50 protein-coding genes (1 of these 50 only partly in view) are annotated in these 57671 nt (G+C 52.0%); 25 read left to right on the top strand and 25 right to left on the bottom strand.

Annotated elements, in window-relative coordinates:
• Nucleotides 1-80: 80 nt before the first annotated feature.
• The 3 genes from Q4526_RS15905 to Q4526_RS15915 form a co-directional block, all read right to left on the bottom strand.
• On the bottom strand, nucleotides 81-506 hold the full coding sequence (locus tag Q4526_RS15905) for a DUF4168 domain-containing protein (protein WP_215978109.1): 426 nt from the start codon (nucleotides 504-506) through the stop codon (nucleotides 81-83).
• A 137-nt stretch (nucleotides 507-643) separates the two neighbouring features.
• Nucleotides 644-1387 carry a gamma-glutamyl-gamma-aminobutyrate hydrolase family protein gene (locus Q4526_RS15910; protein WP_215978110.1) on the bottom strand — a complete coding sequence of 248 codons (744 nt, stop codon included), beginning with the start codon at nucleotides 1385-1387 and terminating at the stop codon, nucleotides 644-646.
• A 38-nt stretch (nucleotides 1388-1425) separates the two neighbouring features.
• On the bottom strand, nucleotides 1426-2670 hold the full coding sequence (locus tag Q4526_RS15915; protein WP_215978111.1) for an EAL domain-containing protein: 1245 nt from the start codon (nucleotides 2668-2670) through the stop codon (nucleotides 1426-1428).
• Between the two features lie 552 nt (nucleotides 2671-3222).
• Here Q4526_RS15915 and fusA point away from each other — a divergent pair.
• Nucleotides 3223-5313, top strand: a complete 2091-nt coding sequence (fusA, locus tag Q4526_RS15920) for an elongation factor G (RefSeq protein WP_215978112.1) — start codon at nucleotides 3223-3225, stop codon at nucleotides 5311-5313.
• 61 nt (nucleotides 5314-5374) lie between these two features.
• Here fusA and Q4526_RS15925 read toward each other — a convergent pair whose 3' ends face one another.
• A complete protein-coding gene (locus tag Q4526_RS15925; RefSeq protein ID WP_215978113.1) occupies nucleotides 5375-5986 on the bottom strand; it encodes a DNA-3-methyladenine glycosylase I in 612 nt (203 codons plus the stop codon).
• A gap of 200 nt (nucleotides 5987-6186) precedes the next feature.
• Here Q4526_RS15925 and Q4526_RS15930 point away from each other — a divergent pair, with 200 nt between their 5' ends.
• Together Q4526_RS15930 and Q4526_RS15935 are read left to right on the top strand one after the other, a co-directional pair.
• Nucleotides 6187-9513 carry an MHYT domain-containing protein gene (locus Q4526_RS15930; RefSeq protein WP_215978114.1) on the top strand — a complete coding sequence of 1109 codons (3327 nt, stop codon included), beginning with the start codon at nucleotides 6187-6189 and terminating at the stop codon, nucleotides 9511-9513.
• The gene (locus tag Q4526_RS15935; RefSeq protein ID WP_215978115.1) at nucleotides 9503-10486 is read left to right on the top strand and encodes a two-component system response regulator; all 984 of its coding nucleotides are present in this window, start codon (nucleotides 9503-9505) and stop codon (nucleotides 10484-10486) included. The genes Q4526_RS15930 and Q4526_RS15935 overlap by 11 nt, the downstream gene beginning before the upstream one ends.
• On the opposite strand, the gene Q4526_RS15940 is transcribed toward Q4526_RS15935, so the two are convergent.
• The 8 genes from Q4526_RS15940 to thiI form a co-directional block, all read right to left on the bottom strand.
• A complete protein-coding gene (locus tag Q4526_RS15940; RefSeq protein WP_215978116.1) occupies nucleotides 10483-10728 on the bottom strand; it encodes a hypothetical protein in 246 nt (81 codons plus the stop codon). The genes Q4526_RS15935 and Q4526_RS15940 overlap by 4 nt on opposite strands.
• A gap of 68 nt (nucleotides 10729-10796) precedes the next feature.
• Nucleotides 10797-10979 carry a hypothetical protein gene (locus tag Q4526_RS15945; RefSeq protein ID WP_215978117.1) on the bottom strand — a complete coding sequence of 61 codons (183 nt, stop codon included), beginning with the start codon at nucleotides 10977-10979 and terminating at the stop codon, nucleotides 10797-10799.
• Between the two features lie 5 nt (nucleotides 10980-10984).
• Nucleotides 10985-12283 (bottom strand): sensor domain-containing diguanylate cyclase, encoded by a 1299-nt coding sequence (locus Q4526_RS15950; protein WP_215978118.1) that lies wholly within the window; start codon nucleotides 12281-12283, stop codon nucleotides 10985-10987.
• 151 nt (nucleotides 12284-12434) lie between these two features.
• Entirely contained in the window at nucleotides 12435-12779 is a 345-nt protein-coding gene (locus Q4526_RS15955; protein ID WP_215978119.1) for a hypothetical protein, read from the bottom strand.
• An 85-nt stretch (nucleotides 12780-12864) separates the two neighbouring features.
• Nucleotides 12865-14196, bottom strand: a complete 1332-nt coding sequence (locus Q4526_RS15960; RefSeq protein ID WP_215978120.1) for a glycoside hydrolase family 2 TIM barrel-domain containing protein — start codon at nucleotides 14194-14196, stop codon at nucleotides 12865-12867.
• 215 nt (nucleotides 14197-14411) lie between these two features.
• Nucleotides 14412-16235, bottom strand: coding sequence for a translational GTPase TypA (typA, locus tag Q4526_RS15965; RefSeq protein ID WP_215978121.1), 1824 nt, complete (start codon nucleotides 16233-16235; stop codon nucleotides 14412-14414).
• A gap of 163 nt (nucleotides 16236-16398) precedes the next feature.
• Nucleotides 16399-16869, bottom strand: coding sequence for a hypothetical protein (locus tag Q4526_RS15970; protein ID WP_215978122.1), 471 nt, complete (start codon nucleotides 16867-16869; stop codon nucleotides 16399-16401).
• A gap of 9 nt (nucleotides 16870-16878) precedes the next feature.
• Nucleotides 16879-18351, bottom strand: a complete 1473-nt coding sequence (gene thiI / locus Q4526_RS15975) for a tRNA uracil 4-sulfurtransferase ThiI (protein WP_215978123.1) — start codon at nucleotides 18349-18351, stop codon at nucleotides 16879-16881.
• A 341-nt stretch (nucleotides 18352-18692) separates the two neighbouring features.
• Here thiI and glnA point away from each other — a divergent pair, with 341 nt between their 5' ends.
• The 8 genes from glnA (at nucleotide 18693) to Q4526_RS16015 (ending at nucleotide 26279) form a co-directional block, all read left to right on the top strand.
• Nucleotides 18693-20102 (top strand): glutamate--ammonia ligase, encoded by a 1410-nt coding sequence (glnA, locus tag Q4526_RS15980; RefSeq protein ID WP_215978124.1) that lies wholly within the window; start codon nucleotides 18693-18695, stop codon nucleotides 20100-20102.
• A gap of 141 nt (nucleotides 20103-20243) precedes the next feature.
• On the top strand, nucleotides 20244-20765 hold the full coding sequence (locus Q4526_RS15985) for a DUF4124 domain-containing protein (RefSeq protein ID WP_215978125.1): 522 nt from the start codon (nucleotides 20244-20246) through the stop codon (nucleotides 20763-20765).
• Between the two features lie 191 nt (nucleotides 20766-20956).
• The gene (gene glnL / locus Q4526_RS15990) at nucleotides 20957-22060 is read left to right on the top strand and encodes a nitrogen regulation protein NR(II) (protein ID WP_215978126.1); all 1104 of its coding nucleotides are present in this window, start codon (nucleotides 20957-20959) and stop codon (nucleotides 22058-22060) included.
• The gene (gene glnG / locus Q4526_RS15995; RefSeq protein WP_215978127.1) at nucleotides 22047-23468 is read left to right on the top strand and encodes a nitrogen regulation protein NR(I); all 1422 of its coding nucleotides are present in this window, start codon (nucleotides 22047-22049) and stop codon (nucleotides 23466-23468) included. Before glnL ends, glnG begins: the two co-directional genes overlap by 14 nt.
• Before the next feature lie 84 nt (nucleotides 23469-23552).
• Nucleotides 23553-24932 carry a sodium:alanine symporter family protein gene (locus Q4526_RS16000; protein WP_215978128.1) on the top strand — a complete coding sequence of 460 codons (1380 nt, stop codon included), beginning with the start codon at nucleotides 23553-23555 and terminating at the stop codon, nucleotides 24930-24932.
• A gap of 20 nt (nucleotides 24933-24952) precedes the next feature.
• On the top strand, nucleotides 24953-25564 hold the full coding sequence (locus Q4526_RS16005) for a transglutaminase family protein (protein WP_215978129.1): 612 nt from the start codon (nucleotides 24953-24955) through the stop codon (nucleotides 25562-25564).
• Nucleotides 25561-25806, top strand: coding sequence for a DUF2164 domain-containing protein (locus tag Q4526_RS16010; protein ID WP_215978130.1), 246 nt, complete (start codon nucleotides 25561-25563; stop codon nucleotides 25804-25806). The genes Q4526_RS16005 and Q4526_RS16010 overlap by 4 nt, the downstream gene beginning before the upstream one ends.
• Nucleotides 25803-26279: an N-acetyltransferase gene (locus tag Q4526_RS16015; protein ID WP_215978131.1), complete on the top strand. Its 477-nt coding sequence runs from the start codon at nucleotides 25803-25805 to the stop codon at nucleotides 26277-26279. Before Q4526_RS16010 ends, Q4526_RS16015 begins: the two co-directional genes overlap by 4 nt.
• 82 nt (nucleotides 26280-26361) lie before the next feature.
• On the opposite strand, the gene Q4526_RS16020 is transcribed toward Q4526_RS16015, so the two are convergent.
• Entirely contained in the window at nucleotides 26362-27693 is a 1332-nt protein-coding gene (locus Q4526_RS16020; protein WP_215978132.1) for an OmpP1/FadL family transporter, read from the bottom strand.
• A 431-nt stretch (nucleotides 27694-28124) separates the two neighbouring features.
• On the opposite strand from Q4526_RS16020, the gene Q4526_RS16025 reads away from it, so the two are divergent.
• Nucleotides 28125-28658, top strand: a complete 534-nt coding sequence (locus Q4526_RS16025; RefSeq protein ID WP_215978133.1) for a peroxiredoxin-like family protein — start codon at nucleotides 28125-28127, stop codon at nucleotides 28656-28658.
• Nucleotides 28659-28706: 48 nt separating this feature from the next.
• Here Q4526_RS16025 and Q4526_RS16030 read toward each other — a convergent pair whose 3' ends face one another.
• Nucleotides 28707-30425 carry an SLC13 family permease gene (locus Q4526_RS16030; protein ID WP_303609704.1) on the bottom strand — a complete coding sequence of 573 codons (1719 nt, stop codon included), beginning with the start codon at nucleotides 30423-30425 and terminating at the stop codon, nucleotides 28707-28709.
• Between the two features lie 390 nt (nucleotides 30426-30815).
• Between Q4526_RS16030 and Q4526_RS16035 the strand changes: the two genes are divergently transcribed.
• Nucleotides 30816-31901 carry an acyltransferase gene (locus Q4526_RS16035; RefSeq protein ID WP_215978135.1) on the top strand — a complete coding sequence of 362 codons (1086 nt, stop codon included), beginning with the start codon at nucleotides 30816-30818 and terminating at the stop codon, nucleotides 31899-31901.
• A gap of 89 nt (nucleotides 31902-31990) precedes the next feature.
• Here Q4526_RS16035 and Q4526_RS16040 read toward each other — a convergent pair whose 3' ends face one another.
• From Q4526_RS16040 to Q4526_RS16050, 3 genes are all read right to left on the bottom strand, one after another.
• A complete protein-coding gene (locus tag Q4526_RS16040) occupies nucleotides 31991-32719 on the bottom strand; it encodes a hypothetical protein (RefSeq protein WP_215978136.1) in 729 nt (242 codons plus the stop codon).
• 399 nt (nucleotides 32720-33118) lie between these two features.
• The gene (locus Q4526_RS16045) at nucleotides 33119-35815 is read right to left on the bottom strand and encodes a TonB-dependent receptor (RefSeq protein WP_215978137.1); all 2697 of its coding nucleotides are present in this window, start codon (nucleotides 35813-35815) and stop codon (nucleotides 33119-33121) included.
• Nucleotides 35816-36008: 193 nt separating this feature from the next.
• Complete coding sequence (locus Q4526_RS16050; RefSeq protein ID WP_215978138.1) at nucleotides 36009-37712, bottom strand: hypothetical protein; 1704 nt, start codon at nucleotides 37710-37712, stop codon at nucleotides 36009-36011.
• A gap of 648 nt (nucleotides 37713-38360) precedes the next feature.
• Between Q4526_RS16050 and Q4526_RS16515 the strand changes: the two genes are divergently transcribed.
• Together Q4526_RS16515 and Q4526_RS16055 are read left to right on the top strand one after the other, a co-directional pair.
• A complete protein-coding gene (locus Q4526_RS16515; RefSeq protein ID WP_215978139.1) occupies nucleotides 38361-38645 on the top strand; it encodes a GreA/GreB family elongation factor in 285 nt (94 codons plus the stop codon).
• A 91-nt stretch (nucleotides 38646-38736) separates the two neighbouring features.
• A complete protein-coding gene (locus Q4526_RS16055) occupies nucleotides 38737-39525 on the top strand; it encodes an aspartate dehydrogenase domain-containing protein (protein ID WP_215978140.1) in 789 nt (262 codons plus the stop codon).
• Between the two features lie 196 nt (nucleotides 39526-39721).
• On the opposite strand, the gene Q4526_RS16060 is transcribed toward Q4526_RS16055, so the two are convergent.
• From Q4526_RS16060 to Q4526_RS16080, 5 genes are all read right to left on the bottom strand, one after another.
• The gene (locus Q4526_RS16060; RefSeq protein ID WP_215978141.1) at nucleotides 39722-40630 is read right to left on the bottom strand and encodes an NAD(P)-dependent oxidoreductase; all 909 of its coding nucleotides are present in this window, start codon (nucleotides 40628-40630) and stop codon (nucleotides 39722-39724) included.
• 186 nt (nucleotides 40631-40816) lie between these two features.
• Nucleotides 40817-41830 carry an ACR3 family arsenite efflux transporter gene (arsB, locus tag Q4526_RS16065; RefSeq protein ID WP_215978142.1) on the bottom strand — a complete coding sequence of 338 codons (1014 nt, stop codon included), beginning with the start codon at nucleotides 41828-41830 and terminating at the stop codon, nucleotides 40817-40819.
• Between the two features lie 8 nt (nucleotides 41831-41838).
• Nucleotides 41839-42543, bottom strand: a complete 705-nt coding sequence (gene arsH, locus Q4526_RS16070; RefSeq protein WP_303609700.1) for an arsenical resistance protein ArsH — start codon at nucleotides 42541-42543, stop codon at nucleotides 41839-41841.
• The gene (locus Q4526_RS16075) at nucleotides 42536-43027 is read right to left on the bottom strand and encodes an arsenate reductase ArsC (RefSeq protein ID WP_215978144.1); all 492 of its coding nucleotides are present in this window, start codon (nucleotides 43025-43027) and stop codon (nucleotides 42536-42538) included. Before Q4526_RS16075 ends, arsH begins: the two co-directional genes overlap by 8 nt.
• Nucleotides 43028-43128: 101 nt before the next feature.
• Nucleotides 43129-43497 carry a metalloregulator ArsR/SmtB family transcription factor gene (locus Q4526_RS16080; protein WP_303609701.1) on the bottom strand — a complete coding sequence of 123 codons (369 nt, stop codon included), beginning with the start codon at nucleotides 43495-43497 and terminating at the stop codon, nucleotides 43129-43131.
• Nucleotides 43498-43634: 137 nt separating this feature from the next.
• Between Q4526_RS16080 and Q4526_RS16085 the strand changes: the two genes are divergently transcribed.
• From Q4526_RS16085 to Q4526_RS16105, 5 genes are all read left to right on the top strand, one after another.
• Nucleotides 43635-44270: a DUF2157 domain-containing protein gene (locus tag Q4526_RS16085; protein WP_215978145.1), complete on the top strand. Its 636-nt coding sequence runs from the start codon at nucleotides 43635-43637 to the stop codon at nucleotides 44268-44270.
• 48 nt (nucleotides 44271-44318) lie between these two features.
• Nucleotides 44319-44600, top strand: a complete 282-nt coding sequence (locus Q4526_RS16090; protein ID WP_215978146.1) for a hypothetical protein — start codon at nucleotides 44319-44321, stop codon at nucleotides 44598-44600.
• Nucleotides 44597-45634 (top strand): DUF4401 domain-containing protein, encoded by a 1038-nt coding sequence (locus tag Q4526_RS16095; protein ID WP_215978147.1) that lies wholly within the window; start codon nucleotides 44597-44599, stop codon nucleotides 45632-45634. Before Q4526_RS16090 ends, Q4526_RS16095 begins: the two co-directional genes overlap by 4 nt.
• Complete coding sequence (locus Q4526_RS16100; protein ID WP_215978148.1) at nucleotides 45631-46128, top strand: GDYXXLXY domain-containing protein; 498 nt, start codon at nucleotides 45631-45633, stop codon at nucleotides 46126-46128. Before Q4526_RS16095 ends, Q4526_RS16100 begins: the two co-directional genes overlap by 4 nt.
• Nucleotides 46129-46311: 183 nt before the next feature.
• Entirely contained in the window at nucleotides 46312-48108 is a 1797-nt protein-coding gene (locus tag Q4526_RS16105; protein ID WP_215978149.1) for a glycoside hydrolase family 2 protein, read from the top strand.
• A gap of 62 nt (nucleotides 48109-48170) precedes the next feature.
• On the opposite strand, the gene Q4526_RS16110 is transcribed toward Q4526_RS16105, so the two are convergent.
• Complete coding sequence (locus Q4526_RS16110; RefSeq protein WP_303609702.1) at nucleotides 48171-49613, bottom strand: Nramp family divalent metal transporter; 1443 nt, start codon at nucleotides 49611-49613, stop codon at nucleotides 48171-48173.
• A 231-nt stretch (nucleotides 49614-49844) separates the two neighbouring features.
• On the opposite strand from Q4526_RS16110, the gene Q4526_RS16115 reads away from it, so the two are divergent.
• The gene (locus Q4526_RS16115) at nucleotides 49845-50660 is read left to right on the top strand and encodes a polysaccharide lyase family 7 protein (protein ID WP_215978150.1); all 816 of its coding nucleotides are present in this window, start codon (nucleotides 49845-49847) and stop codon (nucleotides 50658-50660) included.
• 64 nt (nucleotides 50661-50724) lie between these two features.
• On the opposite strand, the gene Q4526_RS16120 is transcribed toward Q4526_RS16115, so the two are convergent.
• The gene (locus tag Q4526_RS16120) at nucleotides 50725-51354 is read right to left on the bottom strand and encodes a DUF922 domain-containing protein (protein WP_215978151.1); all 630 of its coding nucleotides are present in this window, start codon (nucleotides 51352-51354) and stop codon (nucleotides 50725-50727) included.
• A 142-nt stretch (nucleotides 51355-51496) separates the two neighbouring features.
• On the opposite strand from Q4526_RS16120, the gene Q4526_RS16125 reads away from it, so the two are divergent.
• From Q4526_RS16125 to serA, 3 genes are all read left to right on the top strand, one after another.
• Nucleotides 51497-53827, top strand: a complete 2331-nt coding sequence (locus Q4526_RS16125; protein WP_215978152.1) for a methyl-accepting chemotaxis protein — start codon at nucleotides 51497-51499, stop codon at nucleotides 53825-53827.
• Nucleotides 53828-53854: 27 nt separating this feature from the next.
• Nucleotides 53855-54583 (top strand): tRNA (N6-threonylcarbamoyladenosine(37)-N6)-methyltransferase TrmO, encoded by a 729-nt coding sequence (gene tsaA / locus Q4526_RS16130; RefSeq protein ID WP_215978153.1) that lies wholly within the window; start codon nucleotides 53855-53857, stop codon nucleotides 54581-54583.
• Nucleotides 54584-54707: 124 nt separating this feature from the next.
• Complete coding sequence (gene serA, locus Q4526_RS16135) at nucleotides 54708-55937, top strand: phosphoglycerate dehydrogenase (protein WP_215978154.1); 1230 nt, start codon at nucleotides 54708-54710, stop codon at nucleotides 55935-55937.
• An 85-nt stretch (nucleotides 55938-56022) separates the two neighbouring features.
• Here the strand turns inward: serA and Q4526_RS16140 are convergent, their stop codons facing one another.
• On the bottom strand, nucleotides 56023-57252 hold the full coding sequence (locus Q4526_RS16140) for a TonB family protein (RefSeq protein WP_215978155.1): 1230 nt from the start codon (nucleotides 57250-57252) through the stop codon (nucleotides 56023-56025).
• A gap of 143 nt (nucleotides 57253-57395) precedes the next feature.
• On the opposite strand from Q4526_RS16140, the gene Q4526_RS16145 reads away from it, so the two are divergent.
• On the top strand, nucleotides 57396-57671 hold the beginning of the coding sequence (locus Q4526_RS16145) for a protein-disulfide reductase DsbD (RefSeq protein ID WP_215978156.1). Its footprint extends 1761 nt past the window's final position; only the first 276 of its 2037 coding nucleotides appear in the window; the start codon lies at nucleotides 57396-57398; its stop codon lies beyond the right edge, outside the window.

A 57671-nucleotide genomic window follows, 5' to 3' on the forward strand; every position in this document is an offset into this window, starting at 1 on the left:
GATAGCGGATAGCGGATAGCAATTATAAGGCGGGAAATCAAGGGAACACTGGCTGCGAGCTGATCCCGCAGCCATGTGGTTTAACTACCAGACTCTTCGTTGAGTTCGGGCTGAACAATATCATTAACCGCAACGGAAATGCGCTCACGCAGCTCTTCATTGGCATTCGCAGCACGGGCAATGTTTTTGTATTCATCCAAACTTAAGCCGGAATCTTTAATCGCGGACTGGATTTGACCTTGCGTTTGCTTTTGCAAAGATTGCTTCTCTTCCGGATCAGTCACCTGCTGGACTTGCGCACCATACTGCTTACTCAGCGACTGCACAGCAACATAAGCATCGGCAAATTCTGCCACCTGGCCATCACTGACATCCATCGTTTGTGCGGCTTGTGCGGCCGCCTCGGGCATGGCTGGTTTTTGCGGGGCCTCTTGGGCTTGTACGGCGGTAGAGGCAAGCGTTGCTGCAAACATTGCGCTGAGCAGAGCGGATTTAGCAATTTTCATATTATCTCCTTAGAACTTTCAAAATGGTCAACCCTCAACTGCAGGAACCATGCCCAGATGTAACCTATTGATTTGACTCTATTTAAGATGGCAGCTCGGTGGGTTTTGTAAAATTGACAAGACGATTGATGCACAATTTACAATTCAGCGGTCACGGCGCCGTCACCCACCTGCGCCCCAAAGTGTAGAAAACGAAGTATCCACGACAGCACTCGCTCGTCATCCAGCGGCTCGGTTAACGTCGCCAAGGCCCCCTGAACCTTCTTATCGCCAATTGCGCGCACCCGCCCCTCCATCAAAGCCCGCGCATAGGCCAACGTAAACTCGGGGTGCCCCTGAAAAGTCAAAACGCTCGGCGCGATGTAAGTCATGGCGATGGGACAATCCGGTGTGCTAGCCAAACATTCGGCGCCTGGCGCCATCGCCTGCACCTGGTCCTGATGGCTCGACAGCAAATGAAACCCATCGCCGGCAAAACCTAACGACTTGGCCCTATCGGTTAACCGATTGTAGTGAGTGCCCACACACCACCCAGCAGTTGCCTTCTCCACACGCCCACCGAGCGCTTGGTGAATCACTTGATGACCAAAACAAATACCCACAACCGGAACGCGCTGCGCAACTAAATCGACAATGTGCTGTTTTAGTCGATTAATCCAAGGGTCGTGATCATACGCGGCCGACTGACTGCCGGTGATAATGACACCACTAAAACCATCGAGCGACTGCGGGCACTGTTCGCGATTCACGTCAAAACGCTCAAACCTCTGCAAAGGAGCCTGCCTGGCAAGACTGCGCACAAACATATCTGGGTATTGGCCATGCTCGACAGCCAAATGTGGTGCAATGGTGTCGGTATTGTAAATGGCGATCGGCAACATAGCAGTGCCCCTATTAAGGGAGTATGTATGAGAGTGGGTTAGCGGGTAAAAAGTACTTGATCATGCACTTGCACATCGAGCATTAAAATACTGTCTTCAGCCAAGACCACGGCATAGGTTTTACACATATCGTCACTGCGTATATCGCGGTAAGCGCCGGAAACCACCATTTGCTCAAGGGGTAAGTCTCGGATGCCAATCAAGTGGGGGAAGTACGGTCGGTGGCTCCAGTTGCGCCCCTGCATTGCACCGTCTGATTGAACACTGTCGCCCGAGAGTTCAAAGTTGGGAGATACTTGGGTCCCGGTACTGTTACACAAATAAAAGCGCAGTATCCCCAACTCTTGAAAGGTGGCGAGTTGGACGTTGCGGTGCAGCAAAGAAATATCTTCACACGCCCGCCACCAACCGCACAGCTGGCGCGCGAGTTGCTCTACCGATAACCGGTGGCGGTAGCTGCGCTCAAAGGTGGCCGCCTTGCGCTCAAGGTACTGCCGTTTTAATGTTTGTGTCGGCTCGACATAAGCATTACTGCTAATAGGGTTGGCCCGTGCCGGAGCGTAAATCCACCCCTGTACAATATCGGCGCCACACTCAACGGCAAAATCGAATTCGTCTTGCGTCTCCACCCCCTCACAAACAATTTGGCAGCCAGCGCGCATGGCCATAGAGGTCATAGACAGGGCAATATCGGCGGCTCCTCCACCGCGAGACGCCTCCTTAAAGAGCCCCATGTCTAACTTAATGATGTCAGGCTCGAGCGCAATAATGCGATCCACCTGCGAGGCCCCCGAGCCAAAATCATCAATCGCAACCCGGATACCGTGACGCTGATATTCGCGAGTTAGAAATTTTAAATTCTCTAAATCACCACTGCGCTCAGTAACCTCAACCACTACACGCTTAGGATCCAGCCCAACCTCCTCGATCATCGCCAAGGTGGGGATCACGTTCATATTCGCCAAACGATCGATCCACACAGGTGAAATATTCAACGCGATAAAAGAATCCGCAGGCATATGGGCGTAACCGTGCAATGCCTGTCGCCTAATTGCGCGGTCGACATTCAACACCCAGTCCTCCGGGAGGCTCGAATCAAAAAACAAAGGCGCCGCCGAGATGACTTGGCCCTGTTCATTTGTTGTGCGGGCGAGCGCTTCGTGCCCAACCACTTGCCCGGTGCTCAATTCAATGAGGGGCTGATAATAAGGGAAATACTGATCAAGAGCGGCGTCAATGCCTACATCAGACGCGAAAGGTGGTATAGAGCTGTAACGGTTCACATCTTATCTCACTGTCAAAAATCGCTTTTTCGCGCGGGCCCCTGCAAAAATGGTTGATGGGCCATACAACGCTACTATTGAGCGGAATGCCCCTCTCATAGCAGAATGTATTCCACAATGCTGAATGCAAACAAATAAAGCGGTAAACACAACCGCGCGCCCTCCGACGCGCAATTTTAAAGCACTTTGGAAGCGCGACCGAAAACGACCACCGAGCCTTTAGGCGTAAATCGCACAACCAAAGCACCGAAGCGGTGCGCCACCTCGCACCACTTAGAGGCAATCGATAATGCTTAGAAAGCGCCGCGCACGACATTCTTTATGACCTTTTGAAGACAAACCAATCAATAGCACCGAGCTATCACAAGGCAGGAATCGATAGCCCAAAATTAATACAATACGCTTAATTTCCACCAAAATGCCTCGCACCCACCCCGATAGTCAAAAAACACCCCCATAAAGACGTTTTAAGACCAATTGCCATTGGCAATTGAACCCCGCAACGCTGTACAATGCCGTCCAATTTTTGGCCTTGATTATACGAGTATCGACATGACAGACCTTAGTTTATACAGAAACATCGGGATCTTTGCCCACGTTGACGCGGGTAAAACCACCACGACCGAGCGTATCCTGAAGCTTACCGGTAAAATCCATAAGCTGGGTGAAGTGCACGAGGGTGAGTCCACCACTGACTTTATGGATCAGGAAGCTGAGCGCGGTATTACCATTCAGTCCGCGGCTGTAACCTGTGAGTGGCAAGGCCACCGCTTTAACGTCATCGACACCCCTGGGCACGTTGACTTTACCGTTGAGGTTTACCGTTCGCTTAAAGTTCTGGACGGCGGCATCGGCGTATTCTGTGGTTCTGGTGGTGTTGAACCCCAATCAGAAACCAACTGGCGCTACGCCAACGAGTCTGAAGTGGCTCGTATCATCTTCGTTAACAAGCTGGACCGTATCGGTGCCGACTTCCTTAACGTGGTAGATCAAATCAAAAACGTTCTGGGCGCCAAGCCACTGGTGATGACTCTGCCAATCGGCCGCGAAGACACCTTCAGCGGTGTTGTTGACCTGCTGAGCCAAAAAGCTTACGTATGGGACGATTCTGGTCAGCCCGAAAACTACTCGATCGAAGATGTTCCAGAAGACATGAAAGACGATGTCGAAATGTACCGCGAGCAGCTGATCGAAACCGCCCTGGAGATGGACGACGACCTGCTGATGGCTTACATGGATGGTGAACAACCATCTGAAGAAGACGTTAAGCGCTGTATCCGTAAGGGTACTCGCGATCTGGAATTCTTCCCCACTTACTGTGGTTCTGCCTTTAAGAACAAAGGTATGCAGCTGGTTCTGAACGCGGTTAATGATTACCTGCCCGCGCCAACCGAAGTTGATCCGCAAGATTTGACTGACGAAGAAGGTAACCCCACTGGCGATAAAGCCATTGTAAGTGCCGACGAGCCGTTCCGGGCCTTGGCGTTTAAAATTATGGACGACCGTTTCGGCGCCCTGACCTTCGTTCGTATTTACTCCGGTAAGTTAAACAAAGGCGACACCATCCTCAACTCGTTCACCGGTAAAACCGAACGTGTAGGCCGCATGGTAGAAATGCAAGCTGACGAGCGCAACGAGCTGACTCACGCCCAAGCCGGTGACATTATTGCCATCGTGGGCATGAAGAACGTACAAACTGGTCACACTCTGTGTGATCCGAAAAACCCTTGTACGCTAGAAGCCATGGTGTTCCCAGATCCCGTTATCTCGATCGCTGTTGCACCCAAAGATAAAGGTTCTACCGAGAAGATGGGTATCGCCATTGGTAAGATGGTTGCCGAAGATCCATCCTTCCAGGTTGAAACCGACCAAGATTCTGGCGAAACCATTCTTAAAGGTATGGGCGAGCTGCACTTGGACATTAAAGTCGACATCCTGAAGCGCACCTACGGCGTTGAAATGGAAGTGGGTCAGCCTCAAGTGGCTTACCGCGAAACCATTACCCAGGAAATCGAAGATTCTTACACCCACAAGAAGCAGTCTGGTGGTTCTGGTCAGTTTGGTAAAATTGACTACCGCATCAAGCCAGGTGAGCCAAATTCTGACTTCACCTTCAGCTCTAGTGTTGTGGGCGGTAACGTACCGAAAGAATTCTTCCCAGCGATTGAGAAAGGCTTTAAAGGCATGATGGAAAAAGGCCCACTGGCTGGATTCCCTGTGCTTGACGTTGAGATTGAGCTGTTCGACGGTGCTTTCCACGCGGTTGACTCCTCGGCAGTTGCCTTTGAAATCGCCGCTAAAGGCGCTTTCCGTCAGTCTATGCCCAAAGCTGGCCCTCAGCTGCTGGAGCCAATGATGAAGGTAGACGTGTTTACTCCAGAAGATCACGTAGGTGATGTGATTGGTGACTTGAACCGTCGTCGCGGCATGATCAGCGGCCAAGAGCCAAACGCCACCGGCGTTCGCATCAAGGCAGAAGTTCCGCTGTCCGAGATGTTTGGTTACATCGGCAGCCTGCGCACCATGACTTCGGGTCGCGGCCAATTCTCTATGGAGTTCTCGCAGTACTCTCCATGCCCGGCCAACGTAACTGAAGAAGTGATTGCCAAGGTGAAAGAACGCGAAGCGGCTGAGAAGAAGTAAGCAACCGCCACGCTAAAAAAGCCCGCATCATGATTGATGCGGGCTTTTTTGTGTCCGTCGTTCAAGTGCGCGACTTAGGGCGTTTAAATTCAGCCCGCGCCTGAGCTACCTTATTACGCATGACACAGGCTTCAAGGTGATCATTCACCAACCCCATCGCCTGCATAAAGGCAAAGACCGTGGTAGGGCCCACAAACTTCCAACCCTGTTTTTTCAACGCCTTAGCCAGCGCTACAGACTCATCTGAGGTGGTCTGGGACTGGGCCGCACACTCTTTTAAAGGCTCAAATTGCCAGACGTAAGCGGCAATAGACCCTTCACGCGCCACCAACTCCTGCGCTCGTTTAGCATTATTAATCACCGCTTCAATTTTACCCCGGTGGCGAACAATCCCCTCATCTTGCAATAAGCGCTCGACATCTTGCTCTGTAAACTCGGCCACTTGGTTAAAATCAAAATACCGGAACGCTCGGCGAAAGTTCTCCCGCTTAGTCAAAATCGTGCGCCAACTCAGCCCCGACTGAAAGCTTTCCAGGCATAGTTTCTCGAATAGTGTGCGGTCATCAGCGACCGGATAGCCCCATTCGTTATCGTGATAGGGGAAAAACGCCTCAACATTGCTGCACCAGCCGCAACGCGGCTTACCATCTGGCCCCGCTACCGTTTTCATCATACGCCCCTCTTGTTCGCTCAACTGCCAGCAATTCATTCACCCACGGCACACGGCCATACATCCATACGAGCCTGCTCAACGTATAAGGTTTCGCCTTGGCGTTTGTTTCATTTCTCTCTCGACTTGCCTACACTAGTACTGTGCGCACCGAGCTTACGCGCCTTCAACCACCCTGCCCAGAGCAGCCCTCGGATTTGATCATGCTGGATAACTTTTTCTTAACCCATCACGACCCGAGTCTTGTTCTCAGTGGCGTATACAACGGCAAGCTTGTCGCTCTATCTCTCGGCATCGCTGTATTTGCCAGTTATTTTACCCTGTACTTACTAGAGCTGGCCCGGCGCACGCCCTTTCCACTCTACACTCATGTGGCTCGAATCACCTCATCACTGGTGATGGCGGGAGGCATTTGGAGCATGCACTTTATCGGCATGCTTGCCTTCTCACTATGCAACGAAATCCATTACGATCCAACCATCACCTTCCTCTCCGCAGGGCCTGCGGTGCTGGCCTGCCTGTGCACCAGCTATTTACTGACCGCCAAGGCCAGCTTCAGCAATATGCTTTTTAGTGCGCTGCTGCTGGGCTCAGGCATCGGCACCATGCACTACAGCGGTATGGCCGCCATGGAGCTAGCGCCACTGCTGCGCTACGACCCTTTGCTGTTTGGGCTGTCTATTGTGGTCGCGGTTGGCCTCTCGCTGACCGCCATATTGGTACGTTACTACTTGCCTAAAATTTGGCCCGCCATTCCCACCGGATATAACCGAGCCATATGTTCCCTTATCATGGGCTTGGCGGTGTCTGGCATGCACTATATGGGCATGCTAGCCACTCGGTTTATCGACACCGGTATACAACAACCCAACCAACCTACAGTGCAGGCGGACTTGTCGTTTATCGCCATCAGCGTGGCCTGCGCCAGTATCTTGCTCACTCTCAGTGTGGCGGTTATCAATGGCTTGGTCCGCTTTAAGTTGCTGCTGGCAGAAAAAACCGAGAGCGAATCGCGCCTAAGCGCCATCCTGTCCACTGCCGTGGACGGCATTGTGACCATGGACGAACACGGCTTAATTATCGGTGCCAACCCCGCGGTGGAAAAAATCACCGGCTACCCCAAAGAGGAGCTTATCGGTCTACCCGCAACTAGCCTGACAGAGGACACCCCTCTTAGCAGCGCTCGCCTTGATGCCGATCAATCAAAGGCCCTAGCGGATTTTGTCGGTCGCAACCAAACCGTGCAGGTCCGTCACAAAGAAGGACACAACCTCCCTATTCGCTTCGGTGTGGGCGAGGTCCCGCTCCCTCACAATCAAACCATGTATGTGGCTTTTCTTACCGATTTAACCGACCAGCAGATTCTGCAGGAAAATCTTGAGCAAAAGGAGCACCAGCACCGCTCTTTGCTTAACAATATTCCCGGGGTGGCATTTCGCTGTGAAATTAATGAAAACTGGTCGATGATATTTGCCAGCCCCAGTATTGAGGAGCTCACCGGCTACCCACTGGACGACTTCATGCAGCGTACTATCGAACTGGGCGATGTTCTCCATACCGACGATTTACCCATGATTGACAACGGCATCAATCAGGCACTGGAGTCTCACTCTAACTACTCCATGGAATATCGTATTCACCACCGCAGTGGCGAATTGCGCTGGGTGCTCGATCAGGGCAGCTTTTATTTCAACACCCAGGGCGAAGCGCTGTGGATCGACGGTGTGTTGATTGATATTACCGAGCGGCGTCAATACGAGGACGAGCTAAAAGCGGCCAAACAACAGGCCGAGCAAGCGGCGCAAGCCAAGCAGGCTTTTTTGGCCAACATGAGTCATGAGATTCGCACCCCAATGAACGCCATCATCGGGTTTAGTGAAGTGCTGCTGGAGTCCCGCCTCGGCAGTGAACAAAAAAAGCATTTGGGAACCATTAACACCTCGGCCCGATCTTTGATGCACCTGCTAAACGATATTCTCGACTCGGCCAAACTCGAGAAAGGAAAACTGGACATCCACCACGAACATTTTTCTCTGCGCGAGTTGCTCGACACTATTATTTCCACTTTTTGGCTGCTCGCCAAACGCAAGGGTATTGATTTAACTCTTGAGGTGGCCCCCGACCTTTCCGATGTGCGCATCGGTGATAGCAACCGACTGCAACAAGTGCTCAACAACCTGCTTGGCAATGCGGTCAAGTTTACCGATACCGGCAGTGTCGCCTTAAAGGTCAGCACGACAGAAAACTCGCGCGTGCTATTCGAAGTCATCGACTCTGGAATTGGCGTAGCCCCTGCACGCTTAAAAACTATTTTCCAACCATTTGAACAGGCGGACAACACAACCACCCGGCGTTTTGGTGGCACCGGCCTTGGCACTACCATCAGCAAACAACTGGTGGAGTTAATGGACGGTGAAATTAATGCCCGCAGCCAATTAGGAGAAGGCAGTTGTTTTTACTTTCACCTGCCGCTGCCTCCGGGCGACAAGCATAAGCTTGCCCCTAAAGCACCCTTGAGCGGACTGCACCTGCCGGCGCAGAAGGTGTTGGCGGTTGACGATATCGACACCAATATTGATCTCTTGCAGCTACTGCTGCAGCGTGAAGGGCACAGCGTGATTACCGCCTGTAATGGGCTAGAAGCTATTGAGCGCTATAAAAATGAACCCGTCGATATCATTCTGATGGATGTTCATATGCCCGAGTGCGACGGCATTTGCGCCACTGAAAGAATTCGCGCCTACGAGCAAGAACATCAACGCCCACAAATCCCCATCATCGCCCTGACTGCCAGCGTGCTACAGCAGGATCAAAAGGCTGCACTCGATGCCGGCATGAATGGATTTGCCAATAAGCCCATTGATCCGCCCCAATTGTTTGGCGAAATGGCCAATGCCCTCGGCATCCAGCACGAGACCACGACCAGCATAGCGCCGCCGCAAGATTCCGCCATTGATTTCGACCACGGTGAATTGCTCTGGGGCAGCAGGGAAAGACAGATACAAGAGATACGACTATTCTTACAAAAGTTGGAGAATGAAATTTTAGCGCTCGGCCACGAAGGCCAGGCAGCTGAGGTGTTGGCCCACAGTCTACACAAACTTAAAGGCACCGCCGGCAACCTCGGCTTAATCGAGCTGGCACGAGTATTAACCGAGATGGAGCTCTGCCAAAGCGAACCCAAGCTACGGGAAGTCGCCCAAGGCTTGCCGGCGATCATTGCGACCATTAAGCAAGAAGTTTCAGGCGAGACGGCCGGCAGCGAACAAGATACTCGACAAGCATCGAGCATTAACTTGGCTGAGCTACTGCCACTTTGCCAACAACTGCAGGCAAAAGCCGAGGCAGCCCAAACCGATGACGCCCTGTTAGAGCAACTGCAAGCCTATGCCACCGGAAGTCAAAAAACACTGGTAGAGTCACTTGCTCTTGCTTTTGAAGAGTTCGAATTCGGGCAAGCGCAACAAATACTTAGCCAATTGATCAACACGCTCAACGAAGAGATGACACACCGCAACCATGCCACATAACCCTTTGCGAATTCTGGTGGTGGACGATGAGCCCACCAACCTAAAAGTCATGCAAAACGTGCTGGCCGATACCTACCAGCTCTCTTTTGCTAAATCCGGCCAGGCCGCGCTTAAGCTTGCCGATGAACAAGTGCCCAACTTGATACTGCTCGATGTCATGATGCCGGAAATGAGCGGAATAGAGGTGTGTAAAGCACTGAAAAACAATCCCAATACCCAGCATATACCGGTCATTTTTGTCACCGCGCTGAGCGATAACAACGATGAATTTCAAGGCTTTGAAGTGGGCGCGGTGGACTACATTATCAAGCCCATTACACCAGCGCTGGTGCGGGCTCGGGTGCGCACCCACTTATCACTGGTGCAGGCCGAACAACTTAAAAAGGCTCATGTAGATTTAGTGCAAAGACTGGGAGCGGCTGCGGAATATAAAGACGAAGATACCGGCGAGCATATTTTGCGCATGAGTCGGTACAGTAAGGCCTTGGCACTGGCGCATGGCATTAACGAAGACGATGCGGAAATTATTCGCCAGGCCGCACCGATGCACGATGTGGGGAAGATCGGCATCCCGGATGCGATTTTATTAAAGCCGGGCAAGTTGACTCACAGTGAGTTCGATAAAATTAAAGAGCACACCACCATCGGCGGAAAAATCTTAGAAAACTCCGACTCGCCCCTGCTGCGTCTGGCGCACAAGCTGGCGATGGAACACCACGAAAAGTGGGACGGCAGCGGCTACCCCTACGGCTTGCAGGGCGAGCAAATCAGCATTGAGGCGCGCATTGTTACCCTAGCCGATGTGTTCGATGCCCTGACCTCTAAGCGCCCCTATAAAGAGGCTTGGCCAACCGATCAGGCGTTTGAATATATTGCCGAGCAGGCGGGTAAACATTTTGATCCGGTACTGACGGCCACCTTTCTCGGCATTAAAACGCAATTGCTGGACATCAAACAACGGTACAACCGTTAATCAATGGCAGAATCTGGCTCGCGCTCCACTTTAATAGCGTCGGAGCGAGTCCAGCCTTTTTCAGCCATACAAGCATCTCGCTGAGTCGCAGAGTCTGCAAAGGCTTCCTGACAAGCTTCAAGGTCGGGCTCGTAACCTTCACGCAAACCGTCTTTGGAGTAACCCGGATCGTAGTAAACCTGTGAGCAAGCGCTTGCAAGAATAGCCAATAGAAAAATTGAGACGATACGCTCCAGAGTCATTCGACCTCCATATAAATTTGTCAGGTAAAAGTAAGTCACCGCTCAACCGGTGGACAGAGGCTTGCTAATTAACTGGCTCTTCTATGCTTACCGGGCTTTGCCACACCAAAAACACCGCGCCACATCAGCCCCTCAAAAATAACACCGGCGACAATAAACAAAGCGCCGCCCACAGGTGCAGCAAAAACAAAGCAAGCTATTGCGGCAAAGAAACAACCGACCACAACGGCCAAACGCAATATGATATTCATCTTCATTACCTCTGTGATTCGGGCGTATAAAATGTGTAGTGACTTTTGCCGGACTGCTTAACCTGATACATCGCTTGGTCCGCCTTATCCAGCAATACTTGCATTTGCTCGCCATCCACGGGGTAGCAAGCAATACCAATGCTGCCTCCCAGGGTGAGTGGTTGCGACACACCGCCCAAACGAAAGGGCTGGGCAATCAACGCCACCAGTTTGTTTGCCAAGTGCTCGACATTGGCTCTATCTGTAACATTGGACTGTAACAGGACAAACTCGTCTCCGCCAATGCGCGCCAGCAAGTCCGACTGGCGGCAGTGTTCCTGCAAACGTTCGGCAACGGCCTTGAGCAACACGTCGCCGGTTTGATGACCGTACTGGTCATTGACGGCTTTAAAGCCGTCCAGGTCAATAAATAAAATGGCCACCTGAGAACCGGCACGCTGCGCCGAACTCAGTATTGCCGCACCCTGTCGCTCAAACAGTCGTAGATTTGGCAGCTGGGTCAGAGGGTCGTAGTGCGCCATTTTTTGCAACTGTGATTTGGCCTGATCGGCATCATCCAGTGCCTGCTGTAGATCCGTGACATCGTATTCCACCATCAGCAATAGGAAGTCGCCGGTGAGCGGATGGCGGGTATGGCGAATATCCAAAGTATGGCGGCGCACGCCCTGAGCGGTGCGCATTTCATAGGTCCAGCGCCCGCCGGGTGCCCGCTTTGCCTTTTGCAAACACTCGCGGCCATCCTCGGGGCGGACAAAGCGCGCAACAAATTCACTAACGCCCGCCTCCCGCTCTGTTTGCTGGGGGTAGGCTTCGGTGGCGGCCGGGTTTTCGGTGACCCGTGTGCCATTCATATCAAAGCTGGTAACCAGTACCCGGGTGTAGCGCATAGCTTCCACCAACAGCAGATTCTCCGGGGTTTCGCCCAAATTGACCTGCTCGTTGATATAGGCAATGATCGCGCGGTGCTTGTCTGGCCCCACCAGCACGGCGCGGTGGCGCATATAAAGCGTTTTTGGTTTGCCCTGGGGGTAGGTTGTCCAGGGGTCAATCGTTAACCCCTGCTGTTGAGCAAGCTCGAAGGTTTGCCAAGTGCGATCACGGGCACCCTGTGTGTCTCCCGATAAATCTTTATTGATCAATTCATCCAGATTGGCGAGCCCCCAAAAATCAATAGCAGCCTGATTACCCCACCACCACTTGTGATCATCGACATCAAAAATCCACACCACATCGGGAATCAGTTCGTAAAGCCGCAACTCTTTATGGTCACGAATATGGAGCAAATGGGATAAGCGTGAGGTCATTGCGCGTGGGCCGCCACAGGGTTTGGTCATTGGGTGATACGGGTTATTGGGTCATGTTGTATTGGCACGCAATACAACCAGCGCCTTTACAACGATTATCCATGAACCCCAGGCAAATAAAAAGTGGCCCCGACTCACTTAAAGTATTGAGTCATGCATCAGAGGGTTGATCGGCCAACTCTGATGCATGCGCACGCCTGGCAGAGCGACAGTCGATATTTTTTTCGAACCAATAGACGGTATTGGACACCAGCACAATACTCCCCGAGATAATCGCACTGCCGGTACTGACCAACCCTGCCGAGACTAACGCCCCCGCACAGCGCTCCCCTTCACAGCGGAGCAGATGATTCACGGTGCTCACCTCCAACTCGGTCTGACGAACCATAATCTGGCATTCAGAATCGTATTTATGCACCACCTTGGGCACATAAATACAGCCAGTTAATAACGCCACTAAGGCTAAAGAACCGATTATCCATTTAACAACGTACATTTTAAGTCCTTTTAACCAAAAGAAGGGCAAGATCACTTAGCAAGTTCGCCCACAGAATTTTAACCTGCGAACGATTATCTTGCCGTCAGTTTAACTTCACGTAAAAAGGAAAATTCGCATTACCCACTTTGCCTTTGCCATCATAGGTATAAGAATAGAGTCGATAGTCGCCCTCTGCAATTGGCGCCGTAAAGACAAGGCGGCCTGAGCCTTGCTCAATAACCTGAAGCGGAACGGTCGCGGGCTTTTGCTCAAAGGCGCCGCCCTGGCTTCTAGTCTTTACCTCTTTTAGCAGCTCCCACTGATAGTCAATCGGGTCGCCGTCCGGGTCCTGCACGGCCACGTCAGCTTCGACCCGCTGCCCCGGCTTAAGGTAGACGCTGTCGGTGGCAAGTTTACCGTTTAACCGAATATCGGCGGCCAGCGGCGCACGGTTATCTGGGTATTGCCCGGTCCAGAAATGCGATAACTCATCGATACGGGCATTGGGTTTGCCGTCGGCGTTAAACATACCGTACCAGGTGGGGGTACGCTCTTGCTTTTGCCCCCACAAAAACGCGTAGGAGCCAATCACCTTACCGGTGGGGTTGCCCGCGAAGGCATCGCGCATACGCAGCGCCATGGTTCGGGCCTTCTCGCCACTCGGCTCTTCAATTTCGCGCCCCCATTCGGTTGCCGGACGCTCCCAGTGACCGATGGCGCCATACTCGGTAACCATGTAGGGCTTGTCGATATTATGGCCCTCGATGATTTCCGGTAAGCTGCCGACATCGCCATACAACTGCACCGAAATAAAATCGACATCGGGCGTATACTGCAGCGCGGTTTTAATATGCTGTTCAGAAGCGCCGGCAAAAGTGTAAGTGACCGGATGGTTGGGGTCGTGCTGGTGTATATACTCGATCATGTCGTTGATCGCCGCATACACTTTAGGGTTCACATCCTGGGGGGAGCCATCTTCGCCCATCAGCAAATTGGGCTCGTTAGCGACGACCCAAGCCAGTAAGTTGGGGTGATCTTTGTAAGTCTGAACGGCTGTTTTAAAGGCCTCGAACTGCTCGGCAACAGCGGCCTCGTCGTTGTAATCAAAACCGTGCAGCTCTTTGTCGGTATCAAATCCCAAAGCCACCATAACGCCATGTTTTTTTGCTTCGGCCAGCAACTGGTCGGCCTTGCTCGTATTCCAGGTACGAACACTGTTACCGCCTATCGCCACCAGTAGATCCATACTGCCTATAGGCGAACCACCCACGCCTCGCACCTCAAACGGCTGACCCTCGACCCTTAGCTGGTAGACGTTATCGACTTTGACAATATCAACCTCGCGAGGGCCGTTATTGTCTTCGGCGCAGGCCGTAGAAGTCAGAAGGGAAACAAACAAAACGGGCGCTAACCACGCTAGGAATTTTACCAGCATACAATAACCTCGATATTATTTTGGATTATTGAAGCACGCGGTTTGAACGGACTCGCCCCACCTATCAGAAATAAGCAAAGTGGGACGCAGAGAAAAGTGGCACACTGTCTAGAGCAAAATAAAGCCCCAGAAACAACAAACCCCGCCTATAGCGGGGTTTGCCAAGCAATGATTGGATTAGATGCCCGAGCTCAGACATCCGACCAAAGTATTACTTATTTTTTAGCGCGCTTGCGCTCATTCTCGGTCAACAGCTTTTTACGCACACGAATTGACTCGGGCGTCACTTCAACCAGCTCGTCGTCTTCAATAAATTCCAACGCCTGCTCAAGCGTGTGGCGAACTGGTGGCGACAACGTCAGCGCTTCATCAGTACCGGCGGCACGAATGTTATTCAGCTGTTTCGCTTTGGTCGGGTTAACGCTCAAGTCGTTATCGCGCGAGTGAATACCAATAACCTGACCTTCGTAGACCTCGGCGCCGTGGCCTAAGAATAGACGACCGCGATCTTGCAAAGTAAAGAGCGCGTAAGCCAAAGTTTTACCCTTAACCATAGAGATCAGTACGCCGTTGTGACGGCTGATAATGTCACCGCCTTTGACCGGGCCGTAGTGGTCGAAGATGCTGGTCATGATGCCCGAGCCAGAGGTCATGGTGAGGAACTGACCGCGAAAGCCAATCAAACCGCGCGATGGAATCAAGAACTCCAGCTTAACGCGACCTTTACCGTCTGGCTCCATGTTGGTCATTTCGCCACGGCGCAAGCCGATCTCTTCCATCACCGAGCCCTGGTGCTGATCTTCAACATCAATCACCACATTCTCGTAGGGCTCGTGAATCTCGCCATCCACTTCGCGCTGAATAACCTCGGGGCGTGACACACCCAACTCAAAGCCTTCACGGCGCATGTTCTCAATCAGTACCGACAAGTGCAGCTCACCACGGCCGGATACGACGAATTTATCGGGGCTGTCGCCCTGCACAACGCGCAGTGCCACGTTATGAATCAGCTCTTGATCCAGTCGCTCGCGAATGTTGCGGCTGGTGACAAACTTACCTTCTTTACCGGCAAACGGTGAGTCGTTAACCTGGAAAGTCATGCTCACGGTAGGCTCATCAACCGTCAGGGCGGGCAGCGCCTCTACCGCATCGGGGGCACATAATGTGTCGGAAATATCCAACCCATCGATACCGGTAATACAGACAATGTCACCGGCGGTGGCGCGATCGGTGTCGACACGCTCCAGACCGTGATAACCCATTACCTGCAGAACCTTGGCTTTTTTAGGTGCACCTTCACGCTTGGCTACCACTACCTGTTGGTTGGGTGAGAGCGAGCCGCGGCTAATGCGACCAATACCAATAACCCCAACGTAGCTGTTGTAGTCGAGTGCGGAAATCTGCATTTGGAAATCACCGTCGATATCAACTGCAGGTGCCTTCACATGCTCGGTGATCATTTCAAACAGCGGGGTCATGTCTTCGGCCAGCTCATCTGGCTCGGGGCCGGCAACACCGTTAAGAGCTGAGGCGTAAATAATCGGGAAATCGAGCTGCTCGTCGGTAGCACCCAAGCGGTCGAACAGATCAAATACCTGATCCACAACCCAGTCAGGGCGAGCACCGGGGCGGTCAACTTTATTGATCACCACAATCGGGTTCAGACCTTTTTCAAACGCTTTGCTGGTTACAAAACGCGTTTGCGGCATAGGGCCGTCAACGGCGTCCACCAGCAGCAATACTGAGTCCACCATCGACAGAACGCGCTCTACTTCACCACCAAAGTCAGCGTGCCCAGGGGTGTCTACAATGTTAATTCGGTAGTCATTCCAGCGAATGGCGGTATTTTTAGCCAAGATGGTAATGCCGCGCTCACGCTCCTGATCATTGGAGTCCATGATGCGCTCGGCGCCTTCGTCGCGGCGATCCAGCGTGCCAGACTGAGACAACAGCTTGTCCACCAGAGTGGTTTTGCCATGGTCAACGTGGGCGATAATGGCGATATTACGCAAATTAGCGATGTCGGATTGGGTGGTCACAGTGTGCCTCAGTACTTTGGGGAAATGACAGCGGCAGACAACTCGAAGCCTCTACCGCTAAAAAGGCGCGCATTATAACGGTCTCAAGGGATAACAGGAATGAAAAAGATCAGTTTTTAGGCACTATTGAGGAAATAATCCCTAGTGAGTGGCTTTTGCCGCCTCAAAGACCAAAATAATTGGTCGGCTCTTCACCATCGGAGCCAATTTGCCCCTCGCTGTCGCCGGCAAACTGGAACAGCTCTATCAGCCCGGACTCGGCATTGGTAAAACAAGAGATAAACATTTCACGCACGGGAGGCTCTCGGCTGGAGTCCTTAAAAATCTCAGCTTCGATATAAATCTTAAACTGATTGGTCGACCTGTCATGACGACTGCTGAATTTATCTACGTGCATGACCCGAATGCGATCAACGAAAGACTCCTGCATTCGCTCTTCGCAGTGTATACGGGCATCGGTCATGGTTGAATGGCGATAGCGCTCTTGTTCAGCCTGATCTCGATTAAAGTCAAATTCACCGAGTGGAACCCCTGAAAAATACAAGGTAGCACCAACCGACAACATCACCAACCCAAATGCCGCCAATCCCAATACGGCTCCCTGCAACACTGATGCCCTGTGTTTTTTGCGCATAATCACTGATCACTCAGGGCGATAGACGCCGATATTTGACTGGCCATCCTCCACCAAATGAGAGGCGTGCAATTGACTCATAATGCCTTTATCGCAATACAAATAATACCGCTTTTCGCCTTCGAGCTGCCCCAGCGCGTTATTGAGAGTATAAAAGGGAATTTTAAGCACCTCGGCATCACCAACCGCCAATGGCTTGAGCGCCTCTTCGTCGGGGTGGCGAATATCAATAATCACTCCACCCACGGGCAGGCTCGACACGATATCCAGCGGTTGCTCGGGCATAACTGACTCAGCCAAATCGCGCACATCCGAGACGATCTTATTTTGCACAGCCTGCTCCAATACAGCAAAATCGAACTTCTCTTCCACCGCAACCACTTTGTCGAGCTTGGCACGAGTGGTGGGTCGCACCGAAATAACCCCGCAATATTCAGGCATGCTGGCAGCAAAGGTTTCGGTGCCAATATGGCGTGAAATATCAATAATTTCGCCTTTATCCATGGTCACCAATGGACGCAACACTAAGGTATCAGTGACTCGGTCGATCACATTGAGGTTAGGCAAGGTTTGGCTCGACACCTGGGCCACACTCTCCCCTGTTACCAGCGCGGGCAACTTCAACTCTGCCGCCACCTGACTGGCAGCGCGCATCATCATGCGCTTTAGCACCACCCCCATGTAGGAGTTGTCGACATTTTGCAGAATTTCACTGACCACCCCCTCAAAGGGGACGGTGATAAATTTAACAGGGTGCGAAACGCCGTATTTATTCCAGAGAAAGTAAGATACCTCTTTAACGCCCATCTCGTGCTGGCGACCGCCGAGGTTAAAAAAACAAAAATGGGTGCGAATGCCGCGCTTCATGGTCAAATAAGTGGACACAGTAGAGTCAAAGCCACCGGAAATGAGTGACAACACAGACTCTTGCGACCCCAGTGGGTACCCCCCCAAGCCTCTGCGAAGACTTGAAACCACTAACAAACGATCATCTTTAATTTCTAAACGCACGGTCACATCGGGCTTTTTCAACACCACGCCGGCGTTTTCCGTATGCTGGGCTAAGCCACCGCCGATATAGCGCTCAACGTCGGTGGAGGTAAAATCATGACGACCACTGCGCTTTACCCGCACACAAAAAGTTTTGCCAACCAAACGCCCCTGCCAGCAAGCGAGCACCTGCTCAAAGTTTTGGTGCATATCCCCCAAGGGAAACTCCAACACCTTTAGAAAGCTACCGATACCTGGCGTGTGGGCCAAAATTTCCGTCACCCGGGCCTCACGCTGAGCCACCTCCTGGTCGCTCAGCCCTGCATCACTGGCGATCAGCTCGACTTTTTCCCAGTCGCGACTGACCCGAATGTCACTGGACACCTCTACCACCTGCGACCGTATATTATCTCGCAACTGACGAATAAAGCGCTTTCGCACCGGTGGACTCTTAATAATTATTTCTGGGAAAACCTTGACGATGAAATGCATGTAAGCCTACTGTAAGCGCGCAGTAAAAACGCGTTATTATAATGCAATCAGGTACCTGAGCGAAATGCGCAAACCTTATGCGCACCATAATGAGTCAAAACGTGGTGCACGAGCACAACTATGGTGCACACCATTGCGCCACTGTAGATACCCCATGGCCGGAAGCCCTGTATTTTCTCCACCTTTTGATATGAATATTATGGTACAGTTCTTGCCTTAAATCGAGCACAACCACAAATTGCCCACCTTAGCGGTGGTGCACTGAATCAGTAGCGTTGAGTACTGACGAATTTTTTAACTAAACGTACGTAGCCCTAGGCTTTTCAAATTGGAGGCATTCGATGTCTAACAAGCAGACACTGGAACTGATTAAAGAACACGAAGCGCGCTGGGTAGACATGCGCTTTACCGACACCCGCGGTAAAGAACAGCACGTCACCATCCCCGCCGCCACGATTGACGAGGACTTCTTCGAAGAAGGCAAAATGTTCGATGGCTCCTCCATCAACGGCTGGAAAGGCATTAACGAATCAGACATGATTTTGATGCCAGACGACGAAACCTCTATCGTCGATCCGTTCTCTGAAGACAGCACCATTATTATTCGCTGTAACATCGTTGAGCCTACCACTATGCAAGGCTACGATCGCGACCCACGCTCTATCGGCCTGCGCGCTGAAGAGTACTTGAAATCTACCGGCCTGGGTGATACCGCACTGTTCGGTCCCGAGCCTGAGTTCTTTGTATTCGATAGCGTACACTGGGCCTCTGAAATGGGCGGCTCTTTCTACAAAATCAAATCTGAAGAAGGCGCCTGGTCTTCTGGCGACGACTTTGAAGACGGCAATGCCGGCCACCGTCCAACCGTTAAAGGCGGTTACTTCCCAGTACCTCCCGTTGACTCACTGAACGACTTGCGTGGCGCTATGTGTAACGCCATGGAAGCCATGGGCCTGGAAATTGAAGTACACCACCACGAAGTTGCCACTGCTGGTCAGTGCGAAATCGGCGTTGGTGCCAACACTTTGGTTAAAAAAGCTGACGAAGTACAGATTTTGAAGTACTGCGTACATAACGTTGCTCACGCCTACGGCAAAACCGCGACCTTTATGCCTAAGCCCCTGATTGGCGACAACGGCTCTGGCATGCACGTACACCAGTCTTTCTCTAAAGACGGTGTTAACCAGTTTGCTGGTGACGACTACGCTGGCCTGTCTGAAACTGCCCTGTTCTACATTGGCGGTATCATCAAGCACGCACGCTCACTGAACGCTTTCTGTAACGCCTCTACCAACTCTTACAAGCGTTTGGTTCCAGGCTTTGAAGCTCCTGTTATGCTGGCCTACTCTGCTCGCAACCGCTCTGCGTCTATCCGCATTCCGTTTGTGACCAGCCCTAAAGCCAAGCGCGTTGAGACTCGCTTCCCTGATCCAACTGCCAACCCATACCTGTGCTTCGCTGCACTGATGATGGCCGGTATCGACGGTGTTCAGAACAAGATCCACCCAGGCGAAGCAGCCTCTAAAGACTTGTACGACCTGCCCCCAGAAGAAGAAGCGCAAATCCCAACTGTGTGCTCTAGCCTGGAACAAGCTCTGCAAGCTCTGGAAGACGACAACGAATACCTGCAAGCAGGCGGCGTATTCACCAAAGACTTTATCGATTCTTATATCGAGCTGAAGCAAGCCGACATTCAGCGTCTGCAAATGACTCCACACCCTGTAGAATTCGAACTGTACTACAGCGTGTAAGTCTCGCTTAGCCCCCCCCTTAAGGGATAAGGGACTAAGTCGCAAAAAGGCCCGCCTGGCAACAGGCGGGCCTTTTTCTTTTGTCGTTAAAGCGTTATCGTACTATGTAGTACGCACCTGATTCCTACAGGAATGACCACCATGGTTAGACTGACATTTATTGCCCTGACACTTTTCGCCTTTCATGCCTCGGCCGAAGTTTATAAATCGGTCGATAAATACGGTAACGTCACCTACACTGATGACCCCGCCCCAGCCTACAAACGCGGTGAAAAAACTGAAAAAGTGAATGTCCCACCCACCAATATTGTGCCAGCCGGCAAAGCCATGGCGCCCGACATTGACCTGGATATAGAAACTGAAGAAAAGCACCCCGACTATCAGGTGCGTATTATTAGCCCCTCCGAGGGTCACACCCTCACACCTGGCCAGCGAGACCTGGTGATTGCGGTAACCACCCAGGCACCATTGCGCCACGAGGCCAAATTTGCGTTTTACATGGATGGCAAACAGCTCGGCACGACCGAGCTCAACAACTATTCCATTCGCGAGATTATTCGTGGCGAACACACCATTCGGGTAGATGTACTAGATAGCAATGAGCACACGCTCTCTAGCAGCGCGCCCGTGACCGTTTATGTTCACCGTGCCTCGGTGAACTAATCCCGACCGCAGAAACCGCCCCAATATGGCGCAAACGCCCTCATTCTGTGCAAGAATACAACCCCCAATAACACTTCAAGCAAGGAAACGCCCGTTTTTCGCGCCTTTTGTGTTGGTTTGGTTATTGCATAGTGCACCTTGATTAATCACCGCAAGCCTTAACGCTGCGGCGCCAGGAGTATAGAAATAACGTGACACCCACTGATTTACACAAACAATTGCTCGACAGCCTGAGCACAGCCATCATTCTTTTGGATGGCCACCTGCAGCTGTGCCATATCAATCCGGCCGCTGAAGCGTTGTTGTCCATCAGTCTGGAGCGCTGCCTAGGCGAACCCTTTACGCATTTTTTTCACGAGTCCAGTGATACGCCTGGTGAGCTGAGTCACGCGGCACAGCAAGCCAATCATTACACCAAGCGACACGCCGAATGGCAATTGCTCAACGGCGAGCAAATTACGGTAGATTATACGGTTACACCATTCAGTCACAATCAAGGCTTAGTGATTGAGATTTTACCCATAGACCGCTTACTGCGCATCTCCCGTGAAGAAATGTTGTCATCATCGCAAGAGACCACACGAATTCTGATTCGCGGTATGGCTCACGAAATCAAAAACCCGCTGGGCGGTATTCGTGGAGCAGCGCAATTATTGGCCCGAGAATTACCGGAACCTGAACTGAAAGAATACACCGGCATTATTATCGACGAGGCCGACCGCCTGCGAAATCTAGTAGACCGGATGCTCGGCCCCAATCAATTACCGCAGTTGTCGCAACTTAATATTCACGAGGTTTTAGAGCGTGTGGCCACAATGATACACGCAGAAAGTGGCGATGCGATTCACATCGTTCGCGACTATGACCCTAGCCTACCCGATATCAACGGCGACAAAGAACAGCTTATTCAGGCATTACTCAACATTGCACGCAACGCCATGCAAGCGATGAAAGAAAACCATACACCCAACCCAACGCTGACCTTGCGCTCACGAGTACGCCGCCAATACACCATTGCCGGCCATCACCATCCGCTGGTGATTCATATTGAGGTGGTCGATAACGGTCCGGGTATTCCCGAGCATATGGTAAAACAAATTTTTTACCCCATGATATCTGGCCGCGCCGAAGGCACTGGCCTGGGTTTAACTATTTCCCAGCACTTGATCCATCAACACAATGGCTTAATCGAGTGCCACAGTGAACCGGGCGAGACACGCTTCTCCTTGTTCCTGCCCATGGAAACCACATCCTCTTCAACTACAGCTACGAGAAACCGCCATGCAGAAGTCTAATTGCGTATGGATTATTGACGACGACCGTTCAATTCGTTGGGTTTTAGAAAAAGCCCTACAAAGTGCCAACATTGTAACGCGTACTTTCGATACCGGTGACTCGGCACTCAGTCAGCTTAACCGAGAAATTCCCGACGCTATTGTCAGTGACATTCGCATGCCCGGGGTTGATGGTCTAGGGTTGTTATCAACTCTACACACCAACCACCCTGAAGTGCCGGTGATTATTATGACAGCGCACTCAGATTTAGACAGTGCCGTAGCAGCCTACCAAGGTGGGGCCTTTGAATACCTACCCAAACCCTTTGACGTAGACGAAGCGGTAGCCGTGGTTCAACGCGCGCTGGCTCACGCCGAAGAGCAAAAAAGCGAACGCACTCACCCCGATGCTGTAGAAGTCGATACCGAGATTATCGGTGAAGCACCAGCCATGCAAGAAGTGTTTCGCGCGATTGGCCGTCTATCGCAATCCAATATCACGGTATTGATTAACGGTGAATCGGGCACGGGTAAAGAGCTAGTAGCACGCGCACTGCATCGCCACAGCCCGCGACGCAACGAACCTTTTATAGCACTGAACATGGCCGCCATTCCCAAAGACTTAATGGAATCGGAACTGTTCGGCCACGAGAAAGGCGCCTTTACCGGGGCCGCCACACAGCGCCAAGGTCGCTTTGAACAAGCCAATGGTGGCAGCCTGTTTTTAGATGAAATAGGCGATATGCCAGCCGAGACCCAAACGCGCCTGCTGCGCGTTTTAGCCGATGGCGAATTCTATCGCGTTGGCGGCCACACACCAGTGAAAGTGGACGTACGCATTATTGCCGCCACCCACCAGGACCTGGAAAATTTGGTAACCGATAACCGTTTCCGTGAAGACTTGTTTCACCGCCTAAACGTTATTCGTATTCATATTCCCAAGTTGGCTGATCGGCGCGAAGACATCCCCAAGCTATCTCAGTTCTTTTTGCAAAAAGCTGCCGGTGAATTAAACGTCGACCCGAAAGTATTGCTGCAAGAAACCGAAGACTTTATGTGTGGCTTGTCATGGCCGGGCAATGTCCGCCAGCTAGAAAACACCTGTCGCTGGATTACGGTGATGGCCTCGGGGCGCGAAGTGCACACCGAAGACTTACCGCCGGAGCTGATGGACAATAAAGAGGGCAATGCGCCTGCCGATGACTGGGAAAAAGCCCTGCGCCACTGGGCCGATCAAGCCCTGGCTCGCGGCCACCACCAATTACTAAGCGAAGCCGTCCCCACCTTTGAGCGCGCCCTGATTGAAACCGCGCTTAAGTACACCGCCGGGCGCAAACGCGATGCTGCCAACTTGCTGGGTTGGGGACGCAACACGCTGACCCGCAAACTCAAAGAGCTGAACATGGCGGGGGGAGACGAGACGAGCTAGAGAGCCGGGTTACGGGTCCGATTTTTCCTTAACCTGCCCCCGTTCTCCGTTCTCCGCTGAAAATGTTACCCTAACCCTCATCTAATGATTGGGGGCTCTGTGGAAACGCTATTACAACAATTTGCCACGTTTATGTGGGGCACACCACTGATCGTTTTACTGGTCGGTGGCGGGCTTTTTTTCGTCATTTACAGCCGCGGCTTGCCCTATCGGCACCTCGGCCACGGCCTGGCCATACTCACCGGCCGCTACGACCAAAGCTCCGCCCAAGGCACTCTCAATCACTTTCAGGCTCTCAGCACGGCGCTTTCTGGTACCTTGGGCTTGGGTAATATTTCCGGCGTCGCCCTGGCCATTACCGCCGGCGGGCCCGGCGCTGTGTTTTGGATGTGGGTAACCGCCGTGGTGGGTATCGCCACTAAGTTTTTTACCGCCACCGCAGCGGTCATGTATCGCGGCCGTGACTCCGCCGGCGAACTTCAAGGCGGGCCCATGTATGTAATACGCGAGGGGCTGGGCGCCCGCTGGCTCTGGCTGGCCTTTGTCTTCGCGTTTGCCGGTTTGTGCGGCACACAACCTATCTTTCAGATCAACGAGCTTGTTAACTTGCTACGAACCTCGGTTGCCTACCCCCTCAACCTCGCCAGTGATGGTTCGCACTTTCTGTTCGATTTGGTTGTAGGCATATTGGCTGCCCTTGTTATTTTTGCCATTATTAGCGGTCAATTGCAGCGCGTAGGCAAGGTAACTGCACGCATCGTACCCACCATGGTACTGGTTTATTTAGTGATGACCGGGGGGGTGTTAATCAGTCACGCTAGTGCTATTCCCGAGGCATTTTCGCTGATTTTTCACGACGCCTTTTCCGCCACCGCTGTGGCCGGGGGCGCGCTGGGCACAGTCATTAAAGTTGGGGTCAGTCGCGGCGCCTTTTCCAACGAGGCGGGCATAGGCACAGAATCCATGGCGCACGGGGCGGCGCGAACCAATGAACCGGTGCGCGAGGGGTTGGTGGCAATGGTCGGGCCTATCATCGATACATTGCTGGTGTGCACCTGCACTGCTCTAGCAATTTTAGTAACCGGCGTCTGGCAATTAGGCCAGGACGATGGGGTACTGTTAACCGCCGGTGCCTTTTCGGCGACCTATGGTTCTTGGGGGCCCATACTCCTTACGATGATGGTCATATTTTTAAGTTTGAGCACTATTCTTACTTTTTGGTATTACGGCAGTAAATGCTTAGGTTTTTTAATTGGGGCTCAACACCAACACCACTATGTATGGATCTACTGTGTGTTTATTGTGATCGGCGCGGTGGCATCACTCACCGCCCTGTTTAATTTTCTGATTGGCATGTACGCGGTTATGGCCATCCCCACCATGGTGTCGGCTTTACTGTTATCTCCACGTATTATGCGAAGGGCTCGAGAATATTTCGCACAACAAAAACTGAATAAATCGTAACGCTAGGCCTCAAGTACGCCATGACGCCCGACACCTTGACCTCCTACTTAGCCGCCAGCGTGTATATTGATTGGCAAAATAAAGCGATAACACAACAAAGTGCCGCTTTAACTCACAAGCTCGATACCCCTCGCGAAAAAACCGAGGCATGTTTTGTATTTGTACGCGACCAGATCGAACACAGCTGGGACTACCAGCGCAACCCAACCACCTGCCGCGCCTCAGAAGTATTAAAAGCCGGTACGGGATATTGCTACGCCAAAAGCCATTTGCTGGCGGCACTGCTACGCGCCGCCAATATTCCAGCCGGATTGTGCTATCAACGCTTAACTGTTAGTAATAACCGGGCGCCGTTTTGCCTGCACGGTTTAAACGCCGTGTATTTACCGCCATACGGCTGGTATCGGCTGGATGCTCGCGGCAATAAACCGGGCATTAATGCTGAGTTTTGTCCACCGATTGAAAAGTTGGCCTTTCCAATCTTGACACCCGGCGAGGCCGATTTATCTGAAATATGGCCTGAGCCACTGCCATTGATTACCCAGTGCCTAGAGCGACAGCATACATGGCAGGCAGTGGCCGATCACTTGCCCGACATCCCTCTTATTCAAACTTTAAGGATATCCTCATGAAATTTTCCGACCGGGAAAAAGAGGTCATTACATCTAAAATTCAACTGTATTTTCGCGAGGAGTTGGATCAAACCCTTGGCAGTTTTGATGCACTTTTTTTATTGGATTTCTTTGCCGAAGAAATTGGTCCCTATTTTTATAATCGCGGCCTGCATGACGCCAGTGCTTTACTGCACGAACGTATGGACAGCATAACCGATGCGGTTTATGACTTAGAAAAAGCCACGGAGTTGAGCCGTTGATAACCATTAAACGCGCCGATTACGATCGAGCTGAAGATGCCGAGGCCATTATTGTACTGATGGACGCCTACGCTCAAGATCCGATGGGGGGTGGACAACCACTGTCGGATTACAGCCGGAAAAATCTGGCCACTAAACTTAAGCAACACAATGCCGTAACACTTTTAGCCTGGGACGGACAACGCCCGGTGGCTATCCTCAACGCATTTTTTGGGTTTTCGACGTTTGCCTGCCGGCCACTGCTCAACGTTCATGATCTCGCGGTACTAAAAAACTACCGCGGCCGGGGCCTAAGCCGCCTGCTGCTGACAGAGCTAGAATCAGTGGGGCGCAATCATGACTGCTGCAAATTAACGCTAGAAGTACTCAGCGGCAACGAACGGGCGCAAGCCGCTTACCAGTCCTTCGGGTTTTCCCGCTATCAATTAGACCCCACCCAAGGGCAGGCATTTTTTTGGGAGAAAAAGCTGTAACGGGGTACGGGGTACGGGGTACGGAATGATAATCCGTCTCCCGTACCCCGTCTTGCGTTCTGCGTTCTGCGTTCTGCGTATTTTAAAACTGCCAGTTCAGCTGCGCAGCGAAGATATCAACGCTACTGTCAAATGAGCCGGAAAGTTTGTGAGTAATACCCAGATCATTCGTCTCTTCTTCAATGAGCGATGCATCGTCAATCAATAGATGGGTATAGCCAAAATCCAGTGACAAGTTAGCAGAGACTTCCCAGTTAGCCCCGAGGCTTAACCAAGTGCGGTCGGCATCGGGAATACGCGGGCTGACGTGCTCTGGGTTGGTTTGCGGCGCTTCATCAAGCGCTACCCCAGCGCGCCAAGTCCAGGCCCCGGTATCCATACTGGTGCCCAGTGCATAGCGCATGGTGTCATCGTACTGCAGATCCAGTACGTCTACCTCAGCACCATTACCGACATTGATTACCTGGATATTTTGAATACTGCTCCAACTGGTTTTGGCAATGTCCGCGTGGAATGCCCAGCCGTCGGTAATATATTGCGTCGCACTAACGGTCAGTGTGTCTGGCAGAGTGACATCTGATTCGATATCCCCACCGAGTGCGGATAATCCTGCAAAGCAGGCGGTGCCTGTCGACCCACCTGCCTGAGGAGGTAAAGGCGCACCAACGCCGGGGCTACAGGCAGCATTAAAATCAAAGGTGGCTTCGCCTTCGAGAGTATATTCGCCGCCCTCCCGCCACGAAACACCAATGCTCGTTTTATCGGACGGGGTAATCAGTACGCTTAAATCGATAACAAAGCCGTCGTCGTCGCCTTTGATTTGAGCGCTACTGTCGGTAGCAGGGCTGGGAGCCAAACCAAGGGTCGAGTCGACCTGACTTTGCAGGTCGGCCTCGATGGTTTGATAGTTAATACCTACCCCAACAGCAATAAAATCGGCTATCTGCCAAGCGGTGGTGGCATTAATATTAACCAGTTGCAGCTCACTATAGGTGGCCGAGTAGCGCCCCACCCATTCATCGCTAAAGCTGCTGGACAAGCCGTAGGGCGCATTAATACCAAACCCTACCGAGAACCGGTCACTCAAGGGTACAACGGCGTAGAGGTTGGGTATGACACCTAACTCGTCGGTGTTATCGCCGCCGCCAGAAAAGGATGATCCCTCATCATTAAAGGTTGCATCGGTTGCTACAAAGTTAATGGCCGCGGTAAAGGACGTGCGATCGATCTGGGTCATACCAGCAGGGTTGAAATAAACGGTACTCGCATCCGTAATATCCGAACCTGTACCGGCAAATGCTTTCCCCATATGCGCAGGGCTTTGCTCTAACAGCTGAAAAGAGGCACTGTGTGCAAGCACAGGTAAACAGGCGAGGGTAGTAGCCAGTATTGTTTTATTAAATTTATGATACATAAATAGCTCCTAGGCGTCAGTCGAACGACAAGATATGATTCCAACTCGAACCCGAATACATCTAAGGTCCGAGCCTAGAGATAGGCTCACAGCCAGCAGAGCAAATCATCACTGGCAGCGAGGCACCGCAATCATAAATAAGCTTGCCTCCCATAAGACTAGCAGATAGAAATCTAAATTCAGCTTTTCTCACAAAAATTTACCGACACCTCACCCCTTCCCCAAAGCCCTATTTCAACGATGCAAGCCAATTCCGAGACTGCACACACGCCGTCGACCTTGTTTATTATTTGTACAATTTTCGAGTTCTGTGAGACGCAGCACATCTTGTTTGCCTGCACTCTCTACTGGCTTAATTTTTGCCCCTTGTAGAGTGCGATGATTCAAGCGCTTATAGCGCATTTTTTAAGTTGCATTATTAGGAGGCAATTATGTCTGATAGAAAAATCTCTTCAGCCGCCGTTTTTCCTGACATTAGCGTTAAAAGCGCCGACAATACCGACGTTCTGCTCGGTCAACGTCAATCGGAATCGAGCTGGAAAATGGTCGTGGTTTACCGGGGTAAACACTGCCCTATTTGTACAAAATACTTAAACGAGCTCGAAAATTACAAACAGAAGCTGGCCGATATGGATGTGGAGTTGGTCGCCGTCTCTGCCGACAGTTCAGAGCAGCTGAATGAACACAAAGAGCAGCTTGAGGTTTCGTTTGCGCTCTACCACAGCCTTAGCATCGAACAAATGCAAACCCTAGGGGTGTATATTTCGCAGCCTCGCTCAGCAAAAGAAACGGATCACCCCTTTGCAGAGCCAGCCTTGTTTATTATTAACGGTGATGGGCGCATTCAAATCGTTGATATCGCCAATGCGCCTTTTTCACGGCCGGACCCTGAGATATTGGTATCGGGTTTGGAGTTCATTCGCGACCCCGAAAATGACTACCCTATCCGCGGTACTTACTCTTAATTCAGTACTCGGGCGTCGCCCCAAAACCACGAGGGCGGCGCCTGCCCGTTAAAGTGTTAAAGGCCAACCGAGTGCCAGCACTAGCACGGTGGTAGACCCCACCAAGATGCTCATTGGCAAGCCCGCCTTAAGAAAGTCGGTAAATCGATAACCTCCGGGGCCATAGACCATTAAATTGGTTTGATAGCCCAAAGGGGTACTAAAGCTGGCAGAGGCCGCCATCATCACTACCAGCATAAAAGGCTCGGGGTTTAATCCTGCTTTGGCGGTCATCTCCAACACCACGGGTACCATTAAAATCGCCGCCGCATTATTGGTAATGGATTCGGTTAATAACCAAACCGCCACGTAGGTCAGAAACAAAATCAACACCGGATGCCCCTGGCCAATTACAAGCAAGCCATCGGCCAGCAACTGAGCCACGCCGGTTTTGTACAAGGCATTACCCAGCGCAAACGAGGAGGCAATAGTAAGCAGTACCGTCGGGTCGAGGCTCTTTTGCGCCTGCTGCGCCGAACAACAGCCGGTAAGCATCATAGCGGCTGCTCCCAGTAAGGCCGCGTTCAGCATAGAGAGCAGCCCTAGGGCAGCTGAGAGTACAACACCCAATAAAATCGCCCAAGACAAAAAGGCTCGCTGATGTCGTGGCGGTTCGGTGCCAAGATCACTGACCAGCAAAAACTCTTTACTGTATTTTTGCCGGCTGACAAACGCTGGGCGCGCTTCCAGTAGCAATGTATCACCCGATTTTAGAGTTGTTGTCCCCAGATTGCCCGGAATACGCTCACCATTGCGAGCCACCGCCAAAACCGCCGCGCCATAGCGCTCGCGAAAGTTCGAATCGCGTACCGTCTGGTTAATACAGTCGCTGTGCGGAGAAATAACCGCTTCGACTAAACGTCGCTCTTGACGCTCACTGGCAAGGGTTAGCTCACCATCGGTAGAAGGCACAATGCCTTTAATACGCAACAAGTCGGAAATGGCTTCGGTGTTACCAGCAAAGACTAAGCGATCAGCTGCCTGCAGAGGCTCCTCTGAGCTAACCGCAGGAATAATACTGCCCTTGCGTTCAATCTCCACTAAGTAGATACGCTTTAAATTGCGCAGCCCCGCCTCTTCTACCGTGCGCCCCACCAAAGGGCCGTCCGATGCTACCGCCACCTCTAGAGTAAATTCACGCAAATTGCCAAAGATGGCTTTTTCGCGACGATCCGGCAAACTTTTGGGAAAGACAAAGTACATAAATACCATGCCCACGATCACCACAGGCAGTGCAACAGCGGTTATCGAAAATAACGAGAAGCTGGCATGGCCGGTCAATTCTTGATATTGACCGTTGACCACTAAATTGGTACTGGTGCCTATTAGGGTTAGGGTACCACCGAGTATGGCAGAGTAGCTGAGGGGGATCATCAGCTTGGAAGGAGCCACATCAATACGCCGCGCCCATGAACGCACGGCGGGAATCATGGTGGCAACCACCGGTGTATTGTTCAAAAACGCACTTAGTATGGCCACCGGCAGGCCGATTCTAATTTGGGCTAAGCGAATAGAGCGTGGATGCCCCAATACATGATTTACCAGCAAGTCCACGCCGCCTGAACCGTGGATACCCGCCGCTACCACAAACATGGCTGCGACCGTCAGTACTCCTTGATTACTAAAGCCGGCAAAGGCCTCGCCGACCTCCAGCACCCCGGCAACACTGAGAATCACCAACACGGCCATCATCACCAAGTGAGCGGCAATACGGGTAAAAATGAGCACTAACAAAGCACCCACCACAAGCCCCAATGATAATAATCCCTGCCACTCCATTTTTCTCAGACCCAATAATAGACAATAAGGCGGCGAGGATACCCGAACTTGGCGCAAGGGAAAAATAGTTATTTCTGCTAGGTTTATAACTTCTGCGTATATCGATCACTTTTCATTCAACACTTCTTGAATATCAACAACAACCACAACCCACGCCCTAGTATGATAAAAAGCCCCCCTCCGGCTAACCGAGAATGGTAAACTTGTGCGTTTGATCATCGGCACTCCAGTGGCCGCCCCTTCGTAAGTGGTGTGCTGCCCACACTTGGGCGCTGAGCTCGCCCACGCCATGCTGCGATAGCGCCTAGGCGATAAACCATCACCCATAAAGGGATTTATGTGAATACCTCCAACAGATATCTAACCGATTTTGATGGCCGTAGAGACAATAACTTTACGGTTATTCGGCTACTGCTGGCATGGGCGGTTCTATACGGCCACAGCTTCCCGATACAGTCTACGAAAGGCATTCCCGACCCGTTAACCCAATTGTTTCAGGGCTCCACCTGGGTTGGAGCCATTGCAGTCGACGGGTTCTTTGCCATTAGTGGCTTTCTGGTCACCGCTAGCTTATTGCGGCGCGGGGCTGTGGATTACTGCCTTTCACGTCTACTGCGAGTATTGCCCGGTCTGATGGTGTGCGTGGCACTATCTGTGTTTGTGCTCGGCCCCATAATGACCAGCCTGCCAGTGGCGGAGTACTTCTCACACCCCAAAACGCTGCAATACCTGTCAAATGCTTTCGCCTTTCCCAATGTTCAGTGGGTTTTACCGGGCGTATTTGAAAACAATCCGAAAACAGCCATCAATGGTTCACTTTGGACCCTATCCGTAGAGGTTCGGTGTTATGTATTTTTGGTCGCTCTCTCCGCATTTTATGTATTCCGCACCCGAATAATGGCAAACGCATTTCTGTTGGCTCTTTTCTTGTTCGGCGCTTACTTTTTTAGTGAAATACCACTACTAGGCAATAATAGCCGCTGGACCCGTACCTGTTTATATTTCTTGCTCGGCGTAGCCTTTTATATAAATCGCGACCTAATTCTTATTCATTACCGGCTGGCTTTATTAGCTCTGATTTTAACAATCACCGCTTTTGGTGAGCAGTGGTTTCCGTATGTCTTCCCTGTCAGCCTGACGTATTTAATTTTTTATCTGGCCTATGGCGTCAAACACATAGACCTAGACAAATATTTAGGGGACATTTCTTACGGCGTATATATTTACGCTTGGCCCGTACAGCAAATAGTGGCATCTTACCTACCAGGTGATCGCCCCTACTTACACGCCGTTATTGCCAGCATAATAGTCGCTATTCTTGCTTTTGCCTCGTGGCGATTGATTGAAAAGCCAGCCCTGGGGTTGAAGAAAAAGCTGCTGAAACCGGTATCCCCACCACCTGCACCGCAAACTCACAGCAGCTAGCAGGTTGTTAATAACCCCTTAACACACCTATAAAAAAGGCCGCCCAACAGGACGGCCTTAAAGACAGGAGCTTACGATATCTCTAGTGTTTAGTCGTTTCCGGGGTAGTTCACCACAGCGATATAATGCATACCGACCGCGTCCTCTCCGACAAAACCCGGAATAAAGCGAGAGTCTTTCAGGGCGCCTTCAATAATACGGGCGTCGCGACGAGCCCGGCCACGCGCTTCAATGGTTTGCACACTGTCCACACCGCCTTCAGCGTTGACGTTACCGAGAATACGAGCCATCTGACCGCTATTGAAAAAACGCTGGCCTTCACCGCGGTCGGAATAGTTACTGTACCAATCGGCATTGTCCAAACGCTCTTGCGGGGCGAAGTAACTTACGCCATATTCGCGCTGTAGTGTACCCATATTGGGCAGCATCACCACATTGGGCTGTGAGTCGTTGCGCGAGTACACAACGCGAAAGGTCATGCGAACAGGCACCGCTTCGCCATCCACCTGAGCAGGGGTAAAAGCCAAGCCGTCTAAAGCGCGCTCGGTTTGCCCTTGCAGATCATCGTAACCGGCTTTCTCAAAACAAGTTACATTGCTGGCGGCACCCGTGGTAGCAATGTCAGCCTGACAATATACAGCTATAGTTCTATTATCAGTGGCCATAGATTGGGGAATAACAACTTTACTGGTTACCTGATCAACCACATCGCCAAATTGAGCGGGCTGATACATGGAGCTCGCACTGCTGGAAAAAGGCAGGATAACTGCCAACATTGCCAGTGAACCGAGCACCTTTTTGGTTAGATGAATTTTCATGCTCATTTCCTCTTTACTGGGGAGTTGCCCCGACTACAAAGTGCGCCAATTGCAATTGTTTAACCAGCGCCGTTGTATTAAGAATATCACCGCCCCAAGCATATCAATGTTAATTTATTGTGACAGAAATGACTTATTTGCCTGTTTTTGGGCAAAAATTTGAATTTTTTATCGTTTTTTTAGCCAAATAGTGGGCAAAAAAGGGGCGGAGCGCTCAATTAATGGGCAAATGAGCATTTATCTATAACAAAAAAGTCTAAAAATACCAGTAGTAAAACCGACAGTAGAAGCCAAATTCAGGCAAGCACCCCTTCTATTGGGCAAAAAAAAGCCGCTGATGGCAGCGGCTGGTTCGCATTCCTTTGCGTTATTGTCCTGCCTTGTGACAGGCATTAGGTATTAGAAGGAGTATTTAAAGTCCAACCCAACACCAGTGCCTTGCTCCTGTTTTAAAATCGTAACCGCTTCACCACCAGCGTTCACCTGCTCGAACTCACGGTCTTGGTCAAGCAAATTGCTTAGCTTAAGCTTCAAACTCAGAGTTTCTGTCGGATAGAAGGTGTACACCAGATCTAGCGAGTGATACGGCATTTCAAATGCGTCCTGGTGGCCGTTAGAGCGCGCCGCATAGTAAACCCGATCACCAAATACGTTATACAACAGCGAGGCTGTATGCATACCATCGTCAGAGTCAAAACCCAGCTGTGCATTCATCACATACTCGGACTGGCCCGTCATACGACGTACCGTATTGGTAAAGCCTTCACCGTCTGGTGATACGATCTCAGAATCGCTTAATGTCAGGTTACCGGACACAAACAAACCGCGACCCAAGCCTTTCTTACCTTCAAACTCCAGGCCATATATCTCACCGGAAGTCGCGTTGTAATACTCCAGAGAAATATCATCATCTGAGGCTGGCTTGCGTGTTTGCTCAATCGGATCAGAAATTTCTTTATAGAAGAAAGAGACAGTGAGGTTATCCCCGTCGCCATAAAACCATTCTGTGCGCAAATCCAAATGGTTAATTTCGGAGAACTTAAGCAAGGGATTGCCTTGAACCAGAATACCCAAATCGGGGTCGATGTAAGACACATTCGACATCTCCCGCAAATCTGGGCGAATCACTGACTGGCTAACCGCTGCGCGAACCTGGAAATCATCGGCATCCATAAAGCCCTGATTCATATAGGTCAACGCTAAGGATGGATACCAGCCGTCTTCTTTAATCGCTAAGGACTGCCCCTCTTTGGCCAATTCTTCGTTCAGCTGACGAATTGATTCACCAGTGTGATCCAGCAGATCGATTGGCAATACCGCCTGACGAAAATCCTCATAGCGCACACCGGCATTGACCCGCCACGTATAATCGAAATTGATATCGATCATGCCGTAGGCAGCATCCGTCATTTGGGCGGCAATATAACTTTCCTGCCCAGTCGCGGTTCCCATGCTCAGGTTAAAGCCGTTCTCCAGGCTGCTTAAGTTATCATCCGACAACACCGCCCCGGGAGTTCCGGCCAATACATCGCCAGATATACCGGCAGTATTAATGTTGGCCGTGTAACCGTAGTAAGCACGCGATTTGTCGTTGTAATCATAACCACCACTTAACGTGACCAGGTTGTTGCCAAAGTTTAATGGCAACTCCACATCCAAGCCGTAGCTTTCAACGTTATCCTCCAGTTGAAGGAATGCAAAGGTGGCCACGGATGTGGTCGCCAGTAACGCCGTGTCAATCAGTTCGCCAGTCGCTGGATTCAGCGTGTTGGAGCCCTGAATATTAGTCTCGTTAGGTACAGCAGTCTCCGCCTTGGAGTCTGAGTAGTACCAGTTAGCACTCAACTCATCCATTGCATCAAACAAGTCAAACTCGACAGCGTGATCACCCGTCACCTGGAGTACCTCAAGGCGACGCTCTTCAAAACGAGTTTGATAATCCACTCTCTGGGAGCCATCGGCAAGAGTGTTGTTGTTATTAAAACCTTCTGTAATGCTGGCTAAATCTTCAGTGTTAGTAATAAAGAAGCCGCTCGCTTCGATTGTGTGCATTTCCTGAAAACTAACACCGGCACTGACCGAGGCCAGCTCTTTTACTTCTTCGGTGGTCCGGGCTACTTTCGAGTTCACGGTATCCGGGTTACCAACACCCTTTTTCTCTTGATTCTTATTGCGCCACTCTTTGTCATAAGAGAGGTTGGCCAGCGCACCAATGCGCCAATCATCAGAGACATACCAAGAATTACCCAGCGACACTTTGGCGCCTACATCGGGATCAAGAGATTTTGAAGTGATCTCAACGTCCCGATCCAGCGAGAGAATAAGGTCGCGGTTGATTTGTTCGGCTTGCTCACGCAGTTCGGCACTGGCCGCGCCGCCACTGGTGTGCAAAACATTCAGGATGCCATTGATGCTGGGGTCACCCTGGTATTGAGTCAACGCATTGCCCAGCTCAACGGGAATGCCATTATCAACATCACCACCGGAGTAAGTTAGACCGTCATTACTGCTCTGACTGTTCCAACCGGTACCGATTGAAATATCGAATACGACATCATCGGGGATACCTTTGGTGCGGATATCAACACTACCACCACCAAAAGTTGCCGGTAAGTTGGGAGAGTAGGCTTTTTGCACTTTTAGCGTTTTAACAATGCTAGAAGGCAAAAGGTCGAGCGGTAGCACGTTACGCGTTAACTCTGGTGACGGCACAGCCGCGCCGTTGAGTCGGGTCGTAGAATAACGCTCCCCCAAAGAACGAACGTAGACGTACTGGTTGTCGACAACGGTCAAACCAGTAACACGAGAAAGCGCGGCGGCAATATCGGAGTCGCCAGCGCGGGAAATTTGATCAAATCCGAGAACATCAGCGGCGTAGGGCTGCTCAATGCGCTCATCAATAATTGAATCGGACGCGCTTTGTAGGCGGCCAACTGTAAGAACTTCTTCAATCACCGGTGCTTGAATTCTTGGTGTTGAAGATACTTCACCGGCGTCGGAAGATTGTGCAACAGCCTGCTGGCCACTGTACAACACGACGGACGCTGCCATTATCGCCAGGCTTAACTGGCGTCGCTTGGAAGTCATTGTGCGCATGTTAAAAACCTATTCAGGCGGTTTTCTGTTCGAATGGAGTTCGGTTTCCCCCCTGATACTTCTGGCCCGTGAGGCCGAAGGGGTGACCGAGTGAGGCGAGCCGCCTCTATACTCTTACATTAAGCTTGGGGCCTTATCGCAACAGGGCGCCCCATTAATAAGGCGCCCTGTTACTTGAGCCGAGACGCCTAACTTAGTCGTCCAGACCTACAGTCCAGCCAGCGACCCAGTTGTTATCAGCGCTAACCGCACCGATAAAATCAACCGCGTCAAAGAAGTTGCTGGTTCCTGAATCACTCAGAGCAGGAGCAGCACCGGCTTCGAACTCGTTAGCAAGCATAGTCACGTCGTAAACAGGAACGTTAATTACGTTGCTATTGCCGTCGGTCATGCTACCGGCAGTAATGTAAGCGCGTGGATTGCTGTCCAGGCCTTCAATAACAACCGCAGGCAGTGCACCAGTGGTGTTTTCATCCAGAATCACGTTGTCAGTGTTCTCACCAGAGGCTAACCAAGCGTCAATATCGAAAGCACCGTTGGCAGGATCAACACCAGCTTTAGTCGCTTCGGTACAAGCAACCACGTTGCTCTTGGCAACAGACCAGCCGTCGATTGCCGCTGCAATAGTTTGTGGACCTTCGGTGTCATCCAACTCCAGACACTCGTTAGATTCCATGCCAGAGGCGTTAGACGTTACGATAGAGTTGTATAGCTCAAAGTGCGCACCTTCGCGGAACAGTGGGCCTTCAGAGCTACCTTTTGAACTTGGGTGCTCACCGTCGTTTTCGCCGACATTAGAAGTGATACAGGTCATGTTTGAGATACGACCTTTAGTGAAAGGCTCGATGTTATCGGCGCGGTCACCACCAGTGTTGTCCGCTTCGATACAACGGTTTGAACCAGAAGTGTGAGTAACCAGTGCGAATTGAATGTCGCCCACCCAGCCTTCAGAGAAGTCGATCGAGTCATCACCTACGTTTACGGCAACAACGTTTTTCAGGTCAACCGCACCGCCGAACATCTCAAATCCGTCGTCCAAAGTGGTGTAAGTTTGTACGTACTCGATCTCAGTGCCAGAACCTACCGCGTTCAGGGTCAGGCCGTTCAGCTCTGAACCATCAACCACTTCGTAGCCTGCGTAGCGAATTTGCACATAGTTCAGGATACCGCTGCTTTCGCCGTTGTTGTTACCACCGTAAGTCGCTGGGCGACCTTCGGCCGTTACGTGACAGTTGTGAACGTTGTTGCTGGTCGCTTGACGCTGAGCATCGGTACACTTGTTGGTAATGCCGTTACCGTTGATTTGTACACCACCCCACAAACCGCGATCACCTTCGGTGGCCGCACCGTCGCGCAGGTCAGTAACGGAAGAGAATACGATTGGCGCATCGGCCGTACCTTCAGCGATAATCGAAGAGCCGCGGGCGATACGAACATAGTCGGCTGAAGAAGAGAAAGCGATGAGAGCGCCGGCTTCGATAGACAGCACAGAACCTTCGCCTTCCTGAGGAATACGAACGCCGGTTGAAGCTTCGCTGGCATCAACGTCTTCACCTACCCAGAGGCTGTCCTGGAAGATGTGCAAACCACCGTTTTCCAAGGCGGGGATATTCAGATCAACAGTCAGGGGGCTGACGTCGCTAACAAATGCGGCGCTGTAAGTACAGTTGCCGTTAGCGTAGGTACCTTCGCGAGTTTGGCCCGCTTCGGAGTATGACGCACATGGGTTAGTGTCAGTGCTTGGAGTGTCACCGCCACCAGCTTCGTTGGTGATGTTGTTGGTGGTGTTGTTTGAGTTAACCTGATCGCTTGAAGGGTTCAGGTTAATGTCGCCGCCGCCACAAGCAACCAACATGGCCGCCAAAGTATTTACGCTAATGAGGGTCTTGATCTTCATAAGTTCCAACTCTCCCAGAATGGATAGTTTGCAAAAAATAGTTTTGTGATCGCAGGCCATGCCTGCGCTCGGTAATCCGTAGCACTTCGTTGTGCCTTGCTCATGGCCGACTGAATATTAGCGCTCGCACACGTCGAGCTCAGTGCTCATGTGGCGCCTATACTTGACGAGTTTTATGAAAGTTGCGTGACAGCTTTATGAAGGTTTTGTTTCAGGGGAACTTTTGGATACATACTGACCACCTCACGACAGGGCCTAGCTCTGATCAAATAACAGTCAATCAGCGCCTGACACACCGAACATCTGGCACGCAATGGCACGTCTATATTGATAACGACAGGCTATTTGACTTTACCCACCAAAGCGGTAACCTACGGCTGAATTCATTTTTATGACCGAGAGCAGAACATTGGCTCGTTGCCTTCGCTTTTTTTTGTGGAGAACTTCTCCTATCTTCCCCTCTTGATAGTGCCGCCTGGCACTTGATGCGCTTCACCTCAACCTTAATTAAGTACTCGAAATAAGTAATATCGTTTTATAGGCATTACCATGTGCAAAAACACGCATGTCGAATTTAAACATTCGATGCTTCGGCGCGCTCAAAATTTTTACCTAACCAGGCCCTGGGGCTTGGGCATAGAGCCATTAATGTTGTCTGCCATTTTCAATCACATAGAGTCAACAGACGTTCAGCCAACGACTGGGGAGAGTCGAATATCCATCAACAGCTCGGTTATTTTGCAAGACGTACAAGAAAGACAAAACATTAAATTTACAATTGTTTCACCCCCGCTAAGCAATCCGAATCAAGGAAGAATATCGCTCCTGTCGCCATTGGGAGCGGAGCTTATCGGTAAAAAGAAGGGGGATACGATAGAGATCGGCTACCTAAATACAATATTGCAATTTAGAGTGTTGGACATACTGCAATAACACTTCATACCGCTAGCAGCCGTAGGTCGACTGCTAGCGACAGATCATATTTTTAATCATTCCTATCAACTCAACAGGAGATGCTAAAACAATGAAGAAGCTCGCAATTGTAGGCTGTGGAAAGCTTGCCCACCTAGTGGTCGAGGCGTTATTAAAAGGCTTGCTAGCCGACTACTCACTTGTCGGCGCACAATCACGTACAGCTGACAAAACCCAGCGCCTTTGCGATAAAGCGCGAGAGGGTGGCCACGAGTGCACACCTTGCTCCACGATGGATGAACTTTTAGCTCTAAAACCCGACTATATTGTCGAAACCGCATCACCAGAGGCCATGAGAGCCTTGGCCCTACCGGCATTGCGCCAAGGCATCTCACTGGTAACGCTCTCAATAGGCGCACTTGCCGACACGGATTTTTATCAACAGGTAGAGCGTACCGCTCGCGACAATAACGCCCGTGTGCACTTAGCTTCTGGAGCCATTGGCGGGTTTGATGTAATGCGTACGGCCTCTTTAATGGGTCAATGCAAAACCTCATTCCGCACTGAAAAAAGCCCAAGACCACTCAGACGAACCGCTGTTTATACTGACGATCTTGAGCACAGCACGCGCCAAGTATTCTCCGGTAACGCCAAAGAGGCGATTGCACTATTCCCGACTCAGGTTAACGTTTCGGTCGCCGCTGCGCTCGCAACAGTCGGGCCCGACAATATAGACGTGGCGATAACATCGATACCAGATTATGTGGGAGACGATCATCGTATTGAGGTTGAAAACGATCAAGTTCACGCGATAATCGATGTTTACAGCAAGACAGCCGACATTGCCGGCTGGAGCGTTGTGAACACCTTACGCAACATTACCTCTGCAATTGTATTCTGAAGGGTTTCTGCACACTGAATTTTCTCCGCTGTGACGCCAAGCATGGGCTTACTCTGCATTGGCACAGTCCTGTATAAACCCGGATCGCTTAATCTGATTAGCGCCTCTAGCTAATGGCTTAGCCTTTTACAAGAGGCGCCAACCTTTCACGCCTAAACGCATAGGCCTTGTCTCTATGCGCGCAGGCGACTTCTTATTAAGCTAGATGCGCTTTAATATTATTGATAACCTTCTCACTTAAACGACGGAACGCTTGACGTGTGCGGCCGGTGCAAATGTTAACCGAATGAACATTGGGATACTCTAAATATTTCTCATTGCCTAAAGCCCCATAAGAATCGCAATAGCAGGCGTTACTAGAATCCTTTATCCACTCGGCAAATGGCGCCTCCTGCCAGGCAGGCGACAAGCCGACGTTAAACAAAATTTTGCCATTACCAAAGCTTGTAAACTCTTCGTCGTTGAGCAGAACAACATTTTTATTGAGGCAACAAACAACTACTTCGTTTTGGGCCAACAACTCTTTTAGTGGTAAAAAGTGATAACCCTTTTTAGCGGCATGAGCTTTTTCACTGCGGGAAAAGTAGGTAATTTCGGCACCGAACATGGTTAACGCATCGGCGATCATCTCGCCCAAGGTGCCCAAGCCCACAATGCCCACCTTTAAATCGGTGATTTCACGGGGCACACCATCCCAGGGCTGTACGGGCTTGCCATTATCATCTTCGCCAAATCCGTGCAGGCAACGCACAAGCTCACTCACCACATACTCAACCACACCTTCGTCGCCGTAGTCGCGCACACCTTTTACAGTAATCCCGCGCTCGTTAGCGTATTTTATATCGACGTTGGCCGACTCGGGTGAGTACAGTGAACAGCACATGCCAATGTATTGAATATTATCGCACTGAGATAAAGCCTCTTTACCAAGGTCGGTGGTGTGACTAAGCATAACCGCATCGGCATCACCAATACGTTTGGCGATTTCATCGGGGCTCTTGGGGCGATCGTCATACAGCACAACCTCTTCAGCCAGATCATACAGTTGCTTTTCAAACTCTGGCACAAGACTTAATGGCTCAATACCCACTAACTTTTTAAACATTTCAACCTCCTCTAAAAGCAACAGCCAACCATAGTGGCTACCCGTTAAATTAGCAACCGCAAAAATCGCACAATAATCCAATCGTTGACGAACAAATATACATTCTAAGCGGCCATGGCTTAGTACCATAAAAAAGGCAGCAAAGCTTGTCGCTTTGCTGCCTTTTTGCCTACTTAATTAGCCGATTTAATTAAACCAATGACGGGTCCGGTTGGCGAATGCCACCAGCGACAACATAACCGGAACCTCAACCAGCACCCCCACCACCGTGGCCAGAGCCGCGCCGGAGTTGAGACCGAATAATGAAATGGCCACCGCCACCGCCAACTCAAAAAAGTTGGAGGTGCCAATCAAACAGGCGGGCGCGGCAATGTCGTGACTTAAGCGCCAGCGTTTAGCCCACCAATACGACAGAGCAAAAATGCCGTAGGTTTGCAGCAACAGCGGAATGGCAATCATCACAATGGCCAACGGCTGCGCCAGAATGCGCGGCGCCTGAAAACCGAACAGCAACACGACTGTCGCAATTAAACCGAGAATCGACAACGGCTTTACCCGATGCAAGAATTGCTCAAGCCCGGCTGCGTTTTGCTTAAAGATTGCGTAGCGGGTAATCACACCGGCAACGAGCGGCAGCAGCACATAAAGCACCACCGAAGCCAAGAGTGTTTGCCAGGGTACCGTAATATCGGTGACCCCGAGCAACAGACCAGCAATGGGTGCAAACGCTACCACCATAATCACATCATTGACCGATACCTGCACCAATGTGTAGTTGGCGTTGCCTTTGGTGAGTTGACTCCAAATAAAAACCATCGCCGTACAGGGCGCCACGCCCAGCAGTATCATGCCGGCGATGTACTCTTCTGCCGTGGCCGGATCGACCCAGGGGGCGAAGATATATTTAAAAAACAATACGCCCAAGGCAGCCATGGTGAAGGGCTTAATCGCCCAATTAATCAGCAGGGTGAGCATTAAGCCTTTGGGGTTGGCACCCGCCTGGCGCATAGAGGAAAAGTCCACCTGAGCCATCATGGGATAAATCATCAACCAAATAAGCACTGCCACGGGCACATTTACCCCAGCCAATTCCCAACCGGCCACTTGGGCAAAAACGCCGGGCATAAAGCTGCCCAAAACAACGCCAGCGATAATCGCCAGCCCCACCCAAACGGACAATAAACGTTCAAAAATTCCCACGCTGCCTCCTAAATACTTTTTTGGTTAACCCGCTCGCTTAACTGCTGCGCCGTTTCTACTCGTTCGGAGTACCGATCGACCAGGTAAGATTCCCGCCCCTGCACCAGCAGGGTAAACTTCATTAGCTCTTCCATCACATCCACCACCCGGTTGTAGTAACTGGAAGGCTTCATGCGGCCGCTATCGTCAAACTCCAAAAAGGCTTTTGCCACCGATGACTGGTTGGGAATTGTGATCATCCGCATCCAGCGCCCCAGTACGCGCAGCTGATTGACGACATTAAAAGACTGGGAGCCGCCGCACACCTGCATAACCGCCAGCGTTTTGCCCTGCGTAGGGCGCACGGCACCTATGCTGAGCGGGATCCAATCGATCTGCGCCTTCATAATGCCCGTCATTGAGCCGTGCCGTTCGGGGGAGCACCACACCATACCGTCACTCCAGGTGGCCAACTCACGCAGCTCGACGACCTTGGGATGATCCGCTTCGGCATCGTCCGGCAGAGGCAGGCCCGAGGGATTAAAGATCCGCGTCTCGGCCCCCATATGATCGAGCAGGCGCTGAGCCTCCTCGGTCACCAATCGGCTAAAAGACTTTTTGCGCAGCGATCCGTACAGCAAGAGAATGCGCGGCGCCCTGGCATCCGAATTGGCCAACTTCTCTTTATCGATAGCAGGCAGCGCCTCGGCGCTCAAATTGGGCAAATCACTCACGGTAGGGCTCCTGCTCTGCCACCTGAGCGGCCAAAGCCTGCAAACTGTCCCCCAATAAGCTATCGCCGTTAGCATCCAACAATGCTTGAATGCGTCTTTGCAGCACATCGACCACCGCGTCAAAGGCCTGCTCCAGTGCGTCGTCACCTTCCAAACCGGCATGAGAGGGGTCGGGCAAACCCCAGTGCGCCTTAGCGGTATCCCCCAACCACAGCGGGCAGGCTTCGCCGGCGGCGCGATCGCACACAGTGATCACCAGGTCTGGGGCGAAATCTTCAAACTCGTCCATCCCCTGGCTTTTTAATCCCTCGGTGGCAATGTTGCGCGAACTCAGATAGTTCAAAGTCAGCGGATGCACCCTTCCCGCCGGTGCACTGCCGGCACTGGCGGCGGTAATACGGCCTGCCCCCAGTCGATTAGCGGTCACCTCGGCCAGCACACTGCGACAGGCGTTATGGGTACAAACAAATAATATTTTGATCATCTCTCCCCCGATAAATAATTTACTTGGGTTTAAACCCAAAAGACATATGGAATACCATATATATAGAATTAAAAAATAGACCGCGACCGGCCTTCATTAGATTAACGACAACAAACAATCTCCACACTTGGGGACTGCTTCAATCTCCCCATTGCCTCTGACAAATAAACCTCATTCCCCTCAGCCGTTGCCTTCAGCACGGCGATTGACCAGTCGGGCAAAGCTGTACTTAACCGGTAATAAACCCATTTACCGCGACGATGGCTCTGCAATAGGCCGCACTCACGCAGCTGCGCCAAGTGACGCGAGACCTTAGGCTGGCTCTCACCGGTAGCTGTCACTAACTCGCAAACACATAACTCTCCTAACTGTTGCAACAGCAACATACAGTGCAACCGGGTGTCATCGGCCAGGCACTTATAAAACGAGACCGGGCTCATGGATACATACCCTCTACCGCTTACAAACATATATGATTTTCCATATATTATGCAATAAAAGCGCTGTTGTACAGTGGATAATCACGTACACGACCAATGATTGACACCTATTACTCGCTCATTCAAACTCGCTCCTTGAGTAATCTTGGACATGACAAAGGAACTGCATGAGTACCAGGCGCCAACAACTGATTGAACTCATCCAACAAAACGTTATCCCCCCTGCGGATATTGCCCGCGCTGCCGACCAATCAGGCATCAGACCCACCTGCGCTCAATGGCGCACCTTTACCGACCGCATACTGCTTACGCTTGGCATTTTGGCACTGGTCTTCGCCGTACTGTTTTTTATCGCGTACAACTGGATGGTTTTGGGTCGTATGGCGCGTTTCGCCCTGATTGAAGTATCCATTGCCGCCGCTGTTGGTGTCTACGTCTGGCGCCCAAGGCTGACGTGGCTCGCCCCTCTCGCTCTACTGGCAGCCAGTATTCTTCTGGGGGTATTGTTGGGCTTTTATGGCCAGACTTATCAGACCGGCGCAGACCCATGGCAACTGTTTTTTAATTGGGCGCTACTGATGACCCCTTGGGTCGTACTCGCCCGCCTGCCCGCACTTTGGCTGCTCTGGCTGGGCTTGTGGAATCTGTCCGCCTTTTTATACCAATCGACTGACGGTTTTGACTGGCTGCCCCTGCCCAGCGGGAGCAGTCGCTGGCTCGCTGTCTGCACCGCACTTAATATTACCGCGCTCGCCGTCTGGGAGATGGGCCAGCGGCGCCTTGCCTTGACCACCGCCCGCTGAGCCAAACAGGTTCTAGGCTTAGCCGCTGTAAGCAGTGTTTCTCTGTGGATGCTGCACTATCTTGTGTCGGACAACCAACATCCGATCATTGCGGTTATCTACCCACTGCTACTGGCCGTAGGCTATTGGGTTTACCGGCACTGGCGTTTCGATTTATTGATGCTGGCGGGCGGTTGTCTGTCATGTATCGCCGTTATTCAAACCCTACTGGTTAAAGCTCTAGGGGGCTCCGATGCGGGCCTCTTTTTGCTACACGCTCTGCTTCTGCTGGGACAGGCCTCCATCGCCAGCATCTGGCTCAAACACGTTCAAAAGGGGCAAACTCCATGACCAATCAGCCCCTGTTACATAAAACCCTGAGAGATGCGGGCATTAACATCAGCCATGAGTACTCGTCGCCGGCCTATGAAAGCCCTTGGTTTATTAAGTTTTTAATCGGCTTTTCTGCTTGGGTAGCGTCGTGGTTTCTAATCGGCTTTGTTGTGCTCAGTCTTAAACCTAGCATCAATAGTACAGAAACATTCATGGCTGTTGGTGCGGTGCTGCTTACTGTCAGCAGTATTATTTTATACCGTCCCAGAAATGAATTTGTCGATAATCTGGCCCTGGCATTCAGTTTAGCCGGGCAAATTTTTCTAGCCTTTGCCCTGCAGACTATGCTCAGCTGGCAAAACCCTGAATTCTGGTGGGCACTGACCCTAATGCAGCTTACTTTGTGTGCCATACCCAATTTTATTCACCGGGTAACGGTCAGCGCTTTTGCCGGTATAACTCTCGCCATTGCACTTGCCCATAGCGGAGCAGCGTATATAGCCACCGTCTTAGTGTTAGCAATGGGGGCTTTCACCTGGTCCTATGAGCTTAAACATAAACACTGGATGCGTTTTTATCAGGCTGTCGGTTTTGGTACTGCCGCCGCGTTGCTATTAATTCAATATGGTTTGCGATTCAACGCCGGTACTATTTTTTACGCCATTCCTACTCAACAGTGGGCAACACCCGCAATGGGCGAATTACTGACCGTGTTTATCGCCACGGCTGTACTCTGGCACATCACCCGCAGGGTGCAACTGAGTGGCAACCAATGGGCGTTCGCGCTGGGGGTTTTAGCCTTGCTGGGAGTTGCCTCCGGGTTTGCATACGGTCTGCTGCAGGCCACCGTGCTTTTAGTTTTGGGGTTTTATGGTGGCAACCGAGTGTTAATGGGGCTGGCAACGCTCGCGTTAATAGCCGCCATCAGCAGTTACTATTATCTGCTGGACACCACCTTGCTAATTAAATCCGCAACCCTGCTCGCCATAGGCGCTGTACTGCTGCTGACCAGAGTCGCTTACCGCCGACTCTGGCCGGAGGAAAACCCATGAATCGCCTGATTGCCCTTGTCGCACTGAGCTTTATCCTCGCGTTGGTCAATATCAGTATTTGGCACAAGCAACAACACCTGGCAAACGGACAACCGGTTTTACTGGAGCTGGCGCCGGTAGACCCTCGCTCATTAATACAGGGCGACTATATGGTTTTGAGGTTTAAGCTCGCCGGCGATATTGACGACGCACTCACCACCCAGTCAAAGCCGTTAACGAATCACCAGGGGTATGCCATCATCTCTCTGGATAACAACGGGGTAGCCTCGTTAGTGCGGATAGATAACGGCACAGCTTTGGCCGACGATGAACTGCGCATTGAATATCGCGTGCGTGATCACCGAATAAAATTTGCAACCAATGCTTTCTTTTTCCAGGAAGGCACCGCCGATGTGTACAGTACCGCCCGCTATGGCATGTTCCGCCTAAATGATAATGGCGAGCCGTTACTAACGGATTTGTACGATTCAGAGTTAAAGCGTCTTAGCCCTTAAACAGGGTTGATGCCAGTGATTTAGACTACAAGCAGCGCTCGTGCTTTTCACTTACTTACAATTGCCCAATTGAACGCCCTAGCAGGGCTTCTTATAATGCCCAGACAAAACGACTGGTGCCCACACAAAAACCAGCATACCTGACGCAGTGAAAACCATAACAACACCATCAGGGATTACACCATGTTATTTACCATTACCCGCGGTCTAATACTGGCCGCCATTGTCTTTTGTTCAGGCGCATACGCTGCCAAGATTACTCAAAATACCAATGCCCGGCCCCATATCAACCTCGATGGTGCCTGGCATTACATCGCCGACCCTTACGAGAACGGCTTTTATAACCACCGCTACCAAGAGCACACCCGCGACGGTTATTTTAAAAATGCTCAGGTCGAGCAACCGGGCGACCTTATCGAGTACGACTTTGCCAATGCCGCCACCCTCAATGTGCCTGGGGACTGGAACACCCAGCAAGACGAGCTTTTTTTGTACGAGGGCACGGTTTGGTATCAACGCGATTTCACGCTTAACAAGTCTCGCAACGAGCGTTATATCTTACATTTTGGCGCCGCCAACTACGAAGCCGTGGTGTATGTGAACGGCCAGAAAGTTGGCACTCATATTGGCGGATTTACCCCTTTTGAGTTTGACGTGACCGATGTTGTAAACGACGGCGACAACTTTGTGATTGTGAAAGTGGACAACCGCCGCGAGCGCGAGCAAATCCCTACCGTCAATACCGACTGGTGGAACTATGGCGGCCTAACCCGCTCGGTAAAATTACTGACTTTGCCCAAGCAACACATCAGTGACTACAGCATTCATTTAGCCGACGGCGACAGCAATAGCATCACCGGCTGGGTAGAGCTCAATCAGCCACTCAACAATGCTAAGGTCACCGTTGAGATTCCCGAGCTTAAGGTCAAGCAAACGCTCAAGTTTACCGGCGATGCGCGCCAAAATTTCCAATTTAAGGCCGAGCCGATTTTATGGGGCCCATCTAACCCTAAGCTATACGATGTCCGCTTTCGCTTGCACGACCAAACGCTGAGCGACCGCATTGGGTTTCGCCAAATTGATACCAAGGGCGAAGATATATTGCTCAATGGCAAGCCGATTTTTCTCAAAGGCATCAGTATTCACGAAGAGTCCGCGCTACACCCCGGCCGCGCCTGGAGCCAGGCAGACGCCAAGCAACTATTGAGCATGGCCAAAGAACTGGGGGTTAATTTTGTCCGCCTTGCCCACTACCCTCACAACGAACACATGGTGCGTATGGCCGATGAAATGGGACTATTGGTCTGGTCAGAAATTCCGGTGTACTGGACTGTACTGTTCGAGCGCGACGATGTTTACGCCAATGCCCAAAACCAATTAAGTGAAATGATCAGTCGCGACAAAAATCGCGCCTCGATTATTTTGTGGTCCATGGCAAATGAAACGCCCATGTCAGATGCGCGCTTAACCTTTATCAGCAAGTTGGCCGCCAAGGCCCGCGAGCTCGACGGTACGCGCCTGATTACCGCAGCACTGGACACCTCCAGTGAAACGGACAAAGGCAAAAGTATTGATGACCCACTGTCAGCCGTGGTTGACGTTATTGGTATCAACAACTACTGCGGTTGGTATTACAAAGAGCCCGCTCAGTGTGCCAAGGTTCGGTGGTTTTCGGACAACAATAAGCCGGTGATCATGAGTGAATTTGGCGGTGGCGCCCTGGCAGGCTATCACGGTGCAGCCGAACAGCGCTGGAGCGAGGAATACCAAGCCGACCTGTACCGCTACAATTTACAGATGATCGACAACATGAGTTTTATACGCGGCATGACGCCCTGGATATTAAAAGACTTTCGCTCGCCGCGCCGCCCGCTGGCCAATATTCAGGACTTCTGGAACCGCAAAGGCTTAGTGTCGGATAAAGGCGTTAAAAAACAAGCCTGGCATATTCTCAATCAATATTACGAACAGCACCAGTAGCCTTTGCCCACCGGGTGCGGGGCTTTTGTTAGCCTCCACCCGGCCCCGTCGCTCAGGGTAATCTATCCGCCCGAACCACTCACAAAATCCCACACATAGACCGCGGCAAATCCGAGATAAAACAATCCGGCTAGCGCCATAGAGATTACCGCCACTATACCGGGCCGAATCGGTTTTGCCAGGCGGGTAAGATTGACGTACAGGGCACTGAGCGCAATAAAAGGCGTATGCAAAGCGGCGATAATGCCCGATGCCGACATCACTTTTACCGGATCTTTAAAGACCAACAAAATACCGACCGGAATCACCCCGGTAATCAGGGCAACATATAATCGTTTTAGGTTCTTGCGTTTAAATAAAGTCATACCGGTTGAACGAGAAACCCACTGCGCCAGACGTGACGCCCGGGTGGCGCTTTCGCAATCGCGTTGGTTGCGGGTCAGTATCAATGTCATATCGGCGAAGCTGCGACCCCAACCATCTTGGTTGGCCAAAACACTGCCGCCCAGAGCGATGATAATGGCGGCCAGCAGCAGGTATTTACCCACACTGCCCCACACATCGGAAAACAAACTGGCCAAATCAACGGCGACGTCCGAGCCTTTGGGAATGTTACCGGTGGGTGCCAGCAACTCGGCCCCCAGTATCATAAACGCGGTAATCACAATAAACCCACCGATAACACCTAAGGTGGCTGCGCCCGACATCACGTTTACCCACTGTTTTGCGCGCGCTAAACGCACCGACTCTTGCTGATGGCGATCGCTCTCACTGACACGCTCAGCCTTGCTTTCATCGTCCGGGTCACGGCTTTCCAGGCCGCCGCCGAACCCGCGCGTGGCAGTCCAGTAACCGAACCAAACAATCCCCATGGAGCCGGCGAGTATTGTGCCCACCCACGGCAATATAATGTAGAGGTCGGGCTGTTTAGGCCAGGTGGGAAGCAGCCCCTTGCCCATCGCGGTTATGTCAGGGGCGACCACCACCGCCGCGACAATCACCACAGCCATCAGCAATAGCGCCATAACACGGCTAAATTTTTCGATCACCGAATACTGACCTGTGGTCACAAACACCGTGGATAAAACAATCATCACTATGCCGTACAAGGTGCCACCACCCGGCGCCACACTCTGCACCGCACTGCCCACTACCCCCGCCAAACCGGCAATACCGACACAGGCGGCGAGCAGTTGCGGCACAAAGATAAACCAAATGGCCCACCCCCTGGGACCTTTGAGGCTGTACATCCCCTCCAGCATGGTTTCGCCGCTGGCAATTGAATAGCGCGCCATTTCCCGAATCATTACCCACATAAAATAAACAACGAGCGCCAACAACCAAAACAACTGGTACTCATACACAGCGGCTACACGAGGTGTAAATAAAATGGAGCCCGTACCGACGGCGGAAAGCATCCACAGTAACCCCGGGCCATACCAGCGCCACTTATTCCAACCATCGGGCGCCTGGGGCGAACAGTCGCGCCTATGTAACTTTTGCAAAACAACCCCCTCACTTTGCTAATCTTGCCGAGAAACAACACTCAAACAATGAAAAACGCTAGAGGAGCAAATTTTGCACCAGCCGCACAGTGCCGCCCACAGGCGATAAAAGTGCGATAAAACACTTTTTGCTTGGCCCCCACCCGGCATCTCTTTACAATCGACTGCCACAGTCGGCAATGCCATGCGGCGACCAGTACCTAGATAACAATCAACGCTGAGAAATTCTCTATGGATCTTTACCCTAAAGTGCTTGCCGGTAAATGGGGCTGTGTCATTGCCGCCTGTTTTGCTTTAAGTCTGGCAGCATGCGCCGAACACACGACTCACCCAAACACGGTGAATACCGCGACGAAAACAGCCGAGAAGATTCCTGCGGTTATTACTGATGGCCATTTATTCACGCTTGAAGGAAAAACACCCCACCCGCTCATCGACGACCAAACGCTACGTTTTGCCGCCTTAGAAGCACAGTACCTCAGCCCCAACGGCAACGGTTTGCGTCACGAATACAAAATCAAATCGAACCTGCGAACGGCCATGTCGAAAACCTACGAGCTGTTTAAAGCGGATATAAAAGTAGAAATGTCCGACGGCGGCAAAACAATAGTCGCCCAGCATCACACAGGTGGTCTAGGAACCATCATGAAACTGTATGTGTCGGATACCAGCGAACAAGGCCTACTCGATGGCGTTGCCAACAATGGCGTGTTTGATGTTTACGTCCGTCTTCGCAGCACGGTCGGTATGGAAGAAAAGCACCCCTTTGGCACGATTCAATCGGGGGAAGAATTTGATCTGCGCGTGGTCAATAACTATGGCGAGGTTTGGGTCTATGCCATGGGTGAGGCTTTTGGTATTCCAGTTAAGGATGATTCAGCCGCGTATTTTAAATTTGGCAACTATTTGCAATCGCAAAGTCCGGTAACACTTAAAAAATGTGGCGTGCGCGGCAATGCCGAATCATTTCTCGCCTGTTATGCCGAGTACGGCATTACCGAATCCGTTATCAGCATGACCAATGTCGAGTACCAGCGCAAACGATAGCACTTTACGACGGCCCGCGATCAGGCGAGCCGTCACGCCCGTTGCGCACCCGGCGCTGGAGTCACTAGTTTGTACCCTCTAACACCACACCTTGTTTAACGCCATAGTCTGTCATGGCATCCAGGCTCTGACCTTTTTCGCGATGCGCCTTAACAATGGCTCGCGCCTTTTCATCGGCCTGCTGTTCCAGCACTTTGCAATCAGAGGCCGGAGGCAAATTGAGAATTGCCAGCTCTATTTTATTGGCCGCCTGTAATGCCACTACATAATGCAATAACAAATACTCCTGCAGCGCGGCCACATAATCGTTAAAGGTTGATTGTATCTCGGGCTCGCTGGCGCTTAGCTCCGGCAGCAGAACCGTTGCATTGAGCGTTACACTCACGCCCGTAACCTTGCAACTGCTTTCTTGCTGTTGCGTAGTACTCTGCCAGCGGATTAACCAGCGATTTTCACCGTGGCGCTTTACCCCTGCCTTTACGACCGGCGTTGCCGCATCCAAACTCTGCTTAAGCGACTGCCCGGTAAGCGCCGGATCTTCGATTTCGTAATAGATGTAATCAATACTCTCTTCGACGTTATCTTCCCGCTCAACACTAAAGTCCAAAGCCTGGGCCAGACAAGAAAACCCCACCGTTAGCATCATTAACAAGTGAGGCGCACAGGTTTTTTTTGCACTACAAAAAATTGACATTTTTACTCCCAAAAAGTGTTCTGCCGCACTGCGCGTCAAGGGATTAGCGTGGCGCAGAATTCTTTTTTACCAACCGTCACTATGTAACAAACTTGTCATTTCTCCCACTTATGTTTGCCTCCTAACCGGAGGGGAAAACACCGTGAAAATATCAACACGCCTCATGCTGGGCGCCGTCTCACTGACCGTTGTCGCCATTATTGGTTCAGCGGGTACGACAGCCTACCTCGCACTTAATAATTCATCCAGCTCTATCGAGCAAACCCTGACCAAGCAATTTCAGGCACTGACCAACAGCCGGGAAGACGCCATTGACAACCGCCTCTCCAGCTATAAAGATTTGCTCGCCTCACTGGCGCAGGGGCGTATGGTACAAGAGGCGGTTTACAGCCTGGTTCGCCCATTTGATTCCTACCGTTACGAGGTGGGCATCATCGACAAGGTGGCACTGAATGACGAGCTGAGCCAGTGGTACCGCACCGAGTATATCGCCGACTATCAAAATAAAAGCCGCAGCGAAGCTCCGCCTGTGGATCAGTGGCTGGCGCAAATGGCCTATGAAGCGAAACTCTTGCAACACAAATACTTTCAGACCAACCCCGGCTGGCCCGACGCTCTGGCCGATATGACCAACCGCTCCGACGCCACCATCTACGGCCAACAACACCGCAAGTTTCAATCGAGCTTTCACGATATTATCGAGCGTTTCGGCTTTAGCGATTTAATGCTGGTGGATCACGCCCGCAAGCGTGTCATCTACTCCACCCGCAAAGGCGCCCATCTGGGTACCTCGCTGCTTAAGGGGCCTTTTGCCCAGGGCCAACTTGCCGAAGCTGCGCGACAGCTGGGCGAAAAGCCGAGCGAGTTTGCGCTCTCGGGGTTTGAACACTCGGCCTACCTCTACGACGAGTTAACCGTTTACCTGGGCATTGGTGTTTACCATGATGCCCACAGCCCCGAGCGCCCGGTGGGCTACCTGGTGGCCGCCATCCCCGCCTCGGTTTTTTCCGACCTACTCACCAGCCAGGGCCACTGGCAAGACTTAGGGCTAGGACAAACCGGCGACGTGTATCTAGTGGGCCCTGAAGGCAGCTTGGTGACAGAGCTGCGAGAATTGCGCGAGGCCCCCCAACAGCTGCTGCAGCAACTGGAACAAACCGGTCGCGCGGGCGATGCCCACACCATTGCTAAGTTCGGGACGGCGGCGGGGCGTTTTATGCCCGACACGCCAGCCGTAAACCTGGCACTGGGTCAGTCTAGCGGCACGCAGTTGAGCCCCGACTACCTCGGCCGCGAGCGCTTCACCAGCTGGCAGCCGGTCGATTTAGGCGGGCAGAGTTACGCGCTGATTGTGCAGCAGGCACCGGAAGAAGTATTTTCCAGCCTGCGCCAATTGCGACAAAAAATTATTACCAATGTTATCGGCACTGCTCTGCTACTGATTGTTTTGGCGGCCATAGGCGCGTTCTTTTACGCTCGCTACCTGGCCCAGCCCATGGCGCGCCTGGCGGCCAATATCGACGAGGCGGCGCGGCGCAAAAGTCTGGCGGTCGACTTTGAAACCGGGCGCAGCGATGAAGTCGGCGATATCAGCCGTGGCCTGGAACAGTTATTCCAGACCCTGCGCGATACCCTTAGTCGGGTAAACGACGCCACCGCCAATACCGCCGACAGTGCGGCGGAAAACGCCCAGCTCAGCGCCGATTGCCAGCGCGACGCGCAAACCCAAAGGCGCGAAATGGGCCATGCCGACGCTATGCTAAGTCAGGTCGACGACGCCCTGCAAAGCATCCGCAACGAACTGGACACACTCGCCGGCCAGACCCGCGAGGCCAGCCAAGCCGCACGCACGGGCCGCCACCAAATGGAAGATGTAGCCCAACAGGTCACCAATCTGCAAACCGAAATCGCCCACTCGGGCCAATCCATGCAGGAACTTACGGTCGCCGCCGATGATATTGTCGCAGTTGTAGACACCATTCAGGGGGTGGCCGAACAAACCAACCTACTGGCCTTAAACGCGGCCATTGAGGCGGCCCGCGCCGGTGAGCACGGCCGTGGCTTTGCCGTTGTCGCCGATGAAGTGCGCCGCCTGTCCGCCAGCACTCACGAGGCCACCGGGGAGATTCAGCAACTGATCGATCGATTGCGGCAAACAGTGCACTCCACCGCCAGCGGGCTGGAGACCGAACAGACCAGCGCCAGCCAATGTGTCGAGTACACAGGCGCCGCACAGGGGGCATTAAGCAGCATTCAGCAGACCGTAGAAGCGGTGGAGAAAATTATCGGCGCCCTGGCGCAATCGTCAGAGCAGGAGTGTGAACGCACCCGGGCCATGCGCGACTTATTGGGCAATGTGTTGCGCACGGTAGAACACACGGACTTGAGCATTGGCCGCATGGCGGACAGCGCCACGCGCCAGCAAGAGGTTGCCCAAACCACTCTGGCCACAACGCGACAAATTTCACTGTAAAAAACGCGGGCCGTGTAAAATAGGCTCATGACCTATACATTCGAAGCCATAGGCGTTGTTCGCTCCTGCTATACCGAGAAGTTTGGCATCCCTCGGCAAAGCGGGCTGGCGCCGGCGGCGCGCGCCACCATAGAGCTCTACCCGCCCTACAGCGACCCGGACGCCTTTACCGGCCTGGAGCAGAGCTCGCACCTTTGGGTTGAGTTTATTTTTCACAAGTTCCAACCCGCCCCCTTTCGCCCCCGCGTGCGACCACCGCGTCTGGGCGGCAATCGCACTTTAGGAGTGTTTGCCACTCGCTCGCCCAACCGCCCCAACCGGCTCGGGCTTTCGGTTGTGAAGCTCGACCGTATCGAAACCGCGAACGGCGCGGTGCGTTTGCACATCAGTGCCCACGACCTACTCGAGGGCACACCGGTGCTCGACATTAAGCCCTATATTCCCTACGCCGATGCCGTCCCCCAGGCCACCAATACCCTGGCCCCCGAGCCCCCGGCCAAACTGGCGGTGTACTTTAGCCCTCAGGCCGAACAAGACTGCCGAGCCCACAGCGAGCGGCTGGGGCAAAACCTTACCGAACTTATCAGCCAGTTGCTGGCGCAAGACCCGCGCCCGCAATACCAGAGCCCGGACCCGGCGCGCCGCTATGCCATGGCTCTGCTGGATGTGGATGTGGCCTGGCACTACAGGCTGGTAGAAGATGGAGCACCGGAGGTTATGGTGATTAACGTTGGACAGCGTGCCCCTGACGTCTGACGCGTTACGTCCCCCGCTCAGCACAAACCATCCCCCTCACCCCCCAATTATGCTATTATCGCCCCCTTTCTTTTCGGGCCTTTGGCCCACCCTTCCATCCGCCGTTACTGAGGTCTGATCGACAATGGGCAAAAAGTCACTGGATAAGAGCAAGATTAAATTCCTGCTGCTCGAGGGCGTCCACCAGAGCGCTATCGAAGCTCTACACGCCGCCGGTTACGAGAATATCGAATACCTAAAAACCGCACTGTCCGAAGAGGAGCTGATCGAAAAGATCAAAGACGCTCACTTCGTCGGCCTGCGCTCGCGCACCCAATTAACACGTAAAGTGTTTGAAAATGCCCACAAATTGATTGCCGCTGGCTGCTTTTGCATTGGCACCAACCAAGTGGATTTACAGGCAGCGCAGGAGCACGGCGTAGCGGTGTTTAACGCTCCCTACTCCAACACTCGCTCTGTGGCCGAACTGGTGATTGCCGAGGCTATATTAATGCTGCGCGGCATCCCCGAGAAGAACATCGTCTGCCATCGCGGCGGCTGGTTAAAATCGGCTGCGGGCTCCTACGAAGTGCGCGGCAAAACGCTGGGTATTATCGGTTACGGCTCTATCGGCAGCCAAACCAGTGTGCTGGCCGAGTCACTGGGTATGAAGGTGAAGTTTTACGACGTGATCGCCAAGCTGCCGCTGGGTAACGCCTCACAGGTGCGCTCGCTGGACGACTTGCTGCAAAGCGCCGACATTATCAGCCTGCACGTACCGGAAACCGGCTCCACCAAAAATATGATTGGCGAGCGCGAGCTGGGCCTAATGAAAAAAGGGGCCTACCTGATCAACGCCTCACGCGGTACCGTGGTCGACATCGACGCCTTGGCCGCTGCGGTTAAAAACAAACATATTGCCGGCGCGGCCATCGATGTATTCCCGGTCGAGCCCAAAGGCAACAGCGATGAGTTTGTCAGCCCACTGCGCGGTCTGGACAACGTTATTCTCACCCCGCACATCGGTGGCTCCACTCAAGAAGCGCAGGAAAACATCGGCGTAGAAGTGGCAGAAAAACTGATACGTTACTCGGACAACGGCACCACCATCACCTCGGTTAACTTCCCCGAGGTGGCCCTGCCCGAGCACCCGGATGCACATCGTTTACTGCATGTACACGCCAACGTGCCCGGTGTTCTGTCGGCCATTAACAAAGTGTTTTCCGATAACGACATCAACATTTCGTCGCAGTATCTGCAAACCAACGACAAGGTCGGTTATGTAGTACTGGATGTGCACTCGCCTTACAGCGAAACCGCACTGGAACAACTGCGCAATATCGAAGGCACCATTCGCTGTCGCGTGCTTTTTTAAGCCACACCCGCAGCAATAAATAAAAAAGCCACAGCGTGCAAACACTGTGGCTTTTTTATTTCCGCGCACACCCGCTACAAAAACATTAGCGGTCTAGCATAAACGTTATAGGGAAAATAAACTCAAAGCTCTCGGCGCCAATCGACTCAAGTAAAGGTGGGTAGGGCGCAGCACCCTCAATCGCTCTTTCCACCGCCTGGTTAAGCTGTTTGTATTCCGACGCCAACAATAACTGCATATCGACTACTTCACCTTGACGGTTAATGACCACCCCCATACGCACACTTCCGGTTTGTTTTAGCTTCATAGCGCGGCGCGGATACTCAATATGCTGGTGAGTCAGTTGCACCAAGCGCGAGGTGTAATCCTGCAGTGCCGTGAGCGACTGCACCGAAAAGTTGGGCAAGTCCTCTTCGGGCTCCGGCGCTATTGGCAATGAATTGACCCCTGCCACTTGCGCAGGCGACGACTCGGCTGGCTCGGCTTTTGTGATGACTTCTGGCTTTAACACAGGCTCTGCTTGCGCGGGCAGCCTTTGCGCTGTTGCGACTGGGGCAGAGGCCGGATCCGATAGCGCAGGTTCTTCGACAGGCGCCTCAACGGCAGCTGCTGTGTTGGCCGTACTGCTCTGCTCCACCGGCTTTTCACTAACGACCCGCTCCTGAGTTTGGGCGGCCTCGCCTTGCGTCTCTAGCGGGGCGGCGCTTTCTGCCGGTTGCAGCCAAGTGGCAACCGCCGTGCGACGCTCAGCGGTTGGCGTAATGGCCCGCAAGCGAGCCAAATCTTCAGCCGGGTAATCGCCCAGTAAAGCGGCTTTAAAAACCGTATTGGGGGGTACCGCCCCAATCCAGGCTACCAACAGTAAATTAAAAAATTGACGATCTTCAATATCGGCCAGAGTATGGCCATTTAAATAAATAAACACACCGCTGGCGTCAGTCTTTTCACTGATGATTAGCACATCGCTCTGATGCAAACTACCCTTGAGGGCGTTAAAAAACTGCGCCAGTGAGTCCGCGCTGGCACGCTGTGTTTGCGGATGGGCGTTAATGGCAATACTTTGCAAAAATAAACGCGACAGCTTGCCCGCCGTCATACGTTTTTGCGTAAACTTTAATTCCAGTGCCCTAGAGCCTTGATGGGACAAAGCCTCCTGGGCCGAGCCGGCTCCCCCCGGCACATAGAGTGCCATTAAAAAAGCCTCCCGGTTGAGCTCAACAAACGGGGCAAGCCCGGTCGGGGCAGAGGACGACTGAGCACCGGCAAACAAAGAGAAAAAAGACAGGGCAAAGATCAAAGCAATACGATACATCATGTCTCGCTGATAGTTATGTGAATAACAAGGGCATCGTATTATTAATAATAGTTATTATCGTTTTATGACAACACAGTTTTCGATACGCATACAAAAACAAATTAAGCCTAGCCTGTTCTAGCGTGCAAAAAAGGCAGCTCACGATGAAGACTATGACAATAAAGCTTTGGGGCCTCTTCTGGCTGTTGCTCAGCTCACTAAGCCTGGCCCAGAGTGGCGCCAGCGACGATCCGTTGCGCGCCGCAGGTGACCACGTCGAGGTCACCTGGCTTGCACCGCAAAGCCTTAGCGCCGAGAGCACCACGACACTGGGGTTTTATTTTAAGGTGGCGCCCGAGTGGCACGTCTACTGGCGCAACGCCGGAGACTCGGGCGCCGCCCCCCGCTTTGACTTTACCGCGACCGGCGCCGACGTTGGC

Source organism: Gilvimarinus sp. 2_MG-2023 (assembly GCF_030547685.1).
In the GTDB taxonomy this organism is placed as follows: domain Bacteria; phylum Pseudomonadota; class Gammaproteobacteria; order Pseudomonadales; family Cellvibrionaceae; genus Gilvimarinus.

What these genes read in the sequence shown, in the direction of transcription:
- Q4526_RS15905 (WP_215978109.1), bottom strand. Translation starts at nt 506, where the DNA reads ATGAAAATTGCTAAATCCGCTCTGCTCAGCGCAATGTTTGCAGCAACG.
- Q4526_RS15910 (WP_215978110.1), bottom strand. Translation starts at nt 1,387, where the DNA reads ATGTTGCCGATCGCCATTTACAATACCGACACCATTGCACCACATTTG.
- fusA (WP_215978112.1), top strand. Translation starts at nt 3,223, where the DNA reads ATGACAGACCTTAGTTTATACAGAAACATCGGGATCTTTGCCCACGTT.
- Q4526_RS15925 (WP_215978113.1), bottom strand. Translation starts at nt 5,986, where the DNA reads ATGATGAAAACGGTAGCGGGGCCAGATGGTAAGCCGCGTTGCGGCTGG.
- Q4526_RS15930 (WP_215978114.1), top strand. Translation starts at nt 6,187, where the DNA reads ATGCTGGATAACTTTTTCTTAACCCATCACGACCCGAGTCTTGTTCTC.
- Q4526_RS15935 (WP_215978115.1), top strand. Translation starts at nt 9,503, where the DNA reads ATGCCACATAACCCTTTGCGAATTCTGGTGGTGGACGATGAGCCCACC.
- Q4526_RS15940 (WP_215978116.1), bottom strand. Translation starts at nt 10,728, where the DNA reads ATGACTCTGGAGCGTATCGTCTCAATTTTTCTATTGGCTATTCTTGCA.
- Q4526_RS15945 (WP_215978117.1), bottom strand. Translation starts at nt 10,979, where the DNA reads ATGAATATCATATTGCGTTTGGCCGTTGTGGTCGGTTGTTTCTTTGCC.
- Q4526_RS15950 (WP_215978118.1), bottom strand. Translation starts at nt 12,283, where the DNA reads ATGACCTCACGCTTATCCCATTTGCTCCATATTCGTGACCATAAAGAG.
- Q4526_RS15955 (WP_215978119.1), bottom strand. Translation starts at nt 12,779, where the DNA reads ATGTACGTTGTTAAATGGATAATCGGTTCTTTAGCCTTAGTGGCGTTA.
- Q4526_RS15960 (WP_215978120.1), bottom strand. Translation starts at nt 14,196, where the DNA reads ATGCTGGTAAAATTCCTAGCGTGGTTAGCGCCCGTTTTGTTTGTTTCC.
- Q4526_RS15970 (WP_215978122.1), bottom strand. Translation starts at nt 16,869, where the DNA reads ATGCGCAAAAAACACAGGGCATCAGTGTTGCAGGGAGCCGTATTGGGA.
- thiI (WP_215978123.1), bottom strand. Translation starts at nt 18,351, where the DNA reads ATGCATTTCATCGTCAAGGTTTTCCCAGAAATAATTATTAAGAGTCCA.
- glnA (WP_215978124.1), top strand. Translation starts at nt 18,693, where the DNA reads ATGTCTAACAAGCAGACACTGGAACTGATTAAAGAACACGAAGCGCGC.
- Q4526_RS15985 (WP_215978125.1), top strand. Translation starts at nt 20,244, where the DNA reads ATGGTTAGACTGACATTTATTGCCCTGACACTTTTCGCCTTTCATGCC.
- glnG (WP_215978127.1), top strand. Translation starts at nt 22,047, where the DNA reads ATGCAGAAGTCTAATTGCGTATGGATTATTGACGACGACCGTTCAATT.
- Q4526_RS16000 (WP_215978128.1), top strand. Translation starts at nt 23,553, where the DNA reads ATGATTGGGGGCTCTGTGGAAACGCTATTACAACAATTTGCCACGTTT.
- Q4526_RS16005 (WP_215978129.1), top strand. Translation starts at nt 24,953, where the DNA reads ATGACGCCCGACACCTTGACCTCCTACTTAGCCGCCAGCGTGTATATT.
- Q4526_RS16010 (WP_215978130.1), top strand. Translation starts at nt 25,561, where the DNA reads ATGAAATTTTCCGACCGGGAAAAAGAGGTCATTACATCTAAAATTCAA.
- Q4526_RS16020 (WP_215978132.1), bottom strand. Translation starts at nt 27,693, where the DNA reads ATGTATCATAAATTTAATAAAACAATACTGGCTACTACCCTCGCCTGT.
- Q4526_RS16025 (WP_215978133.1), top strand. Translation starts at nt 28,125, where the DNA reads ATGTCTGATAGAAAAATCTCTTCAGCCGCCGTTTTTCCTGACATTAGC.
- Q4526_RS16040 (WP_215978136.1), bottom strand. Translation starts at nt 32,719, where the DNA reads ATGAAAATTCATCTAACCAAAAAGGTGCTCGGTTCACTGGCAATGTTG.
- Q4526_RS16045 (WP_215978137.1), bottom strand. Translation starts at nt 35,815, where the DNA reads ATGCGCACAATGACTTCCAAGCGACGCCAGTTAAGCCTGGCGATAATG.
- Q4526_RS16050 (WP_215978138.1), bottom strand. Translation starts at nt 37,712, where the DNA reads ATGAAGATCAAGACCCTCATTAGCGTAAATACTTTGGCGGCCATGTTG.
- Q4526_RS16515 (WP_215978139.1), top strand. Translation starts at nt 38,361, where the DNA reads ATGTTGTCTGCCATTTTCAATCACATAGAGTCAACAGACGTTCAGCCA.
- Q4526_RS16055 (WP_215978140.1), top strand. Translation starts at nt 38,737, where the DNA reads ATGAAGAAGCTCGCAATTGTAGGCTGTGGAAAGCTTGCCCACCTAGTG.
- Q4526_RS16060 (WP_215978141.1), bottom strand. Translation starts at nt 40,630, where the DNA reads ATGTTTAAAAAGTTAGTGGGTATTGAGCCATTAAGTCTTGTGCCAGAG.
- Q4526_RS16075 (WP_215978144.1), bottom strand. Translation starts at nt 43,027, where the DNA reads ATGATCAAAATATTATTTGTTTGTACCCATAACGCCTGTCGCAGTGTG.
- Q4526_RS16080 (WP_303609701.1), bottom strand. Translation starts at nt 43,497, where the DNA reads ATGTTTGTAAGCGGTAGAGGGTATGTATCCATGAGCCCGGTCTCGTTT.
- Q4526_RS16085 (WP_215978145.1), top strand. Translation starts at nt 43,635, where the DNA reads ATGAGTACCAGGCGCCAACAACTGATTGAACTCATCCAACAAAACGTT.
- Q4526_RS16090 (WP_215978146.1), top strand. Translation starts at nt 44,319, where the DNA reads ATGCTGCACTATCTTGTGTCGGACAACCAACATCCGATCATTGCGGTT.
- Q4526_RS16095 (WP_215978147.1), top strand. Translation starts at nt 44,597, where the DNA reads ATGACCAATCAGCCCCTGTTACATAAAACCCTGAGAGATGCGGGCATT.
- Q4526_RS16100 (WP_215978148.1), top strand. Translation starts at nt 45,631, where the DNA reads ATGAATCGCCTGATTGCCCTTGTCGCACTGAGCTTTATCCTCGCGTTG.
- Q4526_RS16105 (WP_215978149.1), top strand. Translation starts at nt 46,312, where the DNA reads ATGTTATTTACCATTACCCGCGGTCTAATACTGGCCGCCATTGTCTTT.
- Q4526_RS16115 (WP_215978150.1), top strand. Translation starts at nt 49,845, where the DNA reads ATGGATCTTTACCCTAAAGTGCTTGCCGGTAAATGGGGCTGTGTCATT.
- Q4526_RS16120 (WP_215978151.1), bottom strand. Translation starts at nt 51,354, where the DNA reads ATGTCAATTTTTTGTAGTGCAAAAAAAACCTGTGCGCCTCACTTGTTA.
- tsaA (WP_215978153.1), top strand. Translation starts at nt 53,855, where the DNA reads ATGACCTATACATTCGAAGCCATAGGCGTTGTTCGCTCCTGCTATACC.
- serA (WP_215978154.1), top strand. Translation starts at nt 54,708, where the DNA reads ATGGGCAAAAAGTCACTGGATAAGAGCAAGATTAAATTCCTGCTGCTC.
- Q4526_RS16140 (WP_215978155.1), bottom strand. Translation starts at nt 57,252, where the DNA reads ATGATGTATCGTATTGCTTTGATCTTTGCCCTGTCTTTTTTCTCTTTG.